This window comes from Pseudomonas sp. (assembly GCF_050739935.1).
Lineage (GTDB): Bacteria > Pseudomonadota > Gammaproteobacteria > Pseudomonadales > Pseudomonadaceae > Aquipseudomonas.
The window spans coordinates 1-57,671 of the sequence record NZ_JBOICF010000089.1; the positions used below are offsets into that span (position 1 = coordinate 1).

Sequence of the window (57,671 nt, forward strand, 5' to 3'; positions counted from 1 at the left end):
GGGTTGGGGAATACCGTAACGCCGGTTAAAGCGTACCACTTTTGTGGGGCTATAGCTCAGCTGGGAGAGCGCTTGCATGGCATGCAAGAGGTCGACGGTTCGATCCCGTCTAGCTCCACCAAATTACCAGTAGGTCTTGCCTGGTCCGGGCAAGGCTGAAATCGAAGGTTTTGCGTCCCCTTCGTCTAGTGGCCTAGGACACCGCCCTTTCACGGCGGTAACAGGGGTTCGAGTCCCCTAGGGGACGCCATATTGCGGGAATAGCTCAGTTGGTAGAGCACGACCTTGCCAAGGTCGGGGTCGCGAGTTCGAGTCTCGTTTCCCGCTCCAATTTATGATCTGCAGATCGTCACATACGTCTGTAAATCGTTGAAATAAGGACCTTCGGGTCCTTTTTTCGTTGCGGCGAAAATCTCCCGGTAAGGCGTATACCTCAACGATGTCGACGGGCTATCCATGGCGGTCTTGCCGGGTACCCCAATAGCTGTGGCGAGTAATCAGAACGCGGCCGTCCACCTGCGCAGATACGCGCCTGATTCATGCTCAAGCCCACGGTTTCTCAAGTCTGCGACAGTCATTTGTCGTCCACCCTCGATAAACTCGCAACCGCGGACTTCAGCTTCAACTGTCCGACAGTGCCATGTGCTCGCGGCACAATTTAATGAACATCTGCACCGGTTGGGTCAGGGTGGCGCCGATTTTGGTCGCTATGCCGTAAGGCGCGCCAGTCTTGTTGATCTTGATCGGCAGGATTGCAATCAAACCGAATTTAGCGAAGTACTCCGCCACCAGAAATGGCATGACGCCTACGGTGCCGTCGGCAGCGCGCAATAACGATAAAGTCGCGAAGGTCGATGAGGTTTCCGTCCCATAGAGCGGGAATGGCAGGTCGGCTTCTTCGAATATCTGCTCCAGTAATGAGCGCATCGGAAGGTGTGCCTGCGGCACGATCCAGGGGTTGCCAGCGATGTCGGAAAGGCCGACATCGGGACGATGGGCGAGGGGATCGTTGCCGTCCACGACAAAGCAGATCTGCTCAATCGCCAGCGGGATGAAATCATAAGTCTCCGGGTGCATGCTGACATTCGGGCGCCCCAGCACTAGATCGAGAACCCGCTCATCGAGCATCGCCAGCAGCCGGGTGCTGTTGTCTTCCCAGACTTCCACCGATACATGCGGCTGGACTTCGCGCAAGGCTCTCAAGGTCGGCGTCAGCCACACCGGCACCGCTCCCATCACTGCACCAATGGCCAGGGTGCCGCCGCTTCCACGCATGATCGCTGCCAACTCGTCGCGCAACGAAGCCAAGGTCGCGCGCATCGCCCGGGCGTGGCGTATGGCGCAGCGTCCCAGCTCGTTGGGGACGATGCCGCGTGGCGAGCGTTCGAACAATTCCGCACCGAAAATGGCTTCGATTTCGTGCAGCGATTTGGTCGCCGCAGGTTGCGAAACCGATATCTGCTGGGCTCCCCGACGCAGAGAACCATGATCATCGAGCGCTATCAGCAGTGCGATATGTCCTCCTCTCAAGCGTCTCAGAATCGCTTCGATGCTAATTATCACGGCTATAACCCCAGGTTCTCACGTAATCGGAAGTTTTCATTATTTGCGATCAGAGTCGCCTAAATATACTCATTCCGCCTCTTGGGTCCCTTTCTTGAAGGGGCAAATGAATCGGAGTACGGCGACATGAAAAGAAAAAGAATAGGTATCGACGTAGGTGGCACATTCACTGACGTGGTGATGGTAGATGATACGTCCGGCCAGATTTGGTCGACAAAGGTGCCGACAACACCCAAGGATCGGGTAGTTGGGGCTATCGAAGGTTATCGACGCATCCTGCAGATTTCCGGCTCGACCAGCCAGGATGTGTCGTTTCTAGGCCATGGCACGACAATGGCGACCAATATGGTCGTAGAAGGCACGGGCGCCAAAACCGCTTTGATCACCACTCGCGGCTTTCGCGACATTCTGGAACTACGGCGCGTTTCGCGTCACGACCGCGCCGACCTTTACGACCTGCAATTCAATAATCCACGGCCGCTGGTTGAGCGCCGGTGGTGTCTGGAAGTCACCGAGCGGATGAGCTTCGAGGGCTCGGTGGAAATCCCCCTTGCCGAACAGGAACTACACGAGCTCGCAGCAATAATTCGAGCCTCCGATGTCGAGGCGGTCGCGGTTTCCTTTCTTCATGCACACGTAAACCCTGCCCATGAGAAGAGCGCCGTCGAGACGCTGCGGCGCTTGCTTCCCGAGCATTTCGTGTCTGCTTCGCATGAAGTCAACCCCGAAGTCATGGAGTACGAACGCACCAGTTCGACGGTCATCAACACCATGCTCGGGCCAGTATGCGGCCGATACATCGATCGTTTTGCCGATGCCTTGGCTGAGTTGGGTTTCGCGGGCAAATTCCTGTTTATGCAATCGAATGGTGGGCTGGCCAGCCCTGCCGTGGTCGCGTCGCGGCCCATCGTGCTACTCGAATCCGGGCCAGCCGGTGGTGTCAGTGCCGCGATTCGCAGTTGCGAGAAGAGTGACCTGCGCAACGCCATCCTGGGAGATATGGGCGGGACGACGTTCGATGTTTCGCTGATTCGCGAGTTTCGTCCGGAACTGCGTAACAAAAACCTGCTGCACACCTACTCCGTGCGTTGCCCAAGCATCGATATCGATTCGGTGGGGGCGGGTGGAGGTTCCATTGTCTGGATCGACGCAGGGGGCGGTGTGCGCATCGGTCCGGAAAGCGCTGGCGCCGATCCGGGACCGGCCTGTTACGGACGTGGCGGCGAGCGCGCCACCGTGACCGACTGCAACGTGGTGCTTGGATACATTGATCCGAACAGTTTCCTGGGCGGCGAGTTTCGTCTCGACGCGGCAGCTGCCTACCGCGTGGTTGAGGAGGTGGTGGCCAAGCCCCTGGGATTGAGTGTGCTCGAAGCCGCCCAGACCGTGCGCTCGGTTGCCAACGCCCTGATGGCACAGGCGATCCGCATCATGACGGTGGAGCGTGGTTACGATCCTCGTGAGTTCTCCTACATCTGCTACGGCGGCGCAGGACCTGTGCATGCGCTCGACCTGGCAGACCAGATGGGCATTCGGCGTGTGGTCATTCCTCCGCTGCCGGGGCTGTTCAGTGCCTTCGGCATGACCGTCGCGGATCAGCAATATGACTATCAACGGCCGGTCGAGAAGGACTTGGACAAGCTCAATGACAGGGTGCTTTTCGAGCAATTCTCAGCGTTGCTGGACCAGGGAATGAGTGAGCTGCGCCGGCTGGATGTCGATCCGGAAAGTGCCCAGGTCATTCGTTTCGCCGATTGCCGATACGCCGGTCAGCCGGATGTGATCACCGTACCGGTGCAGATCAATGACGATCTATGTACCACGCTGGCCCACGACTTCGAGGCGGCGCATTTGCGGCTTTGGAACTTCGTCAGCGCGGACAAGCCGATCGTGGTCGCGAACCTGCGATTGCAGCTGGTCACCGCCACCGGTTGGCGAGGCGGCGTGGCAAAAAACAGCAACGGCGCGGTAGCTGCTTCCGAGGCGTCCCGGACGGTGTATTACGACGGCGACATTCATACCTTGCCGGTTTACAAGCGTGACGCTATCCCGGTCGGTGGGCGTATCGAAGGGCCTGCGGTGATCGAGGAACACAGCAGTTGCGCGGTGCTGAAGGCATCGCAATCGGCCATCGTCGATGAAGACATGAACCTCGTGATCGAGCTGGGAGCCTAAAATGGACATCGTCACTTATGAAATCATTCGCAGCAGCCTCTTCGCTATCGCCCGCGAAATGAAAATCGCGATGATGCGTACTGCTGGCAGCCCACTCATGCACGCCAGTGGAGACTCTTCGGCAGCGATTTTCGACGCTCATATGCAGTTGGTCGCCCAGGGCAACGACATTCCGACGATGCTCGGTTCCGCCGTCATCTCCACCCGGGTTTCAGTGGAAGCGATCGGCCGTGAAAATCTGCGCCCCGGCGACGTGATCGTCAGTAACGACGCTTATGTCGGCGGCGGCAACCATCAACCGGATGTGCAGTTCACGCGTCCCGTATTCTTCAACGGCGAGATCGTCGCGTTCGTGATGACCCGGGGCCATTGGACGGACATCGGCGGCCAGTCGCCGGGCAGCTACACCGTCACTACCTGGGACGTATTCGCCGAAGGGATTCGCATACCGCCCGTGCTGCTCTACAGGAACGACGAGCCTGTACGCGACGTGCTGGAAATTCTCAGTCGCAACAGCCGCAACTCCCACGAACTCCTGCTCGATATTCAGGCGCAGTACGCCGGTACTTTTGTAGGTGATCGACGCCTCACGGATTTGCTGGAAAAGCACGGCGCGGAAAATCTGCGGACCGCGATGGAGCAGAGCCTCGATCATTCCGAGAAGCTGATTCGCGCCGCGATAGGCAATATCCCTAACGGCACCTACGAGGCAGAGGAATACCTCGATCCGATCGAAGCTCATGGTTGGGTACAGGAGCGTCCGCTGCTGAAAGTCAAAGTCAGCGTCGACGATGACCACATGACCTTCGACTTCACAGGCACGGGCAATCAGGTACGTGGCGGGGTGAACTGCCCACTGTCGGTGACCTGCAACAGCACCTGGTTCACCGTGAAAGCCATTACCGATATCAGCATTCCGATCAATCAGGGCTGCTACCGCCCCGTGACCATCATCGCGCCGCCCGGCAGTGTATTGAACTGCCAATATCCGGCATCGGTGGTATCGGGTAATACGGAAACTTCACCGCGGGTCATCGACCTGCTGCTCAAGGCGCTGGCTCCGGCGATTCCCGAGCGCATCGTAGGGCAGAGCAACTGCGCCTCGTGCGCCGGTATTTTCAGCGGCCGTGACACCAACCTCAAACGTGTCGAACAGACTGGCCAGGCATTCGTCACCATGCATGACGTGCACGCCGGCGGCATGGGCGCGCGTCCGGATAAGGACGGCGTGAGCGGCATTCGCGTCTACGTCGGCAATGCTGGCAGTCAGTCCGTGGAAATGATCGAGCGAAGCTCGCCGCTGACCATCGAGCAGTGGAGCCTGGTACCGGACACTGGCGGAGCGGGACGCTTCCGCGGCGGCCTTACATCGCGACGAATCTACCGCGTCGATTATGACGAGGCGACGTTCACGGTTTCCGGAGAGCGTGGCCGTTCGGCGCCGGAAGGTCACTTTGGTGGCGTGTCCGGCACACCGTTCCTCTGCCGGGTGCAGAAGCCCGACGGCAGCATCACCGAAGTGGCGGCCAAAGGCGGACAGACCGTCGTGCGGCGCGGCGAGCGTGTGATTGTCCAGCCTGCGGGCAGCGGCGGTTATGGCGACCCGCGGCTTCGGGACCGTGAGCGCGTGCTGGCGGATGTCGCCGACGGCTATATCACCGCACAGGCTGCGCGACGCGACTATCAGGTCGACGTGCCGGATGTCGAGACGAGCGACGCATCTTCGGCATTCGCCAGTGCGTGAGGGGGTGACCGTGAATAATTCCCTTCCACTGGCCGGCATCTGCGTGATCGAGATCGGTCACAGCCTCGCCGCGCCTTACGCCGGGATGATTCTCGGCTCGCTGGGAGCCGAGGTCATCAAGATCGAGAGCGCTGAACGAGGTGACTACGCACGGGATTGGGGGCCACCTTTCGTGGATGGCTCCGCCGCCCTGTTCCATGCCATCAACCATGGCAAGTCAAGCATCGCGATGTCGCTGGCCAATCCGGACGAGGCAGGTCTGTTGCGCGAACTGATCCAGCGCCGTGCCGATGTAGTGTTGCAAAACCTGAAGGCCGGCGGCGTCGAGAAGTATGGCCTCGGCGGCGAGACATTGAGACAGAGCAAGCCGTCGTTGGTGTACTGCAACCTCGGCGCTTTCGGCAGTCAGGGTCCTTTGCGCGACAAGCCTGGTTATGACCCGCTGGTTCAGGCGCTGGGCGGACTCATGAGTCTTGTCGGCGGCCCTGGCGAACCGCTGAGTCGCATCCCGGTGTCGGTCAACGACATGGGCACCGGATTATGGGCGGCTATCGGTGTGCTGGCGGCGCTGTTTCGCCGTCAGGCTACCGGTGTCGGTGAAATCGTTTCGGTGTCGCTATACGAAACAGCGGTCAGCTGGGGCGGCGTACAGATCGCTGATTATCTAGCCTGCGGCGAACTGCCGGGGCGCTGGGGTTCGGGAACGGCAGCGATCGTGCCGCATCAGGCCTTCGCTTGTGCCGACGGCGACATCATGGTCGCCGCCGGCAACGACGGCCTGTTCCGGCGTCTGTGCGAAGTGCTGGGTATTCCGGCGCTGGCGCAGGACCCACGTTTTGCCAACAACGGTGCCCGCGTCAGTCACCGCCAAGCCTTGATCGACTTGCTCCAGGCCGAGTTTTCGCGGCAATCGACCGCGCACTGGCTGCAAGCGCTTGACGCGCTCGGCATACCCTGCGGCCCCATTCAGACCATCGATCAAGTTGTCGAGCATGAGCAAACCAGGGCGCTGGACATTCTGCAGCGCACTTCGGACGACGCCGCCACTGTCGTGGGTTTGCCCATTTCTTTTGGCGGTGCACGGCCGAGCGATATCGGTCGTACGCCGCGCCTTGGTGAACACAATCATCTGCTCACCGATACCCCATTCATCGATACACCATTACGCAGGAGGCACAGTGAAAATAACTGATCACATCGGCCCGGGTGCGCTGGCAACGCTGCAACTGGAAGAGGTCGACGAGCATATCCTCGTGGTGCGCATGAACCGCCCCGAGGTGTCCAACGCCATCAGCACGACAATGGGCCGCGAGCTGATTCGCGTGTTTGGCGCGCTGGAAGCGGACCCGACGTTATACCGCTGCGCGATTCTCACCGCTGCTGGTGAGCGAACCTTCTGCGGCGGCGCCGACCTCAAACAGCGGGAACGCATGAGCGATGAACAGTTCGGCCAACAGCATTATTTGTTTGAACGGATGAATCGCGCGATCACCGACTGCCCAGTGCCATTGATTTGCGCCGCCAACGGGTCGGCAGTCGCAGGAGGGCTGGAGTTGCTGCTGGCTTGTGACTTCGCCTACGCCTCCAGAAATGCCGTGTTCGGTTTTACCGAGGTCAAGCGCGGCATCATGCCGGGCGGTGGCGGTACGCAACAATTGCCACGGACTATCGGCATCCGGCGCGCCAAGGAGCTGATTTTCCGAGGCGCGCGATTTACCGCCCAGGAGGCGCTCGACTGGGGCGTCGTCAACCGGCTCTGCGAGCCAGAGGACGTCCTCAAACAAGCGATCGAAGCTGCGCGGGATATCTGCAGCAGCGCCCCTCTTTCTGTCACGCAGGCCAAAAAAGCAATTGATCTGGGCATGCAGACCGACCTGAGAACCGGCCTGTTCGTAGAGATAGAAGCGTACAACTGTCTGATCCCGACTGCCGACCGGCTGGAAGGTATCAGTGCCTACAACGAAAAGAGAGAGCCCGTATTCCGCGGGCGTTGAGCCTCGCCACCTATGCCGGCCGGCTTACGGCCGGCTGACCAACCGGTCTGAACCGCAGGAGATAATAATAATGACTTCCGCTATTGGTGCAGCTGCCGTCGATGTCGAACGGACTTACAAGAAAATCACGCTAAGACTGATCCCGTTCCTGTTCCTCTGCTACGTGTTTGCCTTCCTTGACCGCATCAATGTCGGTATTGCCCAACTCGACATGAAACAGGATGTGGGCTTCAGCGACCTGACCTACAGTATCGGCGCGGGCATTTTCTTCATCGGCTACGTGATGATGGAGGTGCCGAGCAACCTGTTACTTGCTCGTATCGGTGTCAGAACGACCTTTCTGCGGATCATGGTGCTTTGGGGGCTGCTCGCCGCGGGTACAGCCTTCGTCACTCAGCCATCCCATTTTTATAGTGTCCGGTTCTTGCTCGGAGTAGCCGAGGCCGGCCTATACCCCGGCGTGATCTTTTACCTCACGCGCTGGTATCCGGTCGAACGTCGTGCGCGGGTCATCGCGCTGTTCACCTGTGCGACGGGTATCGCCGGACTGTGCGGCGGGCCGCTCTCCGGCTGGTTGATGACTCGTTTCGATGGCTTGCACGGCCTGTTCGGCTGGCAATGGATGTTCATCGTCCAGGGTCTGCCAGCCTGTCTCCTGGGCGTGATTGCCTACTTTTACCTCGACAACACACCACAAGATGCGAAATGGCTGACGCCTGCCGAAAAGACCCAGGTCATCGATGACATGCGCCGCAGTTCGGGCGTCAGCGATACGCATGCCGAGCACACCTTCGCCATTGCGTTGCGCGATCCGCGTGTCTATTTGATGGGATTTGTATGGTTCACCCAGATCGCCGGCGTGTTCGCCATCGGTTTCTGGCTGCCGACGTTGATCAAGAATTCAGGGGTCGACGGACATCTCGCCATCGGCGGCTACACCGCGATTCCTTACTTCGTCAGTTGGGTGGCGCTGATCGTCCTGAACCGGCATTCGGACCGGACGCTGGAGCGTCGCTGGCATTGCGCCGGAGCGATGATCGTCGGAGCCGCGGGTCTGGTGATTGCCGGGTTTGTCTCCAACAATCTGGCCTTGACGCTGGTGGCGCTGTCCGTGGCGACCGCAGGCATTTTCGCGCCTAACCCGCTGATCTGGGCCATCGCCACTGACCATATCCGTGGCCGAGGCGCCGCGGGTGGTATCGCGCTTATCAACTGCATTGGTTTGATGGGTGGTTTCGTCAGCCCGATGATCATCGGTACGTTCAAGACACTGACCGGAAGCATGGTCGGAGGTTTGGGCGCCATTGCTTTATTGCTCATTGCAGGAGCCGTTTCGGTGGTTCTGTTCGGACCTGGCGTCGTCGCCCGACGTAAGCATGGCGCACAGGCGGAAGTGGAGATGGCCGGGTTGCCCGACGACATCATCAAGAATGTGAGGTAAGAAGATGACTACCGATCAGATACATATTCGGGAAGTAGGCCTGCGTGACGGTCTGCAAATGGTGAGCACGTTTCTGTCCACCGAGCAGAAGCTGGAGTGGTGCCGGCGTATGAGGGCGGCAGGCTGCACCGAGATTGAAGTGACGTCGTTCGTGCCGGCGCACATCGTTGCCCAATTCGCTGATGCCGCCGACGTTGCCCGTGGCGCGTTGGCTATCGAGGGCTTGAAGGCGTCGGCGCTGGTGCCAAATCTGAAAGGCGCCCAGCGCGCCTTCGAAACGGGCCTGCAGCAGGTGCATTACGTCCTGTCCGCGAGCAATGAACACAATCTGAAGAACGTGCGACGCAGTACGGCGGAATCCGTCGAGGATTTTCGTCGGATCGTGAAGTTTCGCGACGAAAGCGGTCAGCGTTCCACGGCGTTGAGCGCCGGTGTGGCTACCGCCTTTGGCTGCACGGTCGCCGGACGTGTCGACGAATCGGCGGTGCTCGATCTGGTCAGCCAGTTGCTCGAGTGCGGAGCAGATGAAATCGCTATTGCCGACACCGTCGGTTACGCCAATCCGGCTCAGGTTCGACGACTGATGCGTAATGTGCTGAGCCTGACAGGCGACAAGCCGGTTATCTGCCACTTCCATGACACCCGTGGGCTGGGGCTGGCGAACGTAACGGCAGCACTGGATGTCGGCATACGTCGTTTCGATTCTTCACTCGGAGGATTGGGCGGCTGTCCCTTCGCGCCCAACGCGACTGGCAACATCAATACCGAAGACACGGTGTTTTTGATGGAGTCCCAGGGACTGAAGACAGGCATAGACATCGACGCCTTGCTCGACATACGCAAAACGCTGACTGAATGGCTGCCGAACGAGCCGTTTACCGGAGCTATTGCTCGGGCTGGATTACCGAAAACCTGTGCGGTATAGGGGGCGTAGCAGCCGTCGCAGAGCATTTGGATGAGTGGCTGCCAAGGCTGCGGTAGATCGTAAGTTCAGTCTGAACCTGGACGCCTGAACGATGACTACCGCGGCTTTACAGCGCCTGAAAGCTGAGAGCGTTATGGCCGGACCTGACGATTGAAATGATCGAGGACACCGGCGTCAGTCGGCCGAGAGCTGATCCCTCGGCTGATGGCGGCGTTATTGTGGGTTAACGCTGCGGAGCACAAATCACATTCGCGCAATGCACAGGCTCAGTTCAGTGGGGAACCGAAGTAAGCCTTTGTCCTGATCCTCGCTTCTAGCCCTTGAGCAACTCCAACAGCGCATCGGCATCCAGTTTGGCGCTGATTTCCCCTCCGTCCAGCAGGCTGTCGGCAAGGTCGCGCTTGCGTCCATGCAAACCCACGATCTGTTCCTCGATGCTGTTTTCGGTGACTAGCCGGTAGATCGTCACAGGTCGTTGTTGCCCCATGCGGTGAGCACGATCACTGGCTTGATCTTCAACGGCCGGGTTCCACCAGGGATCGAGATGGATCACATAGTCCGCGGCTGTCAGGTTCAGCCCACTGCCACCGGCCTTGAGGCTGATCAGAAAGATGTCGCCCACCCCGGCCTGAAAAGCATTGACCCGGCTCTGCCGTTCCTTGGCCGGAGTGGCGCCATCAAGGTATTGATAGGCAATCCCCTGCTGATCGAGCCAGGCGCGGACGATGCTCAAGTGATCGACGAATTGGCTGAAGACCAGCGCCTTGTGCCGGTTATCGAGCAGCTCGCTGACGATTTCGGTGAAGGCCTGCAACTTGCTGCTCTTGAGCGTCGAGCCTGGCAAGACCAGCGAAGGGTGGCAACAGAAGCGGCGCAGACGGGTGATTTCCGCCAGCACCTGCATGGATTTGCCCTGCTGCGGGTCGAGTCGCGAGAGGGTAGCGACCGCCTGCTGGCGCAGGGCTTCGTACTGGTGGGCTTCCTCATCCGACAAAGGCACCTTGTAGGTAATCTCGGTGCGTGCCGGTAGTTCGGCGAGCACCTGGCTTTTCAGGCGGCGCAGGATAAAAGGCTGGATCAACGCTTTGAGCGCGCGGCGCGCGCCCACATCACCTTGCTCGATGGGCGTCGCGAAGCGGCCGGCGAAGCTTTCCTGACTGCCGAGCAGGCCCGGGTTGATGAAACGGAACAGGTTCCACAACTCGCCGAGATGGTTTTCCAGCGGGGTGCCGGTAGCGACCATACGGAAGTCGGCCTGCAGCGCCATGACGGTCTGCGAACGCTTGGTCTGGGCATTCTTGATGGCTTGCGCTTCGTCCAGCACGATGCTGGTCCAGTGCTGCTCGGTGAATGCCGCGGTATCGAGTTGCAGCAAGCCATAGCTGACGATGACCAGATCGCCAGGGCCGAGCTCGCTCAGGCTGCGCTGCTGTTGATAGAGCCGCAATTTGAGGCCCGGCGCGAAGCGTACGCTTTCGGCTTGCCAATTGAGCGTGACCGAAGTCGGTGCCACGACCAGTTGCGGTCCCAGGCTGGCGCGTTGCAGCAGCAGGGCCAGTGTCTGCACAGTCTTGCCCAGACCCATGTCATCGGCCAGACAGGCGCCGACGCCCCACTGGGCCAGGCGCGCCAGCCAGACGAACCCGTCATGCTGGTAATCGCGTAATTCGGCTTGCAGCGTGCCGGGCACCTGAGGCTGGTAGTCCCGCAAGGACTGCAGTTTTTCGAGATGCGTTTGCCAGCTAGCATCGGCGTCGAATTGCCCGACTTCCTGAGCCAGGCTGGCGAGCAACGGCGAGGTGAGGGGGCTGAGGCGCAGGCCCTGGTCACTGATCCGGTCCGAGAGGTGAGCCAGCTCATCGAGGCGCTTGCGCAGGCTGTCGTCGAGGGCCAGCCAATCGCGTTCATTGAGCCTCAAAAAGCGTCCGGGGCTGGCCTTGAGCAGTTCCATCAGCTCTTTGAGCTGTAACACTTTGCCATCGTCGAGGGTGATATTGCCTTGCAGCACGAACCAGTCACCCTGTTGACGAAGCCCCAGATTGAGATGGGTCAGGCCGGGGCGCGCCTTGATCCGCATGCGTTCGCCTTCCGGCCAGATGCAGTGCAGTTGCTCGCCGTCCAGTGCGTGCAGTTCACTGAGTAATTGCAGGGCATGCTGGGGCTGGTCCAGTTGCCACTCCTGGCCGTCGCTGTCGGCGTAGGCAAGTCCTGGACAGCTTTGCAATACCTGCTGCAGGGCGTGTCGTTCGGCCGCCAGATCCCGGATGACCTGCAGCGCCTTGCCATCGCGCTCGCCCAGCAAATTTTCGGCGCCCTGGCCTGGGCGGAACCAGCTGCCATCTGCCAATGGACGCACCAGTAATTGCAGACGCACGCCCTCGGCCAGAGGCAGCAAATGGGCGTAGAGACGAGTGTCGGCAGGTTCGCGGTCCAGATGCCCGGTAAGTTCGGGGATGTCCGAGTGTATCGGAAGCAGCGGCGCAATCGCGCTCACGGCCTCGATCAGTTGCGCCCTGGCCGAGGCCGGCACGCTCAAGCCATCGCCGATGATTTCAGCGATTTTGCGTAGCTCTCGACTGATCGGGTAGACCAGCAGGCGGGTCGGCGTCTCTTTGTGTACATAGGTTTCCTCGGCATCGAGGATGCCCGCGGGCTCCAGATGCACACGAATCTGCTCGGCACGGGCCTGAAGGTGCAGGGTAGCCTGACCCGCTTGCAGATCGATACGCACGTCCGGCGCATCTCCCCAGTAAAGCGCGGGGTGACCCACCAGCCGAGGGAAGGCGTGGACGGCAGGCAGTTCGTACTCAGGACGGCTGTAGTGATAGCTGACCTGGATAGCGCTGATCGCCTGCCGGTCCTGCTCGCAGAGAAAATCCATGACATCGCTGTCTTCGACCAGACGCTTGAGCGCCACCACCCGGCCCCTGCTCCACTGTCCCTTGGCATTGCGCTTCTGTTCCCGGGCCTCGACCTTGGCCCAATATTCATAGAGTTCGATGGTCCAGGCCAGGCGCGTATTTTTCTCGTCACCAACAGGGGTGGCCGGCACTTTGCCCGGTCTGAGCTGGCTCAGCGCATTGAGGGCATGTTCCCAGGCTTCCTGACGGTGACAGAGTGCGACCAGCGGCTGCAGCCCGCCGCTCTGATGCACCTGCGCATATTGCCGGGGCTGACCGAATTGCACGGCGAGTAATGCGTCGAATTCCGCTGCCAGCCAGAGGTATTCATCCCGAGCCAGCTCATCACGGTAATCCTCCAGGGTGTAGCGCCATTGACTCTGGTGCACTTGGGGCGCATCCAGCCAGTACAGGGCAAGGGCCATCATCAGGCCGTCCAGGCCGTTCAGCGGGCCGGGTATGAAGGCCGACGAAAGGGATGACGTTTCACCCTGCAACTGCTGGAGCAGGTAATGAAGCACCGGGTACGAACGACCGTAGTTTTGTTTATCGCCCAGCGTGATGGCCTGTCTAAGCGCCGTCCGCTGCTGAGGATCGTTCTCTGCGATAAGCGCCAGGCTGTAAAACGCGTTGAGCACGGGCGGCAGGTCGATCCTGCGTTTCTTGGTGAGCCTGCGGATTTCGCTGAGCCAGCTACGCAGCACCTGCAGCGTCTCGTTCACTTGACCGCGCAACAGCAAATGGACGGTTTGCTGCAGCAAGCCCAGCTCCTCGACCTCGATGTGCTCAAAGGTCACCCAGTCGCCGCGCCACAGGGCCTGCAGGCAAACTTCTGTCGCGAGCGCGCGGGGGGACTGAATCTCCATCTCGCGCAGCGCCAGCGGGTAACTCTGGCCGGCGGGCCCGAGCTGGGTGTTGAGTAAGTTGAGGTGATCCTCGATCAGTAGCACGCGAATGTCGTCATCGAGCCGGGCGATAAGCTCCAGACCCTGCGGGTCGGCCTGTAGCGAATACATCGGGTGCGCAACCGGGGATTGCGGGTGGGTGAACATCAAGTTCGCCAGACGCAGCGAGTACGCCAATCGAGGCAGGTCGCTACTGAGCAGGTTTAGCCAGAGGTCTTGCAATATCCGCAAGCCAGACGGGGTCTGCCACTCACTGAGCTGCGGCAGGCTGGTCTTGATTTCGTGTAGCCAATGCTCGCGATCGGCTGATGCGAACAGGCTCAGCAATACGCGATTGCGGTACTGCGGCGGGACACTGAGATAGCGTCCCTCCGGGCGCTCCTCCGGTATGATCCAGCCCTCCTGATGCAGCCAATCGAGAAGACCGGACAACGTCTCGGCGTCCAGCAGTTTGCCGCCGGCGTCGGTCGCCCCGATCGAGCGCAGCAACTTGAGCAATGACGTCTTGCCCTTGCCGGGGAATGAAGTCACCAGCCCGTACAGGACCGCCATGCAGTGATCGGGCAAGTGGTCGGGAGGGGACAACTGGTTGGGCATTCTGGACCTCGTGGCGCGTTCGGCCGACTGGGACGCGGAAATCGCATCCCGCAGCGAAACGCGCATCTTTCACCAGAGCAGCCGATCTGTCGACCTCCTATGTGTCACGCCTGCTCCTTCCTCCCCGCAAATACCGCCTTGCCTACTCCCTGCAACACCACATCGTTCTGCGGCGTATGCACGCGGCCGCAGATCACGTTGCGGTAATGCCGTTGCAGCGGGTTGCTGCGCGAGAGGCCGGGATTGCCGGTGGCCTCGACGGCCAATTCAACGGCACGAATCGCGTTGGAGGTCACCAGGTACTTGATCTGCGACGCATGGCTGGCGGGTGTCAGACCGTGGGTGGCGGATTCGATCAGGGTGCGATTGGCGAACAACAGCGTGTCGATGTGGCCGACCGCTTCCTGAAAGCGTGGCAGGGTCGACAACGCTGCGCCGAGATTCGACGGCTGGCGCGTCTCCAGAAACGCCACCAGCCAGTCCCGCGCCGATTGCGCGATGCCGTCGTAGACCGATGACAGCAGCACCGACATCCACAGCACACCCGTCGCGTCCAGTTCCGGTTGCGCCGAACTCGCCGGGCTAACATTGACCGCGTGCTCCAGCGGCACCAGCACATCCTCGAACACCACTTGATGACTGCACGTCGCGCGCATGCCCAGGTGATCCCAGTCCTCGACGATACGCACGCCGGGGCTGTCCTTACGCACCAGCCAAACCCCCACCAGTGGATCGGCGTCATCACTGCGAGCCCACACATTGAACCAGGTCAGGCCGTGGCTGCCGGTCGAGTAGATTTTCCGGCCGCTGATCCGCCAGCCCTCGGCCGTACGACGGGCAGTGGTGGCTGGCAGGCCGCCGCGTGAAGGCGAGCCGAGGTCCGGTTCGACCCGCAAGGCGTTGAGCAGCGCGCCATGGTTGACTGCATCCAGCGCGACCTGTCGGCGCAGGTGCTCTGGCCAGTTCGGAGTCAGCTGCAGGCGGGCATGTTGCAGGTATTGCATGACCAGAATCAGCGCGGTCGACGGCTCGCCCCGGGCAACGGCGCTGATCACCTGTTGCGCCTGCTTGAGACCCGCACCGCCGCCGCCCAGAGCGCTGGGAACCGTCAGGGCGAGCAGGTTGTGTTCATGCAGCAAGCGAAAATTGTCGTGGGGGAATTCACCGCTGGCGTCGTAGCGTTGTGCGGTGGCGGCCAGAGCCTCCGTGATGCCTTGAAGACGAGCGAGAAATGCCGCTTCGCTTTCGACATCGAGCCGCTCGGCGGTCTGTCGATTCAATCCAGCACTCATGCCAGAATCCGCGCCATCCTGGAGCATTGCGCCGAGTTCGAGTTGACGACGTGTACCCATGGAATTGACCTCCTTGAGTCGATCGCTTAGCGCGCAGCTTGCGAGTTTTTCTGCTCTGCCGCTTGTTCGGCAGCCAGGCGAATGGCATTGAATTGCGGATCGAAGCCGTTGGAGACATCGACATGCTTGTTGAGAATGCCTTCGCGCTGGTAGATGTCGGCGGTGCTCTGCAGGCCTTGCACCACGCTATCATCGATGCTCACGCGCTCCATTCTGGTATCGCGGTTGACGGCCAGATGCACTTCCAGCGGCAGGCCGGTGACCTTGGTCTGGGCTGCGGCGTACTCCTTGGGATGGGCGTTGACCCAGCGATAGGCGCGGTCCAGGCGTACGACAAAATCGTCGAGTTGCGCGCGTTTCTCTGCAATCGCCTTGCTGGTCGCGGCGAGGTAAGAATGATTGGTCAACAAGTTCGGGCCATTGGGCAGAATGCGCGCGCCGCTTTGGGTGGCAACGGTGGTGTAGGGCGCCCAGGTGGCCCAGGCGTCGGCATCCCCGTTGTCGAGGATCAGTCGCGACTCGCTCGGCAGCAGGTAGACAAACTTGACATCACTGGTCTTCAAGCCGGCTTCGTCGAGCGCACGAATCGCCAGGTAATGACCGATCGAGCCGCGTCCGGTGACGATGCGCTTGCCCTTGAGGTCGGCCACGGATTTGATCGGCGAGTCGTTACGCACGATCAACGCGGTGGTGTAGCGGCCGTTGACGTGAGTGATGCTGATCACTTTCAGCGAAGCGCCAGCGCCCAGTGCAAATACGTACGGCGCATCACCCAGCGCGCCGACATCGACTGCGCCAGCGTTCAGCGCTTCACCCAAAGGTGAGGCGGAAGGGAATTCGGAAAATTTGATCTCGTAAGGCACGTCCTTCAGCTCGCCGGAGACTTCCAGCAATACCTTAAGTGCCGATTTCTGGTTGGCCACCAGCAGCGGTTGCAGCGCGTCGGCGGCCTGGCTGTATTGGCCAAAAGACAACGCCAGCAGTGCCCCCAGCAGAAGGTTTCTGGCGCGGAACGTTTTTGAAATAGGGGCGGACATGACGCGTGTCTCCAGGCTTGGACAATGGGTTCTAAGCCTCCGCCTAGAGAAGGGGTCGGCCAAGGGTTATGACCTTATGCCTATAAGAAACAGATGAGAAGTATCTTTTGGTTATAAGTTAATTATGTAATTGGGTGATTTAGAAGGATTCTAATATTAATTTATTGCATTTTAATCCCTTTCCAAAGTACCTCTTTCAGCAGTATGGCTTGCCGGCGGCCGCGTGTTTGGAGTCACCACCGGCAAGCCGTGCTGCCTGTATGTTGTTTCGGTGCCGAGGAAAAATACCAAGGCTCATACAAGCGCCGAGTTGTAGGAGCCGGCTTGCTGGCGAACCGGCTGTGTCAGGCACTGCTAGATTTGACGATATACCCCGTTCGCCAGCAAGCCGGCTCCTACAGCGTCAGGCGGTCCTTGGGAGAACGCTACCGGCGACAAGCCGAGCTGCTACAGGTCCGGTATTCGTGGCTAGATCACTTTGAACCCATGCGTGCCGTCACGACCAAGTTGTTCCACCAACCCGAATTCCCAGTCCAGGTACGCCTGCATCGCTTCACGCGGGGCATCGGTGCCTTCATAAGGGCGGCGGTAGCGGTCGATACGCGGAGAGGCCAGGTGGCTTTCGCCGCTTTCCAGCTCGAACCCGGCAGCAATCCAACTGGCTGTACCGTCCTTGAGCAGAAATACCGGTTTGCCTGTCAGCGCTTCGACTTCCGGCACCGCCAGCCGCGCCAGCTTGCTGCTGCCACAGGTCAGAACATAGCGCTCGGCGGCGGGAATCTTGCGCAATGCATTGGACAGGTCGGCGCGTAAGGTCCACCAGGCTCCGGGAATGTGCTGCTTCACATAGTTGGCGCTGGCGGTGAAATCCAGTACCGCCACGCCGCCATGCTGTTGCCATTGCTGCAAGGTGTCGGCGCTGATTTCCTCGACCTGCCAGGGCGTAGGAATCGGCGCATTCCACGCGCCTTTTTCGCTGAAATCCTGTGGCCTGAGATCGTCGAGTACGAACACTTCCCAACCCAACTGCGCCAGCCACGAGGCCGACATATTGGCCCGCACGCCGTCGTCGTCCGCCAATGCGATCCGCGCGCCACGTACGCTGGCGTAGTGATCGGTTTCCTGCACCAACTGGCCGCCCGGCGTCGAACGCGCTCCCGGCAAATGACCGGCTTCGAATTCCTCCGGGGTGCGCACATCGAACAGATACGTGGTGCGGGTTGTCTCGGATTGCCACGTGTGCAGGTCGGCGCGCGTGCCGCGTTTTACACCCGCGTTGTCGGCGACCTTGCGAGCGTCGGCGCGCGCGGTCTCCAGCGTTTTTTCGCTGACGGCGGGGAAGCGGCGGGCCTGGCCGTGATCCAGCGTCTGCCCGGCCAGCAACCAGCCGATGGTGCCATTGCGCAAGGCAGAAATCGGATTGGGCAGACCGGCATTGACCAGCGATTGCGTGCCGATGATGCTGCGCGTGCGTCCCGCGCAGTTGACGATGATGCGGGTCTTGGGATCCGGCGCCAGCTCACGGGCGCGCAATACCAGCTCGGCGCCAGGCACGCTGACGCCGGTGGGAATGCTCATGGTCTGGTATTCGTCGAAGCGCCGGGCATCGAGCACCACCACGTCGGCTTTGCTGTCGAGCAGCTGTTTCACTTCTTCGGCCGCCAGCGACGGGGTATGGCGATGATGCTCCACCAATTCGCCGAATGCCTTGCTCGGCACGTTGACATCAATGAACAGCTCGCCGCCCGCATCACGCCAGCCCTGCAACCCGCCTTCGAGCAGTTTGACGTCGCTGTAACCCAGGTCCGAGAGGTGGGCGAGGGCAGGCTGGACCAGGCCTTCGCCGTTGTCGTAGAGCGTGATCGCGGTATCGCGACGCGGGATGCGCGACAGCACTTCCAGCTCCAGTTTCGACAGCGGGATGTTGGCGGCGAACAGCGGGTGAGCTTCGGCGAACGGTGCTTCTTCGCGCACGTCTACCAGGGCCACTTCCTCACCGGCCAGCAGGGCTTTGCGAATATCGGCGAATGATCGTGTGCTTTGAGTCATTAGGCTTGGTTCTCTTTGGACAGGTCCCAGATGTTCGGGAGGTAAGCGTTCGAATAGCCGGAAATGAACAGTTTTTCGCTACCGTCAGCTTGATAGACGGCGCGCTTCACAGCGCCAATATTAGCGCCGTAGACATGAATGCTGATCGACACCCGATCGTCGAACGCATTGCTGACCTGGTGGATGTCGTTGCTGCGCGGGGACAGGGTTTCGACATGACCGGGTTCCAGGCGGATGGCCGGGCCTTCCTGTTCCAGGCGGCCGTCAGCGCTGCGGGCGAAGCCTTGCGAATACTCGGCGCCGCGCAACATGCCGATCAGTCCCCAGACGCGGTGATCGTGAATCGGCGTGCTCTGACCAGGTCCCCAGACAAAACTGACAATGGAGAAGCGCTGGCGGGAATCGGCATGCAGCAGAAATTGCTGATAACGCGTCGGGTCCGGGATGGCGAATTCGTCGGGCAGCCAGTCGTCATAGCGTACCAATTGCCCCAGCAGCTGACCGCCGCGGTGCAGCAGATCGCCTTCGCGCGGGTTACTGTCGATCAGTTCGGCCAGCGCACCGATGAAAGCCCGGAGTCGTTCGGGGTGTCGGGGTTGGGTCATTTGAGTTCCGTTGGCAGGGACATTGCAGATTCAGTTGACCAATATAAGCATAATACAGGCGCTTAATATGCTATTTATTGATGATTAGGTTATAACGAAAAAGCATTTCATAACTGCTGGGCAGGTTGACGGGGTATCCAGCCAGCACGTTTGGAATTATGCTTTTTGCCTATCTTGTTTCTCTTTTTCCATGTGCGAACCGAATGAAAATTGATGATATCGATGCCTTTGTGGCAGTGATTCGCTGCCAGTCGATCAGCCACGCGGCCGAATCGCTGGACCTGACACAGCCGGCAATCACCCGCCGCGTACAGAATTTCGAGCAGGCGCTAGGGGTCGAATTGTTCGACCGCAACACCAAGCCGCTCAAGCCGACGGCGATGGGGCTGCAGGTCTATCAGAAGTGTCTGGCCATCCTGCGGGAAATGGATTCGTTGCGTGAACTGGTGGCCAGTGATACGCCGCCCAGCGGTCTGTTGCGGCTGGGCGTGCCACAAACCATAGGCGATGTGGTGCTGCTCGATGCGCTGAAGCATCTACGCGGGCAATTTCCCGAATTGCGTGCGCAGGTAGTGACCGGCTGGGGCAGTCATCTGATCGGCAAGATCGAGAATGGCGAACTCGACGCTGCGGCGGCGTTGTTCCCGGCCGGCAAGATTTTCCCCGAAGGCATCATCGGCGAGTCCATCGGCAAGATGGAGCTGGTGATGGTTTGCGCCAGGGAGCGTTTGCCGAAGAAGCCAATCAAGCTCTGCGACTGTTACGACCAGGGCTTTGTGCTCAACCCCGACGGCTGCGGCTTTCGCGCGGGATTGCAGCGCACACTGGCCGATCAGGGGTTAGGCATGAAGGTCAATCTGGAGACCTTTGGCACCGAACTGCAGTTGGGGTTGGTGGCTGACGGGATGGGCCTGGGGCTAGTGCCGCGTCCTTTGTTCGAACGCAGCGCTCATCGGGATCTGCTGGCGGTGGTACCGCTCAAGGATTTCAAGCCGGTGATGGACCTGTGGCTGATCTACCCGCGTTTCCTGGGCAATCTGCAGGCACCGGTGGCCTCGTTCGGTACGCTTGTGGCCGAGGCCATGAAGCAGACGCGAGAGGCGGCGTGAGTGCGCTCGTGAGAAATAAAAAATATTGATAATTAGCTTAGAAGAAAATGTGATTGTTAAACATTTTCCGACACGCATAGGCTCCCTCGATACGTCAACTCACGACCTTTAGGGAGTCATGCATGAGCAATGTCAGTTCTTTGCCCGTTCAATCCAGTTCAAGCGATGTGCGTGATCGGGTCAGCCCCGAAGAGTGGGAGGTACGGGTCAAGCTTGCCGCAGCGTATCGCATCGCCGCGCTCAAACGCTGGACTGACCACATCTATACGCACTTTTCGGCGCGGGTGCCTGGTCCGGACGAGCATTTCCTGATCAACGCGTTCGGCCTGCTGTTCGATGAAATCACCGCGTCGAATCTGGTCAAGGTCGACATCGACGGCACCATCGTCGACGACCCCACCGGCCTTGGCATCAACCATGCGGGCTACGTTATCCACAGTGCCATTCACGCGGCGCGGCCGGATCTGCAAGCAGTGCTGCACACTCATACTCGCGACGGAATCGCGGTTTCGGCGCAGAAGAACGGCCTGCTGCTGATCTCCCAGCATTCCCTCGGTTTCTCAGGGCGCGTGGCCTATCACGGTTATGAAGGCATCGCGCAGGACTTGGGCGAGCGCGAGCGACTGGTCGCTGATCTGGGTGACAAGAGTGTGATGATCCTGCGCAACCACGGCCTGCTGACAGGGGGCATCAGCGTCGAGCATGCGTTTCAGCAACTGCACAACCTGGAATATGCCTGCAACATCCAGATCGCCGCGCAGGCAGCGGGCAACGCCGAGCTGATTTTCCCGCCGCAAGAGGTGGTGAAGAAAGTCGAGGAGCAGGCCAAGGTCATCAAGAGCGGCACCGGGCCGGGTGTGGTACGGCACTGGAATGCGTTGATCCGTGAGCTGGATCGGCATGGGACGGCGTATCAGGAGTGAAGCCGGATCAGCGTACATTGTCCTCCTGTGGGAGCGAATTCATTCGCGAAAGGGGGTACAGCCGATGGAAATCTGCCGGATGTACCCACCTCTCGCGACTGAATCCGCTCCCACAGCGGCATTCGGTGCCTGGAAGCTACGCCACCTTTTCCTGCTTCTCCCGCTCGCGCTTGGCAACCAGCTCGCGGGTGAGGGGGATGAGTTTTTTGCCGTAATCGATTGCGTCTTCCAGCGGGTCGAAGCCCCGGATCAGGAAGGTGGTGATCCCCAGATCGTAATAGTCGAGCAACGCCTCGGCCACCTGTTCGGCAGTCCCCACCAGTGAAGTCGAATTGCCCTTGGCGCCTAGCAGCCCGGCGATGCCTGTCCAAAGGCGCTTGTCCAGACGCGCCCCTTGCGCGGCCGCTTCCAGCAAACGCTTCGAACCTTCATTCGGCGGCTCACGGCGTTGAAAACCGGACGCCTGTGCCAATGACTTCGCGCGTTCCAGAATGCTGTCGGCCCGTGCCCAGGCTTTTTCTTCAGTCTCTGCCAGAATCGGTCGCAGCGACAGGCTGAAACGTACCGTGCGGCCATGCTTTGCAGCCTCAGCCCGGACCTGTTTGACGATATCTCTGACCTGTTCATAGGTTTCGCCCCACAAGGCATACACATCGGCATGCTTGCCCGCGACCTCGATGGCTGCCTGGGACGCGCCGCCGAAGTACAGTGGAATGTGCGGCTGCTGTGGCGATTTGACCAGCGAATGCGCGCCTTCGAACTGATAATACTTGCCGTGATGGTCGAACGGTTTTTCCGCCGTCCACTCCTGCCGCACCACGCTCAGGTATTCGTCGGTGCGCGCATAACGCTCGTCCTTGCCGATGAAGCTGCCGTCGCCCCGCAGCTCTTTATCGTCGCCACCAGTGATGATATGCACGGCAGTGCGCCCACCATTGAATACATCCAATGTCGCAAATTGCCTGGCCGCCACGGTCGGGGAAATGAAGCCAGGGCGATGGGCGATCAGGAACTTCAATTTCGTGGTCACGCTGGCAGCATGGGCGGCCACGAAGGCGCTGTCTGGGCTATTGGAGTGATATGCCACGAGCGCGCGATCGAAACCGGCTTGTTCATGGGCACGCGCGACTTTTTCGACGTACTCGGGCTGAACCGTCTGACCGCTGCGCGGGTGGATTTCCGAGAAGGGCTGGGTGGCGATGTAACCGATGAATTCAACGCTCATGGGCAATTCCTGTGTTTATAAACCGAGGACGCGCGGGCATTCGCGCGAGCCAGTCAGCAACATAGGGGTATGACGCGGCGCTGTGAAATTCGATTTGGCGCTAAGCTAATTATAAAAATAACGCATCAAATAATTTTCAAAGATCAAAAAAGCTGAGTATTAGCTTATTCCCAATCGACATTTCACGACGATTTTTTATGCGTTTACGATGGCTTTAATCTCCGGGCCGCGTTCTATAGCGCGCTCGTTCCTGTCTCTATCTGGTCTGCAAGGATGTCGTTGTATGGGGTTTATCGGTCGGAAGTTGGCCCGCCAGAGTGCCGCGTTGCTGTTGTCTTTCGCTGTATTGCTATTGTCTGGATGCGACGATGAGGGCAACAAACAGGCGTCAGCGACCGAGGCAGTCGATTGGTCGAAGGTCAAGCTGATCCTGGGTGATCAGGCCAAGGGCTTGCGCACCGTAGTCGACGCTTCCAAAGCCTTCGATGGCATTCCGTATCAGGTCGAATGGGCCAATTTTCAGGGCGCCGCGCCACTCTTTGAAGCGTTACGCGCCGGAGCCGTGGATCTGGCACCCGCTGGCGATACGCCGGTTCTGGCGGCTGCAACCGGCGGCACGCCGCTGCGGATCGTCGCGGTGCGCCGAGGCCAGGGACGCAGCATCGGCATTTTGGTGCCACCCGATTCCGACATCAAAACTGTGGCCGACCTCAAAGGTCGCAGCGTTTCGATTTCCTCGGCGCGGGGCAGTATTTCCCAGTACCTGTTGATCCGTGCGCTGGAAAACGCCGGGGTCAAGGAGTCCGACGTCAACATCGGCTTTGTCATGCCAACCGATGCGCTGTCAGCCTTTCACGGGGGCAAGATCGACGCTTGGGCGACATTCGGGATCTATCAGGCCTTCGCCGAAGAAAATGGCGCGCGACTGTTGTTGAGCGGGGAGGGGATCAACACCGGCCTGACCTTCATCACAGCGTCGGATAATGCGCTGGCGGACAAGATCAAGCGTCAGGCACTCAACGATGTATTGCAGCGTTTGGCCAAGGCTTTTGATTGGGCTCGGGCCAACCCGGAGCAGTACGCCCAGGTCTTTTCCAGCGCCAACAACGTGCCCTTGCCGGTCTCGCAACGTTTGCAGAGTTGGGGAGTGGAGTCGCTGCAACCGGTCGAGGCCGCGGACGTCACGGCGTTGCAGGGTGTGGACGATCTGTTTGTGGCCAAGAAGATATTTCCGAAACCGGTGCAGGTTTCGGGGCTGGTGGATCGGGAGGTATTCCCGAGCAAGCATGGGGTTTTGCTGCGCTGAAGAAGTGAATAGCCCCCACTGTGGGAGCGAACTCGTTCGCAAGAAGGTGTATTGATCGAAAAATTTCTTTTGGCCGATCAATCCATCGCGAGTGAGTTCGCTCCTATACGGGATGGGGCATTGTGTGAACGGTGTCGATCAGGCAACTCGCTTAATGACGCGGCCCGTCCTGGCCCATCGACAGTAGCTGCTTCTCCTGGTCCCAGTCGAACGGTTCTTCGTTCTCCTGGGCCTCGAAGCGACGCTCTTCTAGCGCGGTGTACAGGTCGATTTCTTCGTCGGGCATGAAGTGCAGGCAGTCGCCGCCGAAGTACCAAAGCAGGTCGCGCGGCACGAGGTGGGCGATTTGCGGGTAGCGTTGGATCACCTGGCACAACAGGTCCTGACCCAGATACTGGCTTTCGATCGGCTCGCGTGGCAGCAGCTCGATCAACTCGTCATAACGCTCCAGAAACAGCGCATGACTTTCTTCGGGCACCTGTTCGGCTTCACCGAGCGCGACCAGAATGCCGCGCAGGTGCGTCAGCAGGTTGAGAGTGCGGTCGAGATTGGCGTCGGCCATGATGAAGTCCTCAGAGACAAAAACAGGCGCGAGAGTATAGATCCCGGAGCGGGCGACCGATACCCCAATGAGGACGGGCCTGGATGGCCGACGCGTGTTTGCTCGTCAGCTCAATGCCATAACCCGGCCAGGTAACGATGCCCGGCCTCGGTCAGCGCCAGATGAGTGCAGGTAAGGTCGGCGTTGTGTTCGGAACTGGGCCGCCGCGTGACGAAGCCGATGAGCAGCAGGGTTTGCAGAGTCTGGGTGGGCTTGCCGCTGTAGAGTTCCTCCCCCGAGGCGATTTCAGCGAGCAGGCAGCGATGAGTCATGCGTTGGTCGATCATGATGCTTCCCCTTGGTGTTTTCTTGTTGTTATCGGGGAGTGTAGGACAGTCTTTGGGGATGTGCAGGCTAGAGCGGCGGATTCGTGATGAAGGCGTGGAGCAGCGCAGAACCTGTGGGAGCGAATTCAATCACGATGAGTGTTACAGCCCACGCATTTGCGTCGGATGTACGGGCCTCTCGCGAATGAATTCGCTCTCACAGGGTTGACTCCATATTCAGCGAACCTTGCCCTCTGAAGCTTTCAACGCCTCCTTGTCAAAATCATCCACATCGATGACCTTGCGCCGTGCCGCTTCGGCTGCGCGCAGTTTCTCGGCTTCGACCGGTTGCAGTACGCCGACATTGAGCGCCGCGTCGATCACGTGTTCGCCGCCAGCGGCCTTGACCTGACCGCTCTTGATCCCGTGATGCAGCTTGCTGTGCAGCGCCTTGACGCCGGTAAGCAGATCCGCCGCGTGCTGCAGCGCGCCCACCGGGTCGTTTTCCGAGGTCGGGCGATAGCAACCGGCGAGCACCGATTCCAGCGCGGGATCGCCCTTGCCGCGCCCGATGATAGCCGCGACCTCGGCATCCAGCGCGTCCGATGGGCCTTTGTGACGACGGCCCAGAGGGAACACGATGACCCGCAGCAGAGCGCCGAGAATCCGATTCGGGAAGTTGCTGAGCAGCTCATCCAGCGCACGCTCCGACTCGCCGAGGGCTTCTTCCATGGACCAGCGGAACAACGGCACCAGCGCCTCTGGGTAATCCAGATCGTGATAACGCTTGAGTGCCGCCGAAGCCAGGTACAGGTGACTCAGCACATCGCCAAGGCGTGCCGACAGACGCTCGCGGCGTTTCAATTCACCACCGAGCAACATCATGCTCAAGTCGGCAAGCATCGCAAAGGCCGCGGCCTGACGGTTGAGCGCGCGGAAATAACCTTGGCTCAGGCGATCCCCCGGCATGCTTTCAAAGTGACCCAGACCAAGGTTAAGCACCAGCGTGCTGGCGGCATTGCGTACTGCGAAGCCGATGTGTTGCAGCAGTAAATCGTCGAATTCCACTACGGCGCGATCATGATCCTCACGTCCTGCGAGGGCCATTTCCTTCAACACGAATGGATGGCAGCGGATTGCACCTTGGCCGAAGATCATCAGGTTCCGTGACAGGATGTTCGCGCCTTCCACGGTGATGAAGATCGGCGCGCCTTGCCACGAACGCCCCAGATAATTGTTCGGGCCCATGATGATGCCCTTGCCGCCGTGCACGTCCATCGCGTGGGTAATGCACTCGCGGCCACGTTCGGTGAGGTGGTATTTCAGAATCGCCGATAACACCGACGGCTTCTCGCCCTGGTCCACGGCGTTGGCGGTTAACATGCGCGCGCTGTCCATCAGCCAGGCGTTGCCGCCGATGCGTGCCAGGGATTCCTGAATGCCCTCGAAAGCCGCGAGCGGCACGTTAAATTGCTCGCGAATCTGCGTGTACTGGCCGGTCACGAGACTGGTGTATTTGGCGGCGCCGGTTCCGACCGCAGGCAGGGAAATCGAACGGCCCACTGACAGACAATTCATCAGCATCATCCAGCCCTTGCCGAGCATGTCCTGGCCACCGATCAGGTAGTCCAGCGGGATGAACACATCCTTGCCGGAATTGGGGCCGTTCATGAAGGCGGCACCCAATGGCAGGTGACGGCGGCCGATTTCCACGCCAGGGGTGTCGGTGGGAATCAGCGCCAGGCTGATGCCCAGATCCTCTTGCTCGCCCAACAGATGCTCGGGATCGAATGCCTTGAATGCCAGGCCGAGCAAGGTCGCGATGGGACCCAGAGTGATATAGCGTTTTTCCCAGTTCAAGCGCAGGCCGATGACTTCTTCGCCTTGCCACTGGCCCTTGCAGATGATCCCGGTGTCGGGCATCGCACCCGCATCTGAACCGGCCAACGGGCCAGTCAGCGCAAAGCACGGAATATCGTCGCCGCGAGCCAGGCGCGGCAGGTAATGGTTGCGCTGCTCCTCAGTGCCGTAATGCAGCAGCAGTTCCGCAGGACCGAGCGAGTTCGGCACCATTACCGTGGAGGCCAAATCGCCGCTGCGGGTCGCCAGCTTCATCGCCACTTGCGAGTGGGCGTAGGCCGAGAAGCCTTTGCCGCCGTATTCCTTGGGAATGATCAGGGCGAAGAAGCCATGTTCCTTGATATGCGTCCAGGCTTCGGGCGGAAGGTCCATCGCCTGACCGATTTCCCAGTCGCTGACCAGTGCGCAGAGCTCGTTGGTCGGCCCGTCGATGAAGGCCTGTTCTTCCTCGCTCAGCTGGCTTTTCGGATAGGCGAGCAGGGTGTCCCAGTTGGGACGACCGCTGAACAGTTCGCCGTCCCACCAGACCGTACCCGCATCGATGGCATCGCGTTCGGTTTCGGACATCGGCGGCAGCACTTTCTGAAACCAGGCGAACATCGGCGCGCTGAAATATTTGCGACGCAGATCAGGCAGGACTAGAGGCAGCGCCACCGCCAGCCACAGGAGCCACGGGATGATCATCCAGCCATGGGCATGACTGAAAGCACCCATCGCCAACAGGTAAACCGCCACGATACCCAAGGCAGGGAAGGGGGCGACGCGCCGATGAGCCAGCCAGGCCACGCCTAGCACCAGAATCACGATCCACAACAACAGCATAAGATTCCCTCCGAGATGACGGCGAAACGGAGCGCCATCGACACCACGGGCAGCCGCTCTGGCCCGCGCATCGTTAGTGACCCCACGCCCTCGGTGGAGTTCGAGCGCTGGCCGATGCGCTTGAAGATGTGGCTCGAATACCCCCTTCGGGACGCAGTCGGAGTAGACTTGCCGCCCGCAGGCATATGCCGGCAATGGATGTCAGCGCACGGATACATCCCTAATTTCGAGGGAGGCCGACGCCCAGAAACATTCGTCCAACGTTCAACACATGCTGCGGTCGAAGCAGAATCGGCGCTAACAGCGTTAGATTAATAACCACTATCAATAGAACTCGCTGTACTTGCGCGGGCTCGACAAGCAACATTGTCAGCTTCGCCAGATTTGCAACGGATTGTTTCGAGGTAGCGGTGTCGCGGCCCGGATCAGTGCGATAGCCAGGCTTTTGTATTCGTATTTTTCTTCCTTTCCTTTTATTGGTGTGTTTTCAGTCATGAGTTCAGCTCTGTCCATCCGGCAGCTAACCAAGACCTACGGCAACGGTTTCCAGGCCCTCAAGGGTATCGATCTGGATGTTGCCGAGGGTGATTTCTTCGCATTGCTCGGCCCAAACGGCGCCGGCAAATCCACCACCATCGGGATCATCTCGACGCTGGTCAACAAGACCACGGGCACGGTGAACATCTTCGGTCATGACCTGGATCGCCACCCGGCGCAGCTCAAGCGCTCGATCGGCGTGGTGCCCCAGGAGTTCAACTTCAACCAGTTCGAGAAGACCTTCGACATCGTCGTGACTCAGGCCGGCTACTATGGCATCCCGCCGAAGATCGCCAAGGAGCGCGCCGAGCAGTATCTGACCCAACTGGGCTTGTGGGACAAGCGCAGCGTGCCGTCGCGTTCGCTGTCCGGCGGCATGAAGCGTCGTCTGATGATTGCCCGCGCGCTGATCCACGAGCCGCGCCTGCTGATCCTCGATGAGCCGACCGCGGGCGTCGATATCGAGCTGCGCCGATCGATGTGGACCTTCCTCACCGAATTGAACGAGAAGGGCATCACCATCATCCTCACCACGCACTATCTGGAAGAGGCTGAGCAGCTGTGCCGCAACATCGGCATCATCGATCAAGGCACGATCGTCGAAAATACCGGCATGAAGACCTTGCTCAACAAGCTGCATGTCGAGACCTTTCTGCTGGACCTGAGGGATCCGATGCGCACCGCGCCGCAGCTCACGGGCTACCCGTCGCGGCTAGTGGATGACCACACGCTGGAAGTGCAGGTCGATAAAACCATCGGCATCACCGCGTTGTTCAGCCAACTGGCGCTGCAGAACGTTCAGGTCTTGAGCCTGCGCAATAAAACCAACCGCCTTGAGGAACTGTTCGTGGGCCTGGTCGAAAAAAATCTGGCGAAGGTGGCGGTATGAGTTCGGAATTGCGCCCCAACCTGATCGCCTTGAACACCATCGTGTACCGCGAAGTCCGTCGTTTCATGCGGATCTGGCCGCAGACCCTGCTGCCGCCCGCGATCACCATGGTTCTGTACTTTGTGATCTTCGGCAACCTGATTGGCCGGCAGATCGGCGATATGGGCGGCTTCACCTACATGCAATACATCGTGCCGGGCCTGATCATGATGTCGGTGATCACCAACTCGTACGGCAACGTGGTTTCCAGTTTCTTCGGCGCCAAGTTCCAGCGCTCGGTGGAGGAACTGATGGTATCGCCGGTGTCGCCGCACACGATTCTGATTGGCTACACCCTCGGTGGCATGCTGCGCGGGTTGATGGTTGGCGTCATCGTCACCATTCTCTCGATGTTTTTCACTGACCTGCAGGTGCATCACTTGGGCGTGACCATCGTCGTAGTGGTGTTGACGGCGACGATCTTCTCGCTGCTGGGCTTCATCAACGCGGTGTTCGCGCGCAATTTTGACGACATCTCGATCATCCCGACCTTCGTGCTGACGCCGCTGACCTACCTGGGCGGGGTGTTCTACTCGATCAACCTGCTGCCGCCGTTCTGGCAGACCGTCTCGCTGGCCAATCCGGTGCTGCACATGGTCAACGCCTTCCGCTTCGGGATTCTGGGTGTGTCGGACATCAGGATCAGCGTCGCCCTGGCGTTCATGATCGTTGCGACCATCGTCCTGTATCTGGGCTGCGCGCGGTTGCTGGTCAGCGGGCGCGGTATGCGACAGTAGCATCCCCTCACGGATCTACCTGCCAGGCATGCAACACACCGTGGGAGCGAATTCATTCGCGATGGGGCGTACAACCGATACATAGCTTTCGGCGGGAAGATTTTCGCGAATGAATTCGCTCCCACAGTTGAGCCCGCGCCAGGCCCACTCTTCGCGGTGCGCCTGGGATTTCTGTGGGAGCGAATTCATTCGCGATGGGGCGTACAGCCGATACATGGCTATCGGCAGAACGATTTTTCGCGAATAAATTCGCTCCCACAGTTGAGTCCGCGGCAAGCCCACTCTTCGCGGCGCCCTTGGGATCTCTGTGGGAGCGAATTCATTCGCGATGGGCGTACAGCCGATACATAGCTTCCGGCAGGACGATTTTTCGCGAATAAATTCGCTTCCACAGTTCAATTGCGTTTCTGTTTTCGCGCGCTCCACTGCCGTCCTACCCACCAGCGCCAGTACGCCATCGTCCCGAAATACCCCACCAGCCCCAGCAGCACTCCCGCGACCACCGAGCCCAGCAGAAACGGCTGCCACAGCGTCGATAATTGCCCGCTGATCCACTCCCAGCTCATTTCATCCGCAAAGCTGCGCGGCGGCAGGCCCATGAGCAGGGCACCGATCTTGTAAGTGCAATAGAACACTGGTGGCATGGTCAGCGGGTTAGTCAGCCAGCACAAACTCACCGCAATGGGCATGTTCGCGCGTACCCAGATCGCCAGAAACGCCGCCAGCAACATCTGTAATGGCATGGGCATTAGGGCTGCGAATAAACCGACCCCCATGGCCCTCGCCACCGAATGGCGATTGAGGTGCCACAGATTCGGGTCGTGCAACAGCTTGCCGAGAAAGCGTAAGGATTTATGTTCCCGGATGCTGTTCGGATCGGGCATGTACCGTTTGATCAGGCGACGTGGCATACAGGAAATCCGGGGCTTGGGGCGGGGAATTCGGGCCAGTATGCATGGATAGTCACAGATGGAAATTCAGACATTGTGACAATTAATAAATGTGCGGCCCGCTCAGTGCGCTAAGCCATGAGGGTGAATTTAATCGCTCGATAAAGGAAAGCCTGATGCGCACAGGGATGGTGGCGCTTGCGCTGGGTATGCTGGTCCTGCGTTTTTTGCCGGCATTACCGCCGGTCTGGTTGATGCTGGCGATGCCGGTGGTAGCGCTGATGCTGCTGCCGTTTCGCAGCTACCCACTGGCGTTGTTTCTGTTCGGGTTGACGTGGGCGAGCGTGTCGGCCAAGTCCGCGCTGGACGACCGCCTGCCCGAACGACTCGACGGGCAGACGCTCTGGATCGAAGGCAAAATCGTGGGCTTGCCCCATAGCGCCGATGGCGTGGTGCGTTTCCAGCTGCAAGAGCCCATTTCGCGCCGCACACCTCTGCCCGAACGGATGCGCATCGCGTGGTACGGCGGTCCCGCGCTAAACAGTGGCGAGCACTGGCGGCTGGCGGTCAAGCTTAAGCGTCCTGGTGGCCTGACCAACCCCGGCGCGTTCGACTATGAAGCCTGGCTGCTGGCTCAACGCATCGGCGCCACGGGTACGGTGGTCGATGGGCAGTTGCTCAAACCATCATCAGAACCTTGGCGTGACCGGATTCGACAGCGCTTGTTGGCGGTCGATGCTCAGGGGCATGAAGGTGGGCTGGCGGCGTTGGTGCTCGGCGATGATTCCGGCCTGAGTCCCGCGGCCTGGCAGGTGTTGCAGGACACCGGCACCGTGCATCTTCTGGTGATTTCCGGCACCCACATCGGCCTGCTCGCCGGTCTGCTCTACGGCCTGGTCGCAGGACTGGCGCGCTGGGGCCTGTGGCCGCGATCGCTGCCTTGGCTGCCCGCTGCGTGTGTTCTGGCCTTCAGCGGCGCGTTGACGTACGGATTTCTGGCCGGATTCGAAGTACCGGTGCAGCGTGCCTGCATCATGCTCGGGCTGGTGCTGCTCTGGCGTCTGCGCTTCCGTCATCTGGGCGTGGTCCTGCCGCTGATGATTGCGCTGAATCTAGTGCTGATCGTCGAACCGCTGATCAGCCTGCGGCCAGGGTTCTGGTTGTCCTTCGGCGCCGTGGCGATTCTGATGTTGATTTTCAGCGCACGGCTCGGCGCCTGGAGCTGGCTGCGCGGCTGGTCGCGGGCACAGTGGCTGATCGCGCTTGGCTTACTGCCGATACTGCTCGCGCTGAATCTGCCGGTCAGCCTGAGCGGTCCGCTGGTGAATCTGGTAGCGGTGCCCTGGGTTAGCGTTCTCATCCTGCCGCTGGCGCTGTTCGGCACGTTCTTTCTGGCGATTCCGCCGATTGGCGAGAGCTTGCTCTGGTTGGCGGGTGGCTCGATGGACGGGCTCTTTCGGTTTCTGAATCTGACGGCCGAGATCATTCCCGCGTGGACCGGACCTGCCGTGCCGCTCTGGGTCTGGCCGCTGAGTCTGCTTGGCACACTGCTGCTTCTGCTGCCCAGTGGCGTGCCATTGCGCCCGTTGGGTTGGCCAATGTTGCTGCTGTGCGTGTTTGCGCCGCAGAAAAGCATCCCCGAGGGTGAAGTCCAAGTGCTGCAGCTGGATGTCGGTCAAGGGCTGGCGATTCTGCTGCGCACCCGTGATCATGCGCTGCTGTATGACGCCGGCCCGCGCTTCGGCGAATTCGACATTGGCGAGCGTGTGGTGCTGCCAACGATTCGTCGCGCCGGAATCAGGCAGCTGAACCTGATGCTGCTCAGTCATGCCGACGCCGATCATGCCGGTGGGGCGTTGGCGATCCAGCAAGCGTTGCCGGTGTCGAGAATCCTGGGCGGCGACATCGAGCGAATGTCGCCGGCGCTGGCAGTGGAGCCTTGTCGAAACGGTGAGACATGGACCTGGGATGAAGTGACCTTTTCCACCTGGATCTGGGAGCAGGCGGCCGAGGGCAATCAGGCCTCTTGCGTGCTGAGTGTCGAGGCCGGCGGCGAGCGTCTGTTATTGACCGGAGATATCGACATCCACGCCGAACGCGCGATGCTGGAGCAGGGTTTCGACGTGCGCGCCCACTGGCTGCAGGCACCGCATCACGGCAGCCGCACTTCATCCTCCAAGCGCTTTCTGCAGGCCGTTTCCCCTCGTGGCGTGCTGATCTCTCGCGGCAGAAACAACGCGTTCGGCCACCCGCATCCGCTGGTGATGTCGCGCTATCGCTGGCTCAACCTGGAGACTCACGACAGCGCCGAACTCGGGGCCATCACCCTGCAGTTAGGGACCTTCGGCGAAGTGCGCGGCGAGCGCGCGGTTCGACGCTTCTGGCGTGAATGAAATGACAGTTATTCATCGGGTTCGGTGAGTCGGCGATGCTATGTGCCGACCGTATGTTAGAGTAGCGCCACTTTTTTTCAGGGGGTGGTTGCTGTGTGGGAGCTGGTCAAATCAGGTGGCTGGATGATGCTACCGATCATTTTGAGTTCCATCGCCGCCGTCGGGATCATCATCGAGCGTCTGTGGACCTTGCGCGCCAGCCGCATCACACCACCGCATCTGCTCGGTCAGGTATGGCGCTGGATTCAGGACAAGCAACTGAGTAGCGATAAACTCAAGGAACTGCGCGCCGATTCGCCGCTGGGTGAGATCCTCGCCGCTGGCCTGGCCAATTCCCGTCATGGTCGCGAGATCATGAAAGAGTGCATCGAAGAGGCCGCCGCCCGGGTCATTCACGAGCTGGAACGCTACCTGCCGATTCTCGGCACCATTGCCGCGATGGCGCCACTGCTGGGGCTATTGGGCACCGTGCTCGGCATGATCGACATTTTCAGTTCGTTCACCAGCAGCGGCATGACCGGCAATGCAGGCATGCTCGCCGGCGGTATCGCCAAGGCGCTGATCTGTACCGCCTCGGGTCTGACCGTCGCCATTCCGACGATCTTCTTCCATCGCTATCTGCAAAGCCGCGTCGACGAGCTAGTAGTCGGCATGGAGCAGGAAGCGATCAAGCTGGTGGAAGTGGTGCAGGGCGATCGCGATGTCGACCTGACCGACGCCAAGCCTGACCTCAAGGCCGCCGCTCGTGGCGAGGGCCGCAAGAAGTGAAATTCCGCCGTCGCAAACCTCGGGAGACCATCGACATCAATCTGGTGTCGCTGATCGACGTGGTATTCATTCTGTTGCTGTTCTTCGTGGTCACGACCACCTTCACCCGCGAAACACAACTGCGTGTGGATCTGCCGCAGGCGGTGACAGGCGCCTCGGCGGACGATGCCGATAAAAAGCATGTGGACATCACCATCAATGCCGATGGCGTCTACTCGGTGAACGACACCTTGTTGGCCGACAGCAAGCTGGAAACCCTGATCGACGCGCTGCAGAAGGAGTCCGCTGGCGACACCAGCCTGCCATTGTCGATCAGCGCCGATGGCAAGACCCCGCATCAGGCAGTGATCACTGCCATGGATGCCGCGGGCAAGCTGGGTTTCGCTCATTTGCGCATGACCACTGTCGAGGCCGCATCGGCTAACTAATGGCACTGACCGACCGTTTGCTTGACGCCTGGTACAACGGCCATCCGGCGCTGACCCTGTTGCGGCCGCTGGAAGCCTTGTATCGGCGCGTGGTCGATGGCAAGCGGGCGCGTTTCATCGCCGGGCAGGGTGATATCTACAAGGCGCCAGTGCCGGTCATCGTCGTTGGCAATATCACCGTGGGCGGCACCGGCAAGACGCCGCTGATCCTGTGGATGATCGATCACTGTCGCCAGCGCGGTGTGCGTGTGGGTGTGGTCAGCCGCGGCTATGGAGCCAAGCCGCCGAGCCTGCCGTGGCGCGTGTTGGCGCAGCAGGGCGCCGAGCAGGCGGGGGACGAGCCGTTGTTGATCGTCAAACGCACCGGCGTGCCACTGATGATCGACCCCGATCGATCCCAAGCCGTGCGCGCGTTGCTGGCCGAAGAACCGCTGGATCTGATCCTCAGCGACGACGGCCTGCAGCACTACCGCCTGGCCCGTGATCTGGAGCTGGTGCTGATCGATGCCGCACGCGGGCTGGGCAATCGCCGTTGTCTGCCCGCCGGGCCTTTGCGTGAGCCGGCCGAGCGTCTGCAAAGCGTCGATGCGCTGCTGTACAACGGCGCCAGCGAAGACCGCGAAGATGGCTATGCCTTCAGATTACGGCCCACCGCGCTGGTGAATCTGCGCAGTGGTGAGCGCCAACCTGTGAATCATTTCCCCCCAGGTCAGGCGTTGCACGCGGTGGCCGGAATCGGTAATCCACAACGTTTCTTCAACACCCTCGAAGGACTACACTGGCGGCCTGTTCCCCACGCGTTCACCGATCATGCCGAGTTCACTGCCCAGGCCTTGGCATTCACGCCGGCGCTGCCGTTGGTCATGACCGAGAAAGACGCCGTGAAATGTACATCCTTCGCGGCGGCCGACTGGTGGTACCTGGCGGTGGAAGCCGTGCCGTCCGCGGCGTTCGTCAGTTGGTTCGATTCGCAGTTAACCCGGCTTCTGCCATGACTCGCTCAGGATTTCTTATGGACACCAAATTGCTCGACATCCTCGCTTGCCCGATCTGCAAAGGTCCGCTCAAACTCAGCGCCGACAAAACCGAGCTGATCAGCAAAGGTGCGGGTCTGGCCTATCCGATTCGCGATGGCATCCCGGTGATGCTGGAAAGCGAAGCACGTACCCTGACCACCGACGAGCGTCTCGACAAATGACAGCAGCGTTTACCGTTGTGATTCCCGCGCGTTACGGCTCCAGCCGGTTTCCTGGCAAGCCACTGAAAACCATTGCTGGCAAGCCGATGATCCAGCACGTCTGGGAGCAGGCGCTTAAAAGCAGTGCCGAGCGCGTCGTAGTGGCCACTGACGATCAGCGCATCGTCGAAGCCTGCCAGGGGTTCGGTGCCGAGGTGCTCATGACCCGCGACGACCATAACTCCGGCACTGACCGCCTGGCCGAAGTGGCGTCTCTGTTGGGCTTGGCCGACGACGCCATCGTGGTCAACGTGCAAGGCGATGAGCCGATGATTCCACCGGCGGTGATCGATCAGGTCGCTGACAATCTGGCCGCGCATCCTGAAGCGCGCATGTCGACCCTGGCCGAACCTATCGATGACGTCACCGCGTTGTTCAACCCGAACGTGGTCAAGGTCAGCTCGGACATCAATGGTCTGGCGCTGACCTTCAGTCGCGCCCCGCTGCCGTGGGCACGAGACGCACTGGCCAGGAGCCGTGATCAATTGCCGGAAGGCGTGCCATACCGTCGCCATATCGGCATCTACGCCTATCGTGCCGGCTTCCTGCATGACTTCGTCAGTTGGGGCCCGTGCTGGCTGGAAAACACCGAAAATCTCGAACAGCTGCGGGCCCTCTGGCACGGCGTGCGCATCCATGTCGCCGATGCGCTGGAAGCACCACCGGCCGGGGTTGATACCGCTGAAGACCTGGAGCGCGTAAGGCGCTTGCTGGAGGTTTGACGGTCATGCCGCGCTATGTCCAGGTGCCGTTCGTGCGGGTCCCCATATGAGTCTGCAGATTCAATCCAATGTCTCGCTCAAGCCCTTCAATACCTTCGGCGTGGATGTTCGCGCTCGGTTGTTCGCTGAAGCGCATACCGACGCAGACGTTCGCGAGGCCCTGGCCTACGCGGCAGAGCACAAGCTCGAGTTGCTGGTGATCGGTGGCGGCAGCAATCTGCTGCTGACCGCTGACATCGACGCGCTGGTGCTGCGGATGGCCAGTCGCGGCATTCACATTGCCCACGAAGACTGCGGCGCTGCGATCATCGAAGCGGAGGCGGGTGAGCCCTGGCATCCATTCGTTCAGGAAATGCTGGCGCGAGGTTTGTCGGGCCTGGAGAACCTTAGCCTGATCCCTGGCACCGTCGGCGCTGCACCCATGCAGAACATTGGCGCCTACGGGGTCGAGCTGAAGGATGTTTTCGACAGCCTGATTGCGCTGGATCGCCAGACCGGCGAAACGCGGGAGTTCTCACTGGCGGACTGCGCTTTTGGCTATCGCGACAGCGTGTTCAAACACCAGGTTGGCCGTTGGCTGATTCTGCGAGTGCGCTTTCGTTTGAGCTTTGCCGCCAAGCTGAATCTGGAATATGGCCCGGTGCGTCAGCGCTTGCAGGAGCAGGGCATCAAGGAGCCGACGCCGATTCACGTCAGCCGGGCAATCTGCGCGATTCGTAGCGAGAAACTGCCGGATCCCGCGCAGCTCGGCAACGCCGGCAGTTTCTTCAAGAATCCGCTGATCTCCGCCGAGCTGGCTGCGCGCATTCGCGACACTCATCCTGGCGTGGTGGCCTATCCTCAGGCTGATGGCCAGGTCAAGCTGGCTGCAGGCTGGCTGATCGAACAGGCCGGCTGGAAGGGCTTTCGTGACGGCGATGCCGGCGTGCATGCCTTGCAATCATTGGTGCTGGTCAACTATGGCGCGGCGTCCGGGCGTGAGTTGCTGAATCTGGCAAAAAGGATTCAGGCCGATATCCTTGAACGTTTTGGGGTCTCGCTGGAAATGGAGCCTAACCTCTACTGAAGTGGGGGCGAGCTATTCTGGCTTGGCCCTGGGCCTTCGCTCTGTAAGACACATCTTGGATTGGAGGCAGAGCATGAGTCAGACCCTGTGCGCCATCGTCCTCGCAGCCGGTCAGGGGACCCGTTATGGGGCCGTGGCCGGGGCTCATCGCAACAAGCTCCTGGCGCAATGCACGGGGCGCGATGGTATAGAGCGCTCCGTGCTCGAACATGTTCTGGTCAGTTTGGGCGCAGTCGTCGACAAGATCGTGCTGCTCACCCGTCCCCACTATTCCAGTGTCGCCGAACTGGGTTTGCGCCACGGCTGTGAGGTGGTGGTGCTGGATTCGCCGGGTATGGGCGACAGCATCGCGGCTGCCGTATCGGCGGGGCCTGACCATCGTGGCTGGCTGATTGCGCTAGGCGATATGCCGTTCATTCATCTGGATAGCCTCAAGCGAGTTGCTGAATCCCTGGAGCCGGACGCGATCAGCGTGCCGGTATATAACGGTGCGTACGGGCATCCGGTGGGTTTTGGTCGCGGCTTCGGGCCCGCATTGATGGGGCTGGCAGGGGAGAAAGGCGCGAAGCGGTTGTTCAAGGGGGCGAGGGTAAACGAGGTGGTGGTGGACGATCCTGGTGTGCTTTGGGATGTGGATGTGCCCTCGGCGCTGGATTTCAACCCGTAGCCGCGCTCCTGCAGCAGCGCATCTAACAGGTACAAAAAAGCCCCACCTGCTCGCACAGGTGGGGCTTTTATTTACTTAAGATTACAAAAGCGGCTTAGGCTCTTTGCTTTCTTCTGCCTCTTCACCGTGCGCGTTCACCGTTTCCTTGACCGGTGTAACGTGCTTTTCGGCCGGCGCAGGTGTGACGGCGGCGTCTGCAGCAGGTGCATCGACCTTTGAAGCGGCGGCGTTAGCTTCGGCTTCTTTCTGCAGGCGCTCGGCCTCCAGACGACGACGGCGAACTTCGCGAGGATCGTTCGGTGCGCGACCGGTGCTGGCCATCGGCAGGACAGGCTTTTCAGCTGCGACTGTCGCGGGTGCCGGAGCAGGCTCGACAGCCACTGGGGCTGCGACGATTTCCGGCGCGGCGGTCTGGGTCGGTGCTTCGACAACCGGGGTTTCTACCGCAGGCTTTTCAGCTTCCGGCTCAGAGGCTTTCGGCGCTTCTACAGGTGTTGCTGGCGCTTCGGCGACCGGTGCTGTAGCTGGAGCTGCAACAACGGGGGCTTCCGCGGCAACCGGGGCTTCGGAGACAACAGGCGCTTCCACCGCAGCAGGAGTTTCTTCAACATGCTCGGCTTTGGCAGCAGCTTTCACCTGACGCTCGAACGGGCTCAGGGAAGCATCGAACTGTGCCACTTCGACTTCAGGCATGACCGAACGCTTGGTGGCAGCCTGCGTTTCCACAACCGGAGTTTCAACGACAGGGGCCTGCACCGCTGGCGTTTCAGCTGTCTCGGCTGGAGCCGCTTCAACCGCCGGGGTTTCGACCGCAGCTGTTGCGCGCTCAGCCTGACGATGAGCGTCGGCTTCTGCCGGGGCGCTGATTACGGTTTGCGCGACAGCAGCCGTTACAGCCAGGCCAGCCGCGACTTCCGCGCTGTTGCCTTCGCTGCGAACGTTTTCGTTCGAAGTTTCAGCAGCTTCTTCTGCGGCTTCACCTTCTGCGCCTTCGATCACATCACCGTTGGCATCACGCTGACGCTCACGACGGTTGCTGCGACGACGCTGGCCACGGGAACGGCGACGGGGGCGATCGCCTTCGGCGTGCTCCTGGTTGTCGTCCTGCTGCTCGTCGTTGTTCAGCAGTGTTTCGTCTTCAGCGGCTGCAGCCTGCTCGGCGCGTGGTTGACGCTCTTCGCGTGGCGGACGCGGCTGGCGCTCTTCACGCGGAGCGCGCTCAGGGCGTTCTTCGCGAGGCACGTTGACGGCCGGGGCGGCATCCAGTGGCTCACGCAGTTCACGCACGCGCTCTTCACGCGGCTTGCGGTCTTCACGGCCGGCGCGCGGTGCGCGTTCAGCACGTGCCGGACGTTCTTCGCGCGGCGCTGCGGTTTCGTCACGGGCTTCACGTGGCTCACGGGCAGCGCGTTCTTCACGCGGTGCACGCTCTTCACGAGGCGCACGCTCTTCGCGCGGTGCGCGTTCTTCACGCTCGGCACGAGGGGCACGTTCTTCACGCGGTTTGCGTTCTTCATCACGGCGGCCGTTACGGCTGCGGCTCTGCTGGCGACCGTTGCGGCGTTCTTCGTTGCGCGCAGGCCGCTCGGCAGCCGGTTTTTCAACCACTGCGGCCGGGGCCGCGGGCTCTTCCTTGGTAGCGAACAGGCTGACCAGTGATTTCACCAGACCTTTGAAGAGGCTTGGCTCATGGGCCACTGGGGCCGGAGCGACCGGAGCGGCGACTTCGGTTGGAACCGGAGCGTTGGCGCGCGCTGGGGCAGTCTTGACCGCTGCTTCCTGGCGAACCAGCGTGCGGGTCGCGGCCGCGGGCTGAACTTCCTCCACTTCGGCGGCTGCGGCAGCGATTTCGTAGCTGGACTGCAGGCTGTGGGCTTCTGGGCTGTCATCGCGCAGACGCTGCACTTCGAAGTGCGGCGTTTCGAGATGATCGTTCGGCAGAATGATGATGCGTGCACGGGTGCGCAGTTCGATCTTGGTGATCGAGTTGCGTTTTTCGTTGAGCAGGAACGCGGCGACCGGGATCGGCACTTGGGCGCGCACTTCGGCAGTACGGTCTTTCAGTGCTTCTTCTTCGATCAGGCGCAGGATCGCCAGCGAAAGCGATTCGACATCACGGATGATGCCGGTACCGTTGCAACGCGGGCAGACGATACCGCTGCTTTCGCCCAGGGATGGGCGCAGGCGCTGACGGGACATTTCCAGCAGACCGAAGCGCGAGATGCGGCCAACCTGCACGCGGGCGCGATCGGCTTCCAGGCTTTCGCGGACTTTCTCTTCCACGGCGCGCTGGTTCTTGGCGGGGGTCATGTCGATGAAGTCGATGACGATCAGGCCGCCGATGTCGCGCAAACGCAGTTGACGGGCGATTTCCTCAGCCGCTTCAAGGTTGGTCTGCAGGGCGGTTTCTTCGATGTCGCTGCCTTTGGTGGCGCGTGCCGAGTTGATGTCGATGGACACCAGTGCTTCGGTTGGATCGATGACGATGGAGCCGCCGGAAGGCAGTTCGACGACGCGCTGGAAGGCGGTTTCGATTTGGCTTTCGATCTGGAAGCGGTTGAACAGCGGAACGCTGTCTTCGTACAGCTTGATCTTGCTGGCGTACTGCGGCATCACCTGACGGATGAAGGTCAGGGCTTCTTCCTGGGCTTCGACGCTGTCGATCAGCACTTCACCGATGTCCTGGCGCAGGTAATCGCGGATGGCGCGGATGATGACGTTGCTTTCCTGGTAGATCAGGAAGGGTGCGGCGCGATCCTGGGACGCTTCCTTGATGGCGGTCCACAGTTGCAGCAGGTAATCGAGGTCCCACTGCATTTCTTCGCTGCTGCGGCCAAGGCCGGCAGTACGGACGATCAGGCCCATGTCGGCAGGAGCGATCAGGCCGTTCAGCGCTTCACGCAGTTCGTTGCGCTCTTCGCCTTCGATGCGGCGGGAGATGCCGCCGGCACGCGGATTGTTCGGCATCAGCACCAGATAACGACCGGCCAGACTGATGAAAGTGGTCAGGGCCGCGCCCTTGTTGCCACGTTCTTCTTTCTCGACCTGGACGATGACTTCCTGGCCTTCGCTCAGGACGTCCTTGATGTTGACACGACCTTCCGGGGCCTTCTTGAAGTATTCGCGGGAGATTTCTTTCAGCGGCAGAAAGCCGTGACGCTCGGAGCCGAAGTCGACGAAAGCCGCTTCAAGACTGGGCTCGATTCGCGTGATCCGGCCTTTGTAGATGTTGGCCTTCTTCTGTTCGCGGGCCCCGGACTCGATGTCCAGGTCGTATAGGCGCTGGCCGTCTACCAGCGCAACACGCAACTCTTCGGGTTGAGTTGCGTTAATCAGCATTCTTTTCATGTAGTACCGTCGGTTTCCGGGCTGCCGGAAACGGCGTTCGGCACACACGACTTCTCACGGTCGGTGTCAGGGCGCGTCAGGAGTGCTTGGACACTCCAGTGTCTAGCGATATCCGGCCAGCGGGGCCGTAGTCGCGACGACGTTTCCTGCTTGCTGTGGTGACAAATGACACCCTGTCAGCAAAAGCTTTGTCAGGAGGAGGAATCAACCATCGGTAGCGGACGATATGAAGCGTCTTGAATAAAGCCTTTTGCTACACAGTCCGACGGTTGTGCGTCTCCACCCCACACGTATCCCTGATAATTCGGGTGCTGCCGCGCGCTGAATCCGCAGCGGGTTTGCATTTACGCGATCTTCGATGGGAAGTTCGCGCCTCATGGCTCAAATTAAGGCGTGGTTTCCGAAGTATTCGCCCGGAGTGATCGCCAGCGACTGCACTTTGTGAACTGGCCTTGAACGTGGGCCTCGACGGCGAGTGTTTCACTCTGCGGTCGGGCTTGTTTCAGGCCTCATGTCACCTGCGCTCGTTACGCTCACCGATCTTCCGTTGTCACCGAAAGCCTCGTAGGACGGCCTCGCGCCCTCGTGAATTGCGTTGGTCAGGGCCGGTTGTCATACCGTTTGTCCTCTGCCCAGGCCGCTTTTGGCGGCGTTCGCGACTATAGCAGCAATCATTAAGTGCTTCAAATCCATAAAAAATTGTTATGATTTGCGCCATGACGAATATCACCCCCCCAACCCCCGGCGTCCAGCTGGTAGAGGTTGCGCCGGAACTTGCCGGTCAACGCATCGATAATTTTCTGATCACGTACCTCAAGGGTGTTCCCAAGACCTTGATTTACCGCATATTGCGCAAAGGCGAAGTGCGAGTGAACAAGGGGCGGATCAAACCCGAGTACAAGCTCCAGGCGGGCGACATCGTGCGCGTTCCACCCGTGCGGGTGCCTGAGCGCGATGAACCTGTGCCGGTGGCACAAGGTCTGTTGCAGCGCCTGGAGGCAGCCATTGTCCACGAAGACAAAGGCCTGATTGTACTCAACAAGCCCGCTGGCATTGCGGTTCACGGCGGAAGCGGTCTGAGTTTCGGCGTCATCGAAGCCTTTCGTCAGTTGCGTCCCGACGCCAAGGAGCTCGAGTTGGTACATCGTCTGGACCGCGACACTTCCGGCCTGCTAATGATTGCGAAAAAACGCAGCATGTTGCGTCATCTGCATGAGCAGTTGCGCGGCGATGGCGTCGATAAACGCTATATGGCGCTGGTTCGCGGTAACTGGCCGACCTCGCAGAAACAGGTTCGCGCGCCCTTGCTCAAGAGCAATCTGCGCTCCGGCGAACGCATGGTCGAGGTCAATGAAGAGGGCAAGGAGGCGTTGACCCTGTTCAAGGTACTGCGCCGCTTCGGCGATTTCGCGACGATGATTGAGGCGCGGCCGATTACCGGACGTACCCATCAGATTCGCGTGCATGCGCTGCACGCCGGCCACAGCATCGCCGGTGACAGCAAATACGGCGATGAAGACTTCACCCGAGAGATTCGCGATCTGGGTGGCAAGCGTCTGTTCCTGCATGCTTATGCCCTTACCGTACCGCTGCCTGATGGTGGCGAGCTGAAACTGGAAGCGCCCGTCGATGAGATGTGGGCCAAGACCGTGGAGCGATTGTTGAGTGCGCCCTGATTACGAGCTGCTGATTTTCGACTGGGATGGCACGCTATCCGATTCCATTGGTCGTATCGTCGATGCCATGCGCCAGGCCGCCATCCTTGCAGGTCGTCCGGTGCGTGACGATCTGGCCATCAAGGGCATCATCGGCCTGGGTTTGCCCGAAGCGATTCGCACCTTGTATCCGACTATCACGGCCAATGACCTGATCGATTTCCGCCAGCATTACGCCGACAGTTACATGGCTATGGATGCAGAGCCGTCGAAGCTGTTCGAGGGTGTGCTGGAGTCGCTGGAAGCGTTTCGCGCCGAGGGCTATCGCATGGCGGTGGCGACCGGTAAGGCGCGGCGCGGCCTGGATCGCGTACTCAAGGCCCATGGCTGGCTCGATTACTTCGACGCTACCCGTGCTGCCGATGAAACCGCGAGCAAGCCCGATCCGCTTATGCTCAACGAAATCTTGCAGCATTGCGGTGTTGCACCGCAAAAGGCGCTGATGATTGGTGATGCGTCGTTCGATCTGCTGATGGCGCGTAATGCCGGGATGGATTCGGTGGCGGTGGGGTATGGTGCGCAGGCGCTGGACTCCCTGCAGCAGTACGAGCCGCGGCTGGCGATCAGGCATTTTTCCGAATTGCGTACCTGGCTGGGTGCGCGGACTGCCGAATCTTCGTTGTTGGGGTAACTGATTTATGTCGGACGAATGGAAGTCACCATCTTCGCAAGAGCGCGACGATTCAGGTGATGCAAAAAGCTGGAAGCTGCTGGAAAAAACACTGCTGGCGAATGTTCAGGAGCATCGCCGCACCCGCCGTTGGGGGATTTTCTTCAAGTCTCTGACCTTCATTTACCTGTTCGTGGCGCTGGCCATGTTCTCGCCGCTGATGGACTTCGGCAAAAGCGCCTCGCGCAAGACCAGTCACACGGCGTTGATCGAAGTGAAAGGCATGATTGCCGACACCGAAGCGGCGAGCGCTGACAATATTGTCGGCAGCCTGCGGGCGGCCTTCGATGACGAGAAGACCAAAGGCGTGATCCTGCGCATCAACAGCCCTGGTGGCAGCCCGGTGCAGTCAGGCTACATCTACGATGAAATCCGCCGCCTGCGCGCGAAGAAACCGGACATCAAGGTATACGCAGTGATCACTGACCTGGGGGCCTCGGGCGCCTATTACATCGCCAGCGCTGCCGATCAGATCTACGCCGACAAGGCGAGTCTGGTGGGCTCCATTGGTGTGACCGCAGCCGGGTTCGGTTTCGTGGGCACCATGGAGAAGCTGGGTGTCGATCGTCGCACCTATACGTCCGGCGAGCACAAGGCGTTCCTTGATCCGTTCCAGCCGCCAAAGCCTGATGAGACGGCCTTCTGGCAAAACGTTCTGGACACCACTCACAAGCAGTTCATCGCCAGTGTGAAGGCGGGGCGCGGTGACCGCCTGAAGGATAAGGACCACCCAGAGCTGTTTTCCGGTCTGGTCTGGACCGGTGAGCAGGCTGTCGCGTTAGGGCTGGTAGATGGTCTTGGCAGTGCCAGTTATGTGGCTCGCGACGTGATCGGCGAGAAAGAAATGGTCGACTACACCGTGCAGGAGTCGCCGTTTGATCGTTTCTCGAAGAAACTGGGTTCCAGCGTTGCCGAGCAAATCGCGATGTGGGCAGGCTTCAATGGGCCTTCGCTGCGCTGACGGTGTTGTGGATTAACGCAAAACCCGGCCATTTGGTCGGGTTTTTCGTGTCGATCATTAGCCTGTCAGGGAATATCCACGCCTTCGGCCACCAACATATCCACCAGCCTTATTAAAGGAAGGCCGATCAGGCTGGTGGCGTCTGCGCCTTCGGTGCTGCGAAACAGACTCACGCCCAGGCCTTCGGCCTTGAAGCTGCCTGCGCAGTCATAGGGTTGCTCGGCGTGCAGGTAGCGGCTGATGCGCGCCTTATCCAGCTCGCGCATATGGACGGTGAAAGGCACGCAATCAACCTGGCACTGCCCGGTACGGCTGTTATACAGCGCAAGGCCGGTCAGAAAGCTCACGCTTTTGCCGCTGCTGTCGCTCAGCTGCTGCAAGGCGCGCTCGTAAGTATGGGGTTTGCCGAGAATCTGCTCGCCCAGCACCGCCACCTGATCGGAGCCGATGATCAGATGGTCGGGAAATTGGGTCGCCAGGGCCATGGCTTTTTCCTTGGCAAGGCGCTTGACCAATACCGTCGCCGACTCCTGCGGGCGGCGGCTTTCATCGATATCCGGCGACGCGCAGACGAACGGCAGGCGCAGGCGATCGAGCAATTCCCGGCGATAAGGCGAGCTGGAGGCGAGGAGCAGAGGCAGCATGGGGTTCTCCGAAACATGAAAGTCGAGTGTAATCAGCAGGTCAGGTTGCGAACAGCCCTGAATTTCCTTTGACAGCCGCCGGGGTCGTCCCTAGAATGCTGCGCCTATGTTGAATGACCCGATTCCACCTCACGTTGACCCGCGCAAATTAGCTGATCGTGGCACTACTCTTAAGGGAGAGGTGCTGCTGGCTGATTTGGAGAGACTCTGCGACCCGCTTGCTGACAATCTCGGTACAGTGCAGGCGAAATTCGTTTTTGAACGAGACGAACGACGCGCCGTGGTTATCCACAGCGAAATCGACGTCGAAGTCAAAATGGTTTGCCAGCGTTGTCTTGAGCTGGTCACCCTGCCGATCCACAGCGAATGCAGTTACGCCGTGGTGAAAGAGGGTGCAAATACCCAGTCGTTGCCGAAAGGCTATGACGTGCTGGAACTCGGCGAAGATCCATTGGATCTGCAGGCGTTGATCGAGGAGGAGCTTCTGCTCGCCTTGCCCATTGTGCCTGTTCATGATCCGAAAGAATGCCAGCAGCCGGCGGGCGCCGATGAGCCCGAGCCGAGCGTGGACGAGGTAACGCGGTCCAACCCGTTCAGTGTATTGGCGCAGTTAAAGCGTGACCCAAACGTTTAGGAGTTAATCAATTATGGCTGTTCAGCAGAACAAAAAATCCCGCTCTGCCCGTGACATGCGCCGTTCGCACGACGCTCTCGAGGCTAGCACTCTGTCTGTAGAAAAAACCACCGGTGAAGTTCACCTGCGTCACCACGTATCGCCAGAAGGCGTATACCGTGGCCGTAAAGTGATCGACAAGGGCGCTGACGAGTAATTTCTTGTCCGCTCCGGTCATCGCGATCGACGCAATGGGCGGGGACTTCGGTCCCCGCAGCATTGTTCAGGCCAGCATTGCCTGCCTGCTCGCTACACCTTCGCTTCACCTGACCCTCGTCGGTCAAGCTTCCCTCCTTGAAGAGCTCATCGCACGCCACTCCGGTGTCGATCGGTCGCGCCTGCTCGTCGTCAATGCCAACGAAGTCATCACCATGGATGACCGTCCGTCCCTGGCTCTGCGCGGCAAGCCCGATTCGTCGATGCGCGTGGCGTTGCGCCTGTTGGCGGAAGGTCAGGCTCAGGCTTGTGTGAGCGCCGGCAATACCGGCGCGTTGATGGCGCTGTCGCGGTTCGTGCTCAAGACACTGCCCGGCATCGATCGTCCGGCGATGATAGCGGCCATTCCGACGCAGCGTGGCTATTGCCAGCTGCTGGATCTGGGGGCCAACGTCGATTGCAGTGCGGAAAATCTCTACCAGTTCGCGGTGATGGGCTCGGTCGCTGCCGAGGCGCTGGGCGTGGCGCGGCCAAAGATTGCATTGCTCAACATTGGTACCGAAGACATCAAGGGTAATCAGCAGGTCAAGCTGGCTGCCAGCCTCCTGCAAGCAGCGCCGGGACTCAACTACATAGGTTTCATCGAGGGCGATGGCCTGTATCGCGGCGAAGCGGATGTGGTGGTCTGCGACGGCTTCGTGGGCAATATCCTGCTTAAATCCAGCGAAGGCCTGGCGACCATGATTGGTGAGCGTATTGAAACCCTTTTCCAGCAGAATGTGCTGTCCAGGGCAGTCGGTGCGTTGGCGATGCCGTTGCTCAAACGGCTCAAGGCCGATCTGGCACCGGCGCGGCACAACGGGGCGAGCTTTCTCGGCTTGCAGGGGATTGTTGTGAAGAGCCACGGCTCCGCGGGCGTGCAGGGCTTTCAGAGCGCGATTCAGCGTGCCCTGATCGAAATACACGAGAATCTGCCAGAGCGCCTTCATGGCCGTCTGGAAGCGTTGCTATAGGTGTCTTACGCTAGAATGTGACCCTTGTGACTGCTTGGTCATCCTACTGACCATTCGCAACACTTTGAATTACCTCGCGTTCGGCATTGGCCGGACGTTCTTTTCGACGACAATAATCAGGGGCTAGTCAATGTCTGCTTCCGTCGCATTCGTCTTTCCGGGCCAAGGCTCGCAGTCCCTCGGCATGCTCGCCGAGTTGGGCGCGCAGTATCCATTGGTCCTGGACACGTTCAAAGAAGCCTCCGACGCTTTGGGTTATGACCTGTGGGCGCTGACCCAGCAGGGTCCGGAAGAAAACCTCAACCAGACCGACAAAACCCAGCCGGCCATTCTCACCGCCTCGATCGCCCTGTGGCGCCTGTGGCTGGCGGAAGGTGGCGCGCGCCCGGCGTTCGTCGCCGGTCACAGCCTGGGTGAATACAGTGCGCTGGTGGCCGCCGGCAGCCTGTCGCTGGCTGACGCAGTCAAGCTGGTGGAGCGTCGTGGCCAGTTGATGCAGGAAGCCGTGCCTGCGGGGCAGGGCGGTATGGCTGCGATTCTCGGTCTGGAAGATGCCGACGTCATCGCTGCCTGCGCCGACGCCGCTCAGGGCGAAGTGGTCAGCGCCGTGAACTTCAACTCGCCCGGTCAGGTGGTGATCGCCGGCGCCAAGGCTGCCGTCGATCGCGCCATCGAAGTGTGCAAGGCCAAGGGTGCCAAGCGCGCACTGCCGTTGCCGGTCAGCGTGCCATCCCACTGCGAGCTGATGCGCCCGGCTGCCGAGCGCTTCGCCGAGTCTATCGCCGCGATCGACTGGCAGGCGCCGCAGATCCCGCTGGTGCAGAACGTCAGCGCCAGCGTGGTTTCGGATCTGGAGACCCTTAAAAGCGATTTGCTGCAACAGCTGTACAAGCCGGTTCGCTGGGTCGAGTCAGTTCAGACACTGGCCGCCAATGGCGCATTGCAGCTGGTGGAATGCGGTCCAGGCAAGGTACTGGCCGGGCTGAACAAGCGTTGCGCCGAAGGCGTGACCACTCACAACCTCAATACCCCGGAAGCTTTCGCCGCCACCCGCGCGGCGCTGGCCTGATAAGGAGAACACCATGAGTCAGGGTAAAGTTGCACTGGTCACTGGCGCGAGTCGTGGCATTGGCCGGGCTATCGCTCTGGAACTGGGTCGTAATGGCGCAATCGTCGTGGGGACCGCGACCTCCGAGGCCGGTGCCGAGAAGATCACCGCCTACTTCAAGGAAAACGGTGTCGAAGGCTTCGGCCTGGCGCTGGACGTTGGCAGCGACGAGTCCGTCAGCGCCGCTCTGGCACAGATTCAGGAGCGTGTTGGCGCGCCGTTGATCCTGGTCAACAACGCCGGCATCACCCGTGACAACCTGATGATGCGCATGAAGGACGACGAGTGGCATGACGTCATCAACACCAACCTGAGCAGCTTGTATCGCCTGAGCAAAGGCGTTCTGCGCGGTATGACCAAGGCGCGTTGGGGCCGGATCATCAGCATCGGTTCGGTTGTGGGTGCCATGGGCAACGCCGGTCAAGTAAACTACGCCGCCGCGAAAGCGGGTCTGGAAGGTTTCAGCCGCGCGCTGGCGCGTGAAGTCGGTTCACGGGCAGTGACTGTGAACTCGGTGACTCCCGGTTTCATCGATACCGATATGACCCGTGAGCTGCCAGAAGCACAACGTGATTCCCTGACGGCCCAGATTCCTCTGGGTCGACTGGGGCAGGCCGAAGAGATTGCGCATGTGGTCGCTTTTCTTGCCTCGGAAGGTGCAGGCTACGTTACCGGGGCTACAATCCCCGTGAACGGCGGCATGTACATGTGACTTCCCGTATCGAAAAAATGTCATACGGGCTGTCCAAAATCCGTTATAAAGCTGAAATCTATTAATGGGCAGGGGGTCGAGGGGCGTAGCGGGAATTGCGTTTAGCTTGAAATGCGCAAAACCTCTTCTATACACTTACCCATCGGCCAGCTGCCTGAATTTGTCCACTAGGAGTTAAAACACGGTATGAGCACCATCGAAGAGCGCGTCAAGAAAATCGTTGCTGAGCAACTTGGCGTCAAATCTGAGGAAGTGGTCAACACTGCTTCTTTCGTTGAAGACCTGGGTGCCGACTCCCTTGACACCGTTGAGCTGGTGATGGCTCTGGAAGAGGAATTCGAGACCGAAATCCCTGACGAAGAAGCCGAGAAGATCACCACTGTTCAAGCTGCTATCGATTACGTTACTGCCCACCAGGCGTAAGCTTTTGTAATCGTTGCTCGCTGTCATGGAAAAACCGCACTGCCTCAGGCGTGCGGTTTTTTCTTTAACAGGACAGCGTTTCGTCAATAGAAAAAAGGAGAGTCCTGTGTCGCGTAGACGCGTCGTGGTCACCGGTATGGGTATGCTGACGCCATTGGGCAATGATGTGCCCAGCACCTGGCAAGGCATTCTGGCTGGCCATAGTGGCATTGGCCTTATCGAACACACGGACCTTTCGGCTTACACGACTCGCTTCGGCGGTTCGGTCAAAGGATTCAAGGTCGAGGATTACCTTTCGCCCAAAGAGGCGCGCCGTCTCGATCTATTCATTCAGTACGGTCTGGCTGCCAGCTTTCAGGCAGTGCGCAACTCGGGCATCGAAATCACCGATGCAAACCGTGAACGCATCGGCGTTGCCATGGGATCGGGCATCGGCGGGCTGACCAACATTGAAAACACCAGCCGCCTGCTGCATGAGCAGGGGCCCGGCAAGATTTCCCCGTTCTTCGTGCCGGGGTCGATCATCAACATGATTTCCGGTTTCCTGTCGATCCATCTGGGTGCTCAGGGGCCGAACTACGCCATTGCCACCGCCTGTACCACGAGCACCCACTGCATTGGCATGGCCGCGCGTAACATTGCTTATGACGAAGCCGATGTGATGATTGCCGGTGGCGCCGAAATGGCTGCTTGCGGTCTGGGCATGGGCGGATTCGGCGCATCTCGTGCGCTGTCGACCCGCAATGACGAGCCGACCCGCGCCAGCCGTCCGTGGGACAAGGGCCGTGACGGTTTCGTGCTGTCGGACGGTGCCGGGGCCCTGGTTCTCGAAGAGCTGGAACACGCCCGAGCTCGCGGCGCCACTATCTATGCCGAACTGATCGGTTTCGGCATGAGCGGCGACGCATTCCACATGACGTCGCCACCGGAAGACGGTGCCGGCGCCGCCCGCTGCATCACCAACGCGCTGCGCGATGCCAAGGTTCGTCCAGATGAGGTCCAGTACATCAACGCTCACGGGACTTCGACCCCGGCAGGCGACTTGGCGGAAGTCCACGCGATCAAATCGGTGTTCGGCGAGCACGCCTACAAGCTGGCGGTCAGTTCGACCAAGTCCATGACCGGCCATTTGCTTGGCGCCGCGGGTGCAATCGAAGCGATCTTCAGTGTGCTGGCGATCAACGGTCAGGTAGCGCCGCCGACCATCAACCTCGATGAGCCGGGTGAAGGTTGCGACCTGGACTTCGTGCCCCACGAACCACGCAACATGCCGATCGATGTCGTCGTTTCCAACTCCTTCGGGTTTGGCGGCACCAATGGTTCACTGGTGTTCCGTCGGTTCGCGCAATGACCTTGAGCTGGATCGATGGCGCGCCAGCCGACTCCCTGTCCATAAAGGATCGGGGGTTGGCCTATGGGGATGGTTTGTTCGAGACCATCCTGGTCAAGGCTGGCGTGCCGTTGCTTTTCGAGCGTCACCTGCAACGCCTCGCGCTGGGCGCAAAACGCTTGGCCCTGGTGCTCGATCTGCCACTGATAGAAAGCGAGTGCCGGACCTTCGCGGTGCAGATGAGCGAAGGGGCAATGAAGCTGATCGTCACCCGCGGCGACGGCCTGCGGGGTTATGCACCAACCCCTGGCGCGCAGGTTCGACGTATCCTGCAATCCAGCCCCTTGCCTGCCTATCCGCCGGCGAATGCCGAGCAAGGCATTCGTCTGTTCCCGTGTCGTACTCGTCTTGCCGAGCAGCCGCTGCTGGCCGGTCTCAAGCATCTCAATCGCCTGGAGCAGGTCATCGCCCGCAGTGAATGGCACGATACCGAGCATGCCGAGGGCTTGATGCGCGACACGACGGGACGCATCGTCGAGGCGGTCTACAGCAATCTGTTTCTGATCAAGGGCGGCGTACTGCTGACCCCGGATCTGACCCGTTGCGGCGTGGCTGGTGTCATGCGCGCTGAGCTGTTGACGCTGGCCGAGCAGATGAACATGCCTGTCCGGGCAATGGACCTGCATATGTCCGATCTGCAGAGAGCCGATGAGGTCTTCGTCTGCAACAGCGTTTATGGCATCTGGCCGGTGCGCGCTGTCGAGCAACTGAACTGGCCGGTTGGCCCCGTCACCCGTAAACTGCAAAACCTTGTTCGCGGGCTTCTGGATATCTGATTCGTGATCCGAAAATTATTCGTCTTGCTGGAAACAGGTGTGATTCTGGCGGGGCTGTTACTGGGTCTGGCCTTCTGGCAGCAGAACAACGCGCTGCAACAACCCCTGAACCTGACTCAAGAGCGATTGCTCGATGTGCCATCGGGTGCGTCGCCTACCGGTGTGCTCAATCGCCTGCAGAACGATGGCGTGATCAACAATGCATTTTGGTTGCGCCTGTATTGGCGCTTCAACCTTGCGGACCAGTCCCTGCACAGCGGCGAGTACCGTATGACCCCGGGCATGAACGCCAGATCGCTGCTGGGGCTCTGGGAGAAAGGCGACGTCGTGCAATACAGCCTGACGCTGGTGGAGGGCTGGAATTTCCGTCAGGTTCGTGCGGCGCTGGGCAAGCAGGCGAAGCTGGAACAGACCCTGGTCAACCTAAGCGATAGCGAGCTGATGGCGAAGATCGGCCATCCGAATGTCTTCCCTGAAGGACGCTTTTTCCCCGATACCTATCGCTATGTGCGCGGTATGACTGACGTCGAGTTGCTCAAGCAGGCCTACAACCGTCTTGATGAAGTACTGCAGGAAGAGTGGGACAAGCGTGCCGCTGATGTCCCCTATGTCGATCCCTATCAGGCGCTGATCATGGCATCGCTGGTGGAAAAGGAAACCGGCGTGCCGCAGGAGCGCGGGCAGATTGCAGGTGTTTTCGTGCGGCGTCTGCAGCAGGGCATGTTGCTGCAAACCGATCCTACGGTCATCTATGGTTTGGGCGAGCGCTACAACGGCAGAATCACACGTGCGTTTCTGAAAGAGGCTACACCCTACAATACCTATGTGATCTCCGGACTGCCGCCGACGCCGATCTCCATGGTCGGACGTGAAGCGATTCATGCGGCAATGCATCCGGTCCCTGGAAACAGTCTGTATTTCGTGGCGCGAGGTGATGGCAGTCACGTGTTCTCTGCCGATCTGGATGCTCACAACGCGGCAGTCAAGGAATTCCAGCTCAAGCGCCGGGCCGATTATCGTTCAAGTCCCGCACCCGTCGTGTTGCCAACACCGGGGGTCGATCCAGTGCCGACGACTGAAACGCCTGCAGCAGGGGCGGCGCCCGCATCGCCGACTGAAGTGCCACTGCCGGAACTGAAGTCACCGGAGCAGAATGCTTCCGAGCAGCAAACGCCCGGGCAGCCGGAAGATGAACAATCGGGCGCTGCAAAGCCAGGCCCTGGAAAAGCAGGCACTGAGCCACCGACCGAGGTCAGCGGCAAGGCCGAGAAGGGCGAGTCGAGCCCGCAATGAATCTGATGAAGGACTGCCTGTGACTGGTTTGTTTATTACCCTGGAAGGTCCGGAAGGCGCGGGCAAGAGCACCAACCGCGACTACTTGGCCGAGCGCCTGCGCGGCCACGGCATCGATGTGGTGCTGACCCGCGAGCCTGGTGGCACGCCGCTGGCCGAACGCATTCGTGAACTGCTGCTGACACCCAGCGACGAAAAGATGGACGCCGATACTGAGCTGTTGCTGGTGTTCGCCGCCCGTGCCCAGCATCTGGCCGGGGTGATTCGCCCGGCGCTGGCCCGTGGCGCGGTGGTTCTATGTGACAGATTTACCGACGCGACGTACGCATACCAAGGTGGCGGCCGAGGCCTTTCGGTCGGGCGTATCGCAGCGCTGGAAGATTTCGTCCAGGGTGAGCTGCGCCCGGATCTGACCCTGGTGTTCGATCTGCCGGTGGAAATCGGTCTGGCCCGCGCAACCGCGCGCGGTCGTCTGGACCGTTTCGAGCAGGAAGGCCGCGTGTTCTTCGACGCGGTGCGCAGCACCTATCTCAACCGAGCCGCTGCGGCGCCCGAGCGTTATCGTCTGGTGGAAGCCGCCTTGCCGCTGGATCAGGTGCAGGCTTCCCTCGACATGTTGGTGCCGGATCTGCTGAAACTGCTGACGGACCGTCAGCATGGCTGAGGCTTATCCTTGGCAGGCAAGCCTCTGGCAGCAACTCGCCGGTCGCACTCAGCATGCCCATGCGTATCTGCTGCACGGGCCTGTGGGTATCGGCAAGCGGGCCCTGGCCGAGCGTCTGATGTATCTGCTGCTGTGTCAGCAACCGCAGGGGCTTGAAGCGTGCGGGCAGTGCAAATCCTGCTCGCTGTTGACCGCTGGCAGTCACCCCGATAACTACATTCTGGAGCCGGAAGAAGCGGATAAGGCGATCAAGGTCGACCAGGTTCGGGATCTGGTCAGTTTCGTGGTGCAGACTGCGCAGATGGGCGGGCGCAAGGTGGTGCTGATCGAGCCCGTCGAGTCAATGAACATCAACGCTGCAAACGCGTTGCTGAAAAGCCTCGAAGAGCCGTCCGGCGAGACCGTGCTGCTGTTGGTCAGCCATCAGCCCAGTCGGTTGCTGCCAACGATAAAGAGCCGCTGTGTGCAGCAGGCGTGCCCGTTGCCGAGCGAGGCGATGAGTGTGGCCTGGCTCGCTGACGCGCTGCCTGAATGCACCGATGAAGAACGCGTCGAGCTACTGACCCTGGCGGCCGGCTCCCCTCTGGCGGCGGTCAGTCTTCAGGGGCAAGGCGTGCGTGAGCAGCGGGCGCTGGTGGTCGATGGCGTCAAGAAGCTGCTCAAGGGCCAGCAGTCGCCAACGCAATTGGCCGAGGGCTGGAAAGACATCCCGCTGTTGCTGCTCTTCGACTGGTTTTGTGGCTGGTCGAACCTGATCCTGCGTTATCAACTCACTGACGACGAAAACGGGCTGGGATTGGCCGACATGCGTAAGGTGTTGCAATATCTTGCGCAGAAGTCATCTCAGGGCAAAGTGCTGGCGATGCAAGACTGGCTGCTGCTGCAGCGCCAGAAAGTATTGTCCAAAGCGAACCTGAATCGCGTTTTGTTGCTCGAAGCATTACTGGTGCAGTGGGCATCTCTGACCGGACAGGGTTAGACTGGCCATCTGCATGACATCAGTATCCACGAGGAAGTTGAGATGAGCGTCCCCCTCAGCCCGGGTCCACGTAACGGCATCCTGTCCCTGACGATCAAGGACAAGTCTGTCCTGTATGCCGCGTACATGCCGTTCATCAAGAATGGCGGACTGTTCATCCCCACCAGCAAAAGCTACAAGCTGGGGGATGAGGTGTTCATGCTGCTCAACCTCATGGATGAGCCGGAAAAGATTCCGGTCGCGGGAAAAGTCACCTGGATTACCCCCAAAGGTGCCCAGGGCAATCGCGCCGCGGGCGTCGGCGTGCAGTTCAACGATGGCGACAATACCGCTCGCAACATGATCGAAAACTATCTGGCCGGTGCTCTCAAGTCCGACCGTCCTACCCACACGATGTAATCGCTCCGGTTCCCATGCTCGTAGATTCCCATTGCCACCTCGACCGTCTCGACCTCACTGAACACGCAGGCTCACTGGACGCTGCTCTGCAAGCCGCGCGCGGACGGGGTGTAGGACATTTTCTGTGTATCGGCGTCAGCGCTGACAACGCGGCCGAGGTCAAGGCCCTCGCCAATCGCTATGAAGATGTGGATTGCTCGGTCGGCATTCACCCGCTGGACCTCAAGCCGGGCGAAGCGCCTGCGTTGGAGTGGCTGCTGGGCGAGCTGAATCACCCGCGCGCGGTCGCGATCGGCGAAACAGGCCTGGATTACCACTACGAGCCGGAGGCGGCCGAGTTGCAGCAGGCGTCGTTTCGTCTGCATCTGCAGGCGGCCAACAGCACCGGCAAACCGGTGATCGTCCACACTCGCGGCGCGCGGGCCGACACGTTGCAGCTATTGCGTGAAGCGGCCCTGCCACAGGCGGGCGTATTGCACTGCTTCACCGAGGACTGGGAGATGGCCAAGGCCGCGCTGGACCTGGGCTTCTACATCTCACTTTCCGGCATCGTGACCTTCCGCAACGCCGATGCGCTGCGCGATGTGGCGAGCAAAGTACCGGCCGATCGCCTGTTGGTTGAAACCGATTCGCCATATCTGGCGCCGATTCCTTATCGCGGCAAACCCAATCTGCCGCAATACGTGCGCGAAGTCGCGGAGTTTCTGGCGATGTTGCGCGGTGAGAGCTTCGAGCGTTTCTCCGAGCAGACCACCGAGAACTTTAAGCGTCTGTTCCCGCTGGCCCGTGTCAAGGCCGCCTGAGACGGGTGTCGAAGCCAGAAATCGCAGGCAAAAAAAAACCCGGGTTCTGGGGGGTGAATCCGGGTTAAGACCATTAGGAGTAAAACAAAGACACGCTATCCGTTGGTGCCTTTACCGATGCTGGCACTTGGGGGAGATGCCGCATCGGCGAAGTTAAGTATTGGTCATATTCCACTGGCGTCCAGCGCAGGCTGTACGTTTTTTAAACAGTTTTGGAATACCCGATCCGCTCTTGATACCTCAAAGCATGGCGATGACCGTTCGCAACTTGTACTGCGATATGGGTGTGGGTCAAAAACGTGGCTGAAGCGGCCAATTTGGTCTCGCGCGTGAACATCGTCGGATGATCCGTGCAATTTCCCCCGAGATAGGCATAATGTGCGGCTTCGATTTTGAACCCACAGCCTCCTCTTATGCAGAAAGAACCTCGTAAGGTCCGTGAGTTTCGGCGCCGTGAGCAAGAAATTCTTGATACCGCGTTAAAGCTGTTTCTCGAACAGGGTGAAGACAGTGTCACCGTCGAGATGATTGCTGATGCCGTCGGTATTGGCAAAGGCACGATCTACAAGCATTTCAAATCCAAAGCGGAGATCTATCTGCGCCTGATGCTCGACTACGAGCGTGATTTGAACGAGCTGCTGCACTCGGCCGATGTCGACAAGGACAAGGAAGCGCTTTCCCGCGCTTACTTCGAATTCCGCATGCGTGATCCGCAGCGCTATCGCCTGTTCGACCGGCTGGAAGAGAAGGTGGTAAAGGGCAATCAGGTGCCCGAGATGGTCGAGCAGCTGCATAAGATTCGCGCCTCCAACTTCGAACACCTGACCCTGTTGATCAAGGGCCGGATTTCCGAAGGCAAACTTGAGGATGTGCCGCCATACTTCCATTACTGCGCGGCCTGGGCGCTGGTCCACGGCGCCGTGGCGTTGTATCACTCGCCATTCTGGAGCAATGTTCTGGAGGATCAGGAAGGCTTCTTCCAGTTCCTGATGGACATCGGCGTGCGTATGGGCAACAAGCGCAAGCGCGATCCCGAAGCCGGTCATGACCTCAAGCCTGAAATCACCGGAACCTGAGCCGGATCTTCTCGCCGAGCATCCTGGCAGGCATCGTTCTGGTGTCTGCCAACTCCATTGCAGTCTTTGCCCGGAATGACGCTTGCTAAAAGCTGATTTATGAGTCAACTTTTGCGCGCTGCACTACTTCCCGGAGCTTCCCATGATCGTCGATCGCCAAGGCCGACGTTTCCGCAACCTGCGGATCAGTCTGACGTCTGCGTGCAACTATGCCTGTACCTACTGCGTGCCCGATGGCAAGCGGCTTGTTGCTGCGCAAAATGAGTTGTCCGCCGATGCCATGGCTCGTGGCGTGGAATACCTGATCGAGGCAGCGGGTATCGAGCGATTGCGCATCACAGGTGGCGAACCGTTGGTGAGTCCGCGTCTCGAGCGGTTCATGGGGCAGGTCGGCCGAATGGGGCTGAACGACATCAGCCTCACCACCAATGCCCAGTTACTGGGGCGAAAGCTGCCAATTCTGCTGGACGCAGGCATCAGCCGAATCAATGTGTCGCTGGATACTCTCGATCCGTCCGCGTTTCGCGCCATTGCTCGCGGAGGTGATCTGGCAACCGTACTCGATGGCATGGAGCGGGCGAGGGCAGCGGGCATCCGGATCAAGGTCAACATGGTGCCGTTGCGCGGCAGTAACCTCGATCAGGTCATGCCGCTGCTCGATTACTGCCTGGAGCGCGGCTATGAGTTGCGCTTCATCGAGCTCATGCGCATGGGCCACCTGGCCAGCGACCATAACGGCTTTCTCCAGCAGTTCGTGAGCCTTGATCAGTTGCTGGCGCTGATCGGCGAGCGTTATGAATACCTGCAGGCCGATGCGCCTGTGGATGCCACGGCAGTGCGTTATCGGATTCCTGGCAAGGGGCACTTTGGCGTCATCGCCAATGAAAGCGTGCCGTTCTGCCGCACTTGCTCACGCCTGCGTCTGTCATCGACCGGCTGGCTGCATGGCTGTCTGTCGTCAAGCAACCGCCATTACGTCGGCGACCTGCTCGACAAGCCTCGGCATCAGGCCTTGCCTGCGTTGCAGCGTCTGTTGATCAGGGCGCTGGATGACAAACAGGCCGTGGCGTTTTCCGGCGGGGCGACAGTGATGAAG

50 protein-coding genes and 3 tRNA genes (1 of these 53 running past the window's edge) are annotated in these 57,671 nt (G+C 60.1%); 40 read left to right on the plus strand and 13 right to left on the minus strand.

The features are described from left to right. Positions 1 to 45: 45 nt before the first annotated feature. The 3 genes from ACRER8_RS17715 (at position 46) to ACRER8_RS17725 (ending at position 330) form a co-directional block, all read left to right on the plus strand. Positions 46 to 121: transfer RNA gene (locus ACRER8_RS17715), tRNA-Ala, on the plus strand. A gap of 53 nt (positions 122 to 174) precedes the next feature. Further along, a tRNA-Glu gene (locus ACRER8_RS17720) sits at positions 175 to 250 on the plus strand. Between the two features lie 4 nt (positions 251 to 254). Then, positions 255 to 330: transfer RNA gene (locus ACRER8_RS17725), tRNA-Gly, on the plus strand. Between the two features lie 291 nt (positions 331 to 621). On the opposite strand, the gene ACRER8_RS17730 is transcribed toward ACRER8_RS17725, so the two are convergent. Then, positions 622 to 1,563, minus strand: a complete 942-nt coding sequence (locus tag ACRER8_RS17730; protein ID WP_431747524.1) for a LysR family transcriptional regulator — start codon at positions 1,561 to 1,563, stop codon at positions 622 to 624. Positions 1,564 to 1,689: 126 nt separating this feature from the next. On the opposite strand from ACRER8_RS17730, the gene ACRER8_RS17735 reads away from it, so the two are divergent. The 6 genes from ACRER8_RS17735 to ACRER8_RS17760 all read left to right on the plus strand — a co-directional run bounded on the left by ACRER8_RS17735 (position 1,690) and on the right by ACRER8_RS17760 (position 9,842). Next, positions 1,690 to 3,738, plus strand: coding sequence for a hydantoinase/oxoprolinase family protein (locus tag ACRER8_RS17735; protein ID WP_431747525.1), 2,049 nt, complete (start codon positions 1,690 to 1,692; stop codon positions 3,736 to 3,738). 1 nt (position 3,739) lies between these two features. Then, positions 3,740 to 5,482, plus strand: coding sequence for a hydantoinase B/oxoprolinase family protein (locus ACRER8_RS17740; RefSeq protein WP_431747526.1), 1,743 nt, complete (start codon positions 3,740 to 3,742; stop codon positions 5,480 to 5,482). Positions 5,483 to 5,492: 10 nt separating this feature from the next. After that, a complete protein-coding gene (locus ACRER8_RS17745; protein WP_431747527.1) occupies positions 5,493 to 6,674 on the plus strand; it encodes a CaiB/BaiF CoA transferase family protein in 1,182 nt (393 codons plus the stop codon). Next, positions 6,661 to 7,476 carry an enoyl-CoA hydratase-related protein gene (locus ACRER8_RS17750; RefSeq protein ID WP_431747528.1) on the plus strand — a complete coding sequence of 272 codons (816 nt, stop codon included), beginning with the start codon at positions 6,661 to 6,663 and terminating at the stop codon, positions 7,474 to 7,476. The genes ACRER8_RS17745 and ACRER8_RS17750 overlap by 14 nt, the downstream gene beginning before the upstream one ends. Positions 7,477 to 7,546: 70 nt before the next feature. Beyond that, the gene (locus ACRER8_RS17755) at positions 7,547 to 8,917 is read left to right on the plus strand and encodes an MFS transporter (protein ID WP_431747529.1); all 1,371 of its coding nucleotides are present in this window, start codon (positions 7,547 to 7,549) and stop codon (positions 8,915 to 8,917) included. 4 nt (positions 8,918 to 8,921) lie between these two features. Further along, positions 8,922 to 9,842 (plus strand): hydroxymethylglutaryl-CoA lyase, encoded by a 921-nt coding sequence (locus tag ACRER8_RS17760; protein ID WP_431747530.1) that lies wholly within the window; start codon positions 8,922 to 8,924, stop codon positions 9,840 to 9,842. 313 nt (positions 9,843 to 10,155) lie between these two features. Here the strand turns inward: ACRER8_RS17760 and ACRER8_RS17765 are convergent, their stop codons facing one another. From ACRER8_RS17765 to ACRER8_RS17785, 5 genes are all read right to left on the minus strand, one after another. Beyond that, entirely contained in the window at positions 10,156 to 14,244 is a 4,089-nt protein-coding gene (locus tag ACRER8_RS17765; protein WP_431747531.1) for a DEAD/DEAH box helicase, read from the minus strand. A 104-nt stretch (positions 14,245 to 14,348) separates the two neighbouring features. Further along, the gene (locus ACRER8_RS17770; protein WP_431747582.1) at positions 14,349 to 15,536 is read right to left on the minus strand and encodes an acyl-CoA dehydrogenase family protein; all 1,188 of its coding nucleotides are present in this window, start codon (positions 15,534 to 15,536) and stop codon (positions 14,349 to 14,351) included. 86 nt (positions 15,537 to 15,622) lie between these two features. Then, on the minus strand, positions 15,623 to 16,633 hold the full coding sequence (locus ACRER8_RS17775; protein WP_431747532.1) for an ABC transporter substrate-binding protein: 1,011 nt from the start codon (positions 16,631 to 16,633) through the stop codon (positions 15,623 to 15,625). Positions 16,634 to 17,101: 468 nt separating this feature from the next. Further along, positions 17,102 to 18,682: a rhodanese-related sulfurtransferase gene (locus ACRER8_RS17780; RefSeq protein ID WP_431747533.1), complete on the minus strand. Its 1,581-nt coding sequence runs from the start codon at positions 18,680 to 18,682 to the stop codon at positions 17,102 to 17,104. After that, positions 18,682 to 19,287 carry a cysteine dioxygenase gene (locus ACRER8_RS17785; RefSeq protein WP_431747534.1) on the minus strand — a complete coding sequence of 202 codons (606 nt, stop codon included), beginning with the start codon at positions 19,285 to 19,287 and terminating at the stop codon, positions 18,682 to 18,684. Before ACRER8_RS17785 ends, ACRER8_RS17780 begins: the two co-directional genes overlap by 1 nt. Positions 19,288 to 19,490: 203 nt before the next feature. Between ACRER8_RS17785 and ACRER8_RS17790 the strand changes: the two genes are divergently transcribed. Beyond that, positions 19,491 to 20,396: a LysR family transcriptional regulator gene (locus tag ACRER8_RS17790; RefSeq protein WP_431747535.1), complete on the plus strand. Its 906-nt coding sequence runs from the start codon at positions 19,491 to 19,493 to the stop codon at positions 20,394 to 20,396. Positions 20,397 to 20,518: 122 nt separating this feature from the next. Beyond that, positions 20,519 to 21,319, plus strand: coding sequence for a class II aldolase/adducin family protein (locus ACRER8_RS17795; protein ID WP_431747536.1), 801 nt, complete (start codon positions 20,519 to 20,521; stop codon positions 21,317 to 21,319). A gap of 136 nt (positions 21,320 to 21,455) precedes the next feature. Here the strand turns inward: ACRER8_RS17795 and ACRER8_RS17800 are convergent, their stop codons facing one another. Continuing rightward, on the minus strand, positions 21,456 to 22,544 hold the full coding sequence (locus ACRER8_RS17800; protein ID WP_431747537.1) for an LLM class flavin-dependent oxidoreductase: 1,089 nt from the start codon (positions 22,542 to 22,544) through the stop codon (positions 21,456 to 21,458). A 283-nt stretch (positions 22,545 to 22,827) separates the two neighbouring features. Between ACRER8_RS17800 and ACRER8_RS17805 the strand changes: the two genes are divergently transcribed. Beyond that, positions 22,828 to 23,850 carry an ABC transporter substrate-binding protein gene (locus tag ACRER8_RS17805; RefSeq protein ID WP_431747538.1) on the plus strand — a complete coding sequence of 341 codons (1,023 nt, stop codon included), beginning with the start codon at positions 22,828 to 22,830 and terminating at the stop codon, positions 23,848 to 23,850. Positions 23,851 to 24,001: 151 nt separating this feature from the next. Here ACRER8_RS17805 and ACRER8_RS17810 read toward each other — a convergent pair whose 3' ends face one another. The 3 genes from ACRER8_RS17810 to ACRER8_RS17820 form a co-directional block, all read right to left on the minus strand. Next, a complete protein-coding gene (locus tag ACRER8_RS17810; RefSeq protein WP_431747539.1) occupies positions 24,002 to 24,412 on the minus strand; it encodes a PA2817 family protein in 411 nt (136 codons plus the stop codon). A gap of 110 nt (positions 24,413 to 24,522) precedes the next feature. Beyond that, the gene (locus tag ACRER8_RS17815) at positions 24,523 to 24,738 is read right to left on the minus strand and encodes a hypothetical protein (RefSeq protein ID WP_431747540.1); all 216 of its coding nucleotides are present in this window, start codon (positions 24,736 to 24,738) and stop codon (positions 24,523 to 24,525) included. A gap of 216 nt (positions 24,739 to 24,954) precedes the next feature. Continuing rightward, a complete protein-coding gene (locus tag ACRER8_RS17820; protein WP_431747541.1) occupies positions 24,955 to 27,399 on the minus strand; it encodes an acyl-CoA dehydrogenase in 2,445 nt (814 codons plus the stop codon). 493 nt (positions 27,400 to 27,892) lie between these two features. Here ACRER8_RS17820 and ACRER8_RS17825 point away from each other — a divergent pair, with 493 nt between their 5' ends. Both ACRER8_RS17825 and ACRER8_RS17830 read left to right on the plus strand, forming a co-directional pair. Continuing rightward, a complete protein-coding gene (locus ACRER8_RS17825; RefSeq protein ID WP_431747542.1) occupies positions 27,893 to 28,825 on the plus strand; it encodes an ABC transporter ATP-binding protein in 933 nt (310 codons plus the stop codon). Then, the gene (locus ACRER8_RS17830) at positions 28,822 to 29,601 is read left to right on the plus strand and encodes an ABC transporter permease (protein WP_431747543.1); all 780 of its coding nucleotides are present in this window, start codon (positions 28,822 to 28,824) and stop codon (positions 29,599 to 29,601) included. The genes ACRER8_RS17825 and ACRER8_RS17830 overlap by 4 nt, the downstream gene beginning before the upstream one ends. Before the next feature lie 395 nt (positions 29,602 to 29,996). Here the strand turns inward: ACRER8_RS17830 and ACRER8_RS17835 are convergent, their stop codons facing one another. Next, positions 29,997 to 30,512, minus strand: a complete 516-nt coding sequence (locus ACRER8_RS17835; RefSeq protein WP_431747544.1) for a DUF2062 domain-containing protein — start codon at positions 30,510 to 30,512, stop codon at positions 29,997 to 29,999. 155 nt (positions 30,513 to 30,667) lie between these two features. On the opposite strand from ACRER8_RS17835, the gene ACRER8_RS17840 reads away from it, so the two are divergent. From ACRER8_RS17840 to ACRER8_RS17875, 8 genes are all read left to right on the plus strand, one after another. Next, on the plus strand, positions 30,668 to 32,884 hold the full coding sequence (locus tag ACRER8_RS17840; RefSeq protein ID WP_431747545.1) for a DNA internalization-related competence protein ComEC/Rec2: 2,217 nt from the start codon (positions 30,668 to 30,670) through the stop codon (positions 32,882 to 32,884). 93 nt (positions 32,885 to 32,977) lie between these two features. Continuing rightward, the gene (locus tag ACRER8_RS17845) at positions 32,978 to 33,652 is read left to right on the plus strand and encodes a MotA/TolQ/ExbB proton channel family protein (protein ID WP_431747546.1); all 675 of its coding nucleotides are present in this window, start codon (positions 32,978 to 32,980) and stop codon (positions 33,650 to 33,652) included. Then, the gene (locus ACRER8_RS17850; protein ID WP_431747547.1) at positions 33,649 to 34,080 is read left to right on the plus strand and encodes an ExbD/TolR family protein; all 432 of its coding nucleotides are present in this window, start codon (positions 33,649 to 33,651) and stop codon (positions 34,078 to 34,080) included. Before ACRER8_RS17845 ends, ACRER8_RS17850 begins: the two co-directional genes overlap by 4 nt. Beyond that, on the plus strand, positions 34,080 to 35,075 hold the full coding sequence (gene lpxK, locus ACRER8_RS17855; protein WP_431747548.1) for a tetraacyldisaccharide 4'-kinase: 996 nt from the start codon (positions 34,080 to 34,082) through the stop codon (positions 35,073 to 35,075). Before ACRER8_RS17850 ends, lpxK begins: the two co-directional genes overlap by 1 nt. A gap of 17 nt (positions 35,076 to 35,092) precedes the next feature. Next, positions 35,093 to 35,278, plus strand: a complete 186-nt coding sequence (locus ACRER8_RS17860) for a Trm112 family protein (protein ID WP_003174668.1) — start codon at positions 35,093 to 35,095, stop codon at positions 35,276 to 35,278. Next, positions 35,275 to 36,039 (plus strand): 3-deoxy-manno-octulosonate cytidylyltransferase, encoded by a 765-nt coding sequence (gene kdsB / locus ACRER8_RS17865; RefSeq protein WP_431747549.1) that lies wholly within the window; start codon positions 35,275 to 35,277, stop codon positions 36,037 to 36,039. Before ACRER8_RS17860 ends, kdsB begins: the two co-directional genes overlap by 4 nt. 46 nt (positions 36,040 to 36,085) lie before the next feature. Next, positions 36,086 to 37,105: a UDP-N-acetylmuramate dehydrogenase gene (murB, locus tag ACRER8_RS17870; RefSeq protein ID WP_431747550.1), complete on the plus strand. Its 1,020-nt coding sequence runs from the start codon at positions 36,086 to 36,088 to the stop codon at positions 37,103 to 37,105. 73 nt (positions 37,106 to 37,178) lie between these two features. Continuing rightward, positions 37,179 to 37,772, plus strand: coding sequence for a nucleotidyltransferase family protein (locus ACRER8_RS17875; RefSeq protein WP_431747551.1), 594 nt, complete (start codon positions 37,179 to 37,181; stop codon positions 37,770 to 37,772). 81 nt (positions 37,773 to 37,853) lie between these two features. Here ACRER8_RS17875 and rne read toward each other — a convergent pair whose 3' ends face one another. Next, on the minus strand, positions 37,854 to 41,120 hold the full coding sequence (gene rne / locus ACRER8_RS17880) for a ribonuclease E (RefSeq protein WP_431747552.1): 3,267 nt from the start codon (positions 41,118 to 41,120) through the stop codon (positions 37,854 to 37,856). A 716-nt stretch (positions 41,121 to 41,836) separates the two neighbouring features. Between rne and rluC the strand changes: the two genes are divergently transcribed. From rluC to sppA, 3 genes are read left to right on the plus strand one after another with little or no spacing between them, the layout of a single operon-like run. Further along, positions 41,837 to 42,796, plus strand: a complete 960-nt coding sequence (gene rluC, locus ACRER8_RS17885; RefSeq protein ID WP_431747553.1) for a 23S rRNA pseudouridine(955/2504/2580) synthase RluC — start codon at positions 41,837 to 41,839, stop codon at positions 42,794 to 42,796. Next, positions 42,786 to 43,466, plus strand: coding sequence for an HAD-IA family hydrolase (locus tag ACRER8_RS17890; RefSeq protein WP_431747554.1), 681 nt, complete (start codon positions 42,786 to 42,788; stop codon positions 43,464 to 43,466). Before rluC ends, ACRER8_RS17890 begins: the two co-directional genes overlap by 11 nt. A gap of 7 nt (positions 43,467 to 43,473) precedes the next feature. Next, complete coding sequence (gene sppA / locus ACRER8_RS17895) at positions 43,474 to 44,466, plus strand: signal peptide peptidase SppA (protein WP_431747555.1); 993 nt, start codon at positions 43,474 to 43,476, stop codon at positions 44,464 to 44,466. A 65-nt stretch (positions 44,467 to 44,531) separates the two neighbouring features. Here the strand turns inward: sppA and ACRER8_RS17900 are convergent, their stop codons facing one another. Further along, positions 44,532 to 45,110: a Maf family protein gene (locus tag ACRER8_RS17900; RefSeq protein ID WP_431747556.1), complete on the minus strand. Its 579-nt coding sequence runs from the start codon at positions 45,108 to 45,110 to the stop codon at positions 44,532 to 44,534. A 106-nt stretch (positions 45,111 to 45,216) separates the two neighbouring features. On the opposite strand from ACRER8_RS17900, the gene ACRER8_RS17905 reads away from it, so the two are divergent. From ACRER8_RS17905 to ACRER8_RS17975, 15 genes are all read left to right on the plus strand, one after another. Next, positions 45,217 to 45,744: a YceD family protein gene (locus ACRER8_RS17905; RefSeq protein ID WP_431747557.1), complete on the plus strand. Its 528-nt coding sequence runs from the start codon at positions 45,217 to 45,219 to the stop codon at positions 45,742 to 45,744. Between the two features lie 13 nt (positions 45,745 to 45,757). Then, positions 45,758 to 45,940, plus strand: coding sequence for a 50S ribosomal protein L32 (gene rpmF / locus ACRER8_RS17910; RefSeq protein ID WP_003179396.1), 183 nt, complete (start codon positions 45,758 to 45,760; stop codon positions 45,938 to 45,940). Positions 45,941 to 45,944: 4 nt separating this feature from the next. After that, a complete protein-coding gene (plsX, locus tag ACRER8_RS17915; protein WP_431747558.1) occupies positions 45,945 to 46,952 on the plus strand; it encodes a phosphate acyltransferase PlsX in 1,008 nt (335 codons plus the stop codon). A gap of 130 nt (positions 46,953 to 47,082) precedes the next feature. After that, positions 47,083 to 48,021, plus strand: coding sequence for an ACP S-malonyltransferase (fabD, locus tag ACRER8_RS17920; protein ID WP_431747559.1), 939 nt, complete (start codon positions 47,083 to 47,085; stop codon positions 48,019 to 48,021). A 13-nt stretch (positions 48,022 to 48,034) separates the two neighbouring features. Next, positions 48,035 to 48,772, plus strand: coding sequence for a 3-oxoacyl-ACP reductase FabG (fabG, locus tag ACRER8_RS17925; RefSeq protein WP_431747560.1), 738 nt, complete (start codon positions 48,035 to 48,037; stop codon positions 48,770 to 48,772). 186 nt (positions 48,773 to 48,958) lie between these two features. Then, positions 48,959 to 49,195, plus strand: a complete 237-nt coding sequence (gene acpP / locus ACRER8_RS17930; RefSeq protein ID WP_087265500.1) for an acyl carrier protein — start codon at positions 48,959 to 48,961, stop codon at positions 49,193 to 49,195. A 106-nt stretch (positions 49,196 to 49,301) separates the two neighbouring features. Beyond that, entirely contained in the window at positions 49,302 to 50,546 is a 1,245-nt protein-coding gene (gene fabF, locus ACRER8_RS17935; RefSeq protein WP_431747561.1) for a beta-ketoacyl-ACP synthase II, read from the plus strand. Continuing rightward, complete coding sequence (pabC, locus tag ACRER8_RS17940; protein WP_431747562.1) at positions 50,543 to 51,361, plus strand: aminodeoxychorismate lyase; 819 nt, start codon at positions 50,543 to 50,545, stop codon at positions 51,359 to 51,361. The genes fabF and pabC overlap by 4 nt, the downstream gene beginning before the upstream one ends. 3 nt (positions 51,362 to 51,364) lie before the next feature. Further along, positions 51,365 to 52,654, plus strand: a complete 1,290-nt coding sequence (gene mltG, locus ACRER8_RS17945) for an endolytic transglycosylase MltG (protein WP_431747563.1) — start codon at positions 51,365 to 51,367, stop codon at positions 52,652 to 52,654. 19 nt (positions 52,655 to 52,673) lie between these two features. Further along, the gene (gene tmk / locus ACRER8_RS17950) at positions 52,674 to 53,318 is read left to right on the plus strand and encodes a dTMP kinase (RefSeq protein WP_431747564.1); all 645 of its coding nucleotides are present in this window, start codon (positions 52,674 to 52,676) and stop codon (positions 53,316 to 53,318) included. After that, positions 53,311 to 54,297: a DNA polymerase III subunit delta' gene (locus ACRER8_RS17955; RefSeq protein WP_431747565.1), complete on the plus strand. Its 987-nt coding sequence runs from the start codon at positions 53,311 to 53,313 to the stop codon at positions 54,295 to 54,297. Before tmk ends, ACRER8_RS17955 begins: the two co-directional genes overlap by 8 nt. Positions 54,298 to 54,339: 42 nt before the next feature. Continuing rightward, positions 54,340 to 54,696 carry a PilZ domain-containing protein gene (locus tag ACRER8_RS17960; RefSeq protein WP_037011754.1) on the plus strand — a complete coding sequence of 119 codons (357 nt, stop codon included), beginning with the start codon at positions 54,340 to 54,342 and terminating at the stop codon, positions 54,694 to 54,696. Between the two features lie 14 nt (positions 54,697 to 54,710). Continuing rightward, positions 54,711 to 55,499: a TatD family hydrolase gene (locus ACRER8_RS17965; protein ID WP_431747566.1), complete on the plus strand. Its 789-nt coding sequence runs from the start codon at positions 54,711 to 54,713 to the stop codon at positions 55,497 to 55,499. 413 nt (positions 55,500 to 55,912) lie between these two features. Beyond that, positions 55,913 to 56,575: a TetR/AcrR family transcriptional regulator gene (locus tag ACRER8_RS17970; RefSeq protein ID WP_431747567.1), complete on the plus strand. Its 663-nt coding sequence runs from the start codon at positions 55,913 to 55,915 to the stop codon at positions 56,573 to 56,575. Positions 56,576 to 56,717: 142 nt separating this feature from the next. Beyond that, positions 56,718 to 57,671 carry the 5' portion of a GTP 3',8-cyclase MoaA gene (locus ACRER8_RS17975; RefSeq protein WP_431747568.1) on the plus strand. 15 nt of this gene lie beyond the right edge of the window, so the window shows 954 of its 969 coding nt (coding positions 1–954); the start codon lies at positions 56,718 to 56,720; its stop codon lies beyond the right edge, outside the window.

Coding starts and splice junctions, on each gene's coding strand:
- ACRER8_RS17820 (WP_431747541.1), bottom strand. CDS start 27,399: ATGCTGTTGTTGTGGATCGTGATTCTGGTGCTAGGCGTGGCCTGGCTG.
- sppA (WP_431747555.1), top strand. CDS start 43,474: ATGTCGGACGAATGGAAGTCACCATCTTCGCAAGAGCGCGACGATTCA.
- ACRER8_RS17900 (WP_431747556.1), bottom strand. CDS start 45,110: ATGCTGCCTCTGCTCCTCGCCTCCAGCTCGCCTTATCGCCGGGAATTG.
- ACRER8_RS17780 (WP_431747533.1), bottom strand. CDS start 18,682: ATGACTCAAAGCACACGATCATTCGCCGATATTCGCAAAGCCCTGCTG.
- rne (WP_431747552.1), bottom strand. CDS start 41,120: ATGAAAAGAATGCTGATTAACGCAACTCAACCCGAAGAGTTGCGTGTT.
- fabG (WP_431747560.1), top strand. CDS start 48,035: ATGAGTCAGGGTAAAGTTGCACTGGTCACTGGCGCGAGTCGTGGCATT.
- murB (WP_431747550.1), top strand. CDS start 36,086: ATGAGTCTGCAGATTCAATCCAATGTCTCGCTCAAGCCCTTCAATACC.
- rpmF (WP_003179396.1), top strand. CDS start 45,758: ATGGCTGTTCAGCAGAACAAAAAATCCCGCTCTGCCCGTGACATGCGC.
- ACRER8_RS17775 (WP_431747532.1), bottom strand. CDS start 16,633: ATGTCCGCCCCTATTTCAAAAACGTTCCGCGCCAGAAACCTTCTGCTG.
- ACRER8_RS17875 (WP_431747551.1), top strand. CDS start 37,179: ATGAGTCAGACCCTGTGCGCCATCGTCCTCGCAGCCGGTCAGGGGACC.
- kdsB (WP_431747549.1), top strand. CDS start 35,275: ATGACAGCAGCGTTTACCGTTGTGATTCCCGCGCGTTACGGCTCCAGC.
- lpxK (WP_431747548.1), top strand. CDS start 34,080: ATGGCACTGACCGACCGTTTGCTTGACGCCTGGTACAACGGCCATCCG.
- ACRER8_RS17795 (WP_431747536.1), top strand. CDS start 20,519: ATGAGCAATGTCAGTTCTTTGCCCGTTCAATCCAGTTCAAGCGATGTG.
- ACRER8_RS17825 (WP_431747542.1), top strand. CDS start 27,893: ATGAGTTCAGCTCTGTCCATCCGGCAGCTAACCAAGACCTACGGCAAC.
- ACRER8_RS17790 (WP_431747535.1), top strand. CDS start 19,491: ATGAAAATTGATGATATCGATGCCTTTGTGGCAGTGATTCGCTGCCAG.
- ACRER8_RS17760 (WP_431747530.1), top strand. CDS start 8,922: ATGACTACCGATCAGATACATATTCGGGAAGTAGGCCTGCGTGACGGT.
- ACRER8_RS17955 (WP_431747565.1), top strand. CDS start 53,311: ATGGCTGAGGCTTATCCTTGGCAGGCAAGCCTCTGGCAGCAACTCGCC.
- ACRER8_RS17860 (WP_003174668.1), top strand. CDS start 35,093: ATGGACACCAAATTGCTCGACATCCTCGCTTGCCCGATCTGCAAAGGT.
- ACRER8_RS17765 (WP_431747531.1), bottom strand. CDS start 14,244: ATGCCCAACCAGTTGTCCCCTCCCGACCACTTGCCCGATCACTGCATG.
- ACRER8_RS17785 (WP_431747534.1), bottom strand. CDS start 19,287: ATGACCCAACCCCGACACCCCGAACGACTCCGGGCTTTCATCGGTGCG.
- ACRER8_RS17840 (WP_431747545.1), top strand. CDS start 30,668: ATGCGCACAGGGATGGTGGCGCTTGCGCTGGGTATGCTGGTCCTGCGT.
- ACRER8_RS17815 (WP_431747540.1), bottom strand. CDS start 24,738: ATGATCGACCAACGCATGACTCATCGCTGCCTGCTCGCTGAAATCGCC.
- ACRER8_RS17835 (WP_431747544.1), bottom strand. CDS start 30,512: ATGCCACGTCGCCTGATCAAACGGTACATGCCCGATCCGAACAGCATC.
- pabC (WP_431747562.1), top strand. CDS start 50,543: ATGACCTTGAGCTGGATCGATGGCGCGCCAGCCGACTCCCTGTCCATA.
- ACRER8_RS17810 (WP_431747539.1), bottom strand. CDS start 24,412: ATGGCCGACGCCAATCTCGACCGCACTCTCAACCTGCTGACGCACCTG.
- ACRER8_RS17970 (WP_431747567.1), top strand. CDS start 55,913: ATGCAGAAAGAACCTCGTAAGGTCCGTGAGTTTCGGCGCCGTGAGCAA.
- ACRER8_RS17735 (WP_431747525.1), top strand. CDS start 1,690: ATGAAAAGAAAAAGAATAGGTATCGACGTAGGTGGCACATTCACTGAC.
- ACRER8_RS17770 (WP_431747582.1), bottom strand. CDS start 15,536: ATGAGTGCTGGATTGAATCGACAGACCGCCGAGCGGCTCGATGTCGAA.
- ACRER8_RS17740 (WP_431747526.1), top strand. CDS start 3,740: ATGGACATCGTCACTTATGAAATCATTCGCAGCAGCCTCTTCGCTATC.
- acpP (WP_087265500.1), top strand. CDS start 48,959: ATGAGCACCATCGAAGAGCGCGTCAAGAAAATCGTTGCTGAGCAACTT.
- ACRER8_RS17965 (WP_431747566.1), top strand. CDS start 54,711: ATGCTCGTAGATTCCCATTGCCACCTCGACCGTCTCGACCTCACTGAA.
- ACRER8_RS17805 (WP_431747538.1), top strand. CDS start 22,828: ATGGGGTTTATCGGTCGGAAGTTGGCCCGCCAGAGTGCCGCGTTGCTG.
- ACRER8_RS17800 (WP_431747537.1), bottom strand. CDS start 22,544: ATGAGCGTTGAATTCATCGGTTACATCGCCACCCAGCCCTTCTCGGAA.
- ACRER8_RS17960 (WP_037011754.1), top strand. CDS start 54,340: ATGAGCGTCCCCCTCAGCCCGGGTCCACGTAACGGCATCCTGTCCCTG.
- ACRER8_RS17755 (WP_431747529.1), top strand. CDS start 7,547: ATGACTTCCGCTATTGGTGCAGCTGCCGTCGATGTCGAACGGACTTAC.
- rluC (WP_431747553.1), top strand. CDS start 41,837: ATGACGAATATCACCCCCCCAACCCCCGGCGTCCAGCTGGTAGAGGTT.
- fabD (WP_431747559.1), top strand. CDS start 47,083: ATGTCTGCTTCCGTCGCATTCGTCTTTCCGGGCCAAGGCTCGCAGTCC.
- ACRER8_RS17905 (WP_431747557.1), top strand. CDS start 45,217: ATGTTGAATGACCCGATTCCACCTCACGTTGACCCGCGCAAATTAGCT.
- ACRER8_RS17830 (WP_431747543.1), top strand. CDS start 28,822: ATGAGTTCGGAATTGCGCCCCAACCTGATCGCCTTGAACACCATCGTG.